Genomic DNA, 57,671 nt, shown 5'->3' with positions numbered 1-57,671 from the left:
GCTTGCGTTCCGAAACTATACCCTTGATAGTCGTTGTGAATAACGAAAGTATGAATGTGACAAGTGCTCTTAATGGTTTCAGTGTGCACATAGCCAATGTACGTGTCCTCTAACTTAATTAGAAACTGCTCCCCAACTGACTTTATGTTTTTCGTCTTCGTTGATTTTAACATTTCTTCAACGATATAGTGTGTATCTGCTACGACCGTTTCAAATGTAATCATGCTGTTAACTCTCCTCTTGTAGATATGTTTAGTTCCACAAACCTTTTTGATTAAAATACGATGTAATTTCTTGAAAAGACGCTACTTTCACGTGCGGAACGTTCTTTTTGTCCAACAAATCTTGGAGAGCAGATTTTGCAAACGTGATGTCTGCGTAAGCTGCTGGGTGTGAATCCGGTTCACTATCACCAGCAAAATAGACCTGCTCGTATCTTTTCTTGAAATCCTGAATAACTAACGATTTGTCAATTCCGTAACGATCAGAATAGCTCCAGTGCTTAGGATCAATTTGCAAATGAACATTTTTTTCCTGGAACACACCGGTGTTTGAAAGCACCTCGACATTCTCTACACCATGCTTTTTCAGAAGAGGTCGAATGTAGTAATCTGAACCTGCACTTAAAATATAAAAATCTCCGCCTCTTTTTTGCACTTCTCCAATAAAAGCAGGGACTCCAGGATCAATTTCAATTTCATCGATGTCTTGTAAAATAACGTCTTCGTTTTGGTTAATTGAGCTGAAGACAGTAGACAGAAAGTCAATGTCCTTCAGCTTACCCGCTTTCCATTCTGTATAGAGCTTTCTACCTTCAGGAAAATATTTTTCAATCACAATCCAATAAAAATCCTTTTGAGAAATGGTACCATCAAAATCCGATACAAAAGCAAAACGTTTCATTTTATCTTCCTTTCATATGAGCTACATCTCTAAAAGTTCTCGTAGTTCCTCTTCAGATAGACTTGTTAGCATCGTTTCACCTGGTTGAATGACCTGGCTAATCAATTCTCTTTTCTTTTGCTGCATCTCATAGATTTTTTCTTCAATTGTGCCTTGGGCAATTAAGCGAATCACTTGTACAACATTCTTTTGACCAAGACGATGAGCCCGTCCTGCAGCCTGTTCTTCAACAGCTGGATTCCACCACAAATCGTATAGAATGACGGTATCTGCTCCCGTTAAATTTAGCCCTGTCCCACCAGCTTTTAACGAGATTAGAAAAATATCGTGCTCGCCTTCATTAAAACGATTGGCCATTTCTACTCTCTCTTTCCCGTCTGTTTGACCATCCAAATAGAAAAAGGAAATGCTCTCTTCTACGAGCTTTTCTCTAATGATATGAAGCATGCTGGTAAACTGTGAAAAAATCAGCATCCTTTTCCCATTAGCTAATGCTTGATGCACGGTTTCTAGCAGCTGCTCGAGCTTGCTGGACTCCGCTTCGTAATTTTCAATAAAGAGCGCAGGATGACAGCAAATTTGACGTAAACGCGTTAATCCAGCTAAGATTTTCATGCGATTTCGCTGAAAATCCTCCGTTGTTAACGAGCTTTTCAACTGCTCTAAATAGCCAACGTACAGCTCTTTTTGCTCTTTTGACAACTCTGAGCGCTGCGTGGTTTCAATTTTATCGGGAAGTTCTTTTAGAACATCCTTCTTCACGCGTCGGAGAATAAACGGACGCACTAATTTACTAATACGCTCTGAAGACATCTTTTTAAAACCTTGCTGGCTTGGTAACAAGCCTGGTAATATCGTTTGAAAGATAGACCACAGTTCTTCAAGTGAGTTTTCAATAGGTGTACCGCTTAATGCAAAGCGCTTTGGAGCAGCTATTGTTCGTACCGCTGCAGCTGCTTTCGTAGCATAGTTTTTAATTGTTTGAGCTTCGTCTAAAATTAGAGCATGAAACTCTTTTTCTTTATATAAAGGCATATCTTGTCTAAGCGTTGGATAAGACGTAATAAAAATATCCGCGCTTTCTTGAAGCAAATCGCTTCTCTCTTTTGGAGTTCCAACAATCGTTTGCACCTTTAAAGAAGGCGCAAACTTCTCAAATTCATTCTTCCAATTGTAAACTAAGGAAGCGGGTACAACAATTAGCGATGGCTGTAATACATCGTTTTGTTCTTTTTCTGAAAGTAGATAAGCAATCGTTTGAAGCGTCTTTCCAAGTCCCATATCATCAGCAAGTATGCCTCCTAATGAATACGCGGATAGGGATTTAAACCATCGAAATCCTGTATACTGATAGTCTCGAAGCTCTGCATACAAACTAGAAGGTAGACGCCAATTACTTTCATCAGGTGCTCCAATACGTTTAACAAGCGTTTGAAAAGCTTCGCTTAATCGACCTTTAGCCTGCTGTGATTGACCAAGAATTTCTTCAACCTGCATTCCTTTATAAAGCGGGACGTGAAGGCGATTTTCTTCTAGCTCTTCTTTTTTTACATTTAGCTCTGTAAACAAGTCCCGAATTTGCTGAAATCCATCTTGCTCAAGCGAAAGAAATGCCCCGTTATTTAAGCGGTAATATTTTTTCTTTTCAAGTACAGATTTCAGGACTTCTTGTACCGTTTTATCATCAATTCCAGCTAAGTCAAAATTAATTTCTAATAGATTGCTTTGCTGTTCTAAATCAATACTTGTTACCAAGTTTGAAGCATCATAGAGCGTTTCTTGTTTTGCTTCTTCACTTATACGAATGTCTACAAGTCCTTCAAGTTGAGGAAGAATACGAAACAGGAATTCAAACATCGCTTCTTCATCTTGCTGAAGATAGAGCTGATTTTTATAAATATTAATGGGTGCGTGTTCAATAATATCCATAATAATTGCTTCTTTTTCCATGTCTCGTACCAGAATAAACCTTGGTTTTTCATCGGTATTCTGGAATGGGTTAATCGCAAAATCACCGTAATGATATTCAAGCGTTACAAGAATTTGTTTGCTTTCTTTCTCTACCCACAGTTTTGCCTGTAAAGGTGGAGACATAACTTGATTTTCTACCGCTTGTGAAATTTTCACTTCTCCTACTTTGCGTAAGCCAGGTACTACTTGTGACAAAAACGTTCCCATCTGTTCATCATCAACCGATAAAATTGGCTGAATAGGCATATTTTCCAGCAATCCTTCTACAAGCTTTCGCTGCTTCTTCGTGAGTTCGTAAAAATGACCACTCGCAAAAATCAAACGATAACGATTGAAAAAAGAAGCTTCGTCTAGCTCTCGAAAATTAATTTGAAACTCTTTGGCTTGGTTTTCATCAATAAAAAAAGAAAATGGAAGACCTTCTTTTTTCAATAATACATCTCTATATGTCTCATCTTCATGAACAAAAGTCCAATCTCTTCCTTTCAATGCGTGTAAAAGCGGCTTTGCTACAGACGTCGGGATAACAAGCTCTTTATTAGTAACCGTTCGTCTCGGAGAAGCGTAAGTTTGTTTATAAAAACGTTCGCTTTCAACAATTTGCTGTAAAAGATTAAGAACCATTTCATCTTCTCTCGTAAAATAATGTACGATTGGATCATATGAAAATCGCTTGGTAAACTCATGAGGTTCATCTTCGGCTACATCTTCTAAAAAAGATCGCAAATCTTTTACAACGTAGGTTCGATCAACTCCTACCTTCACCTCAATTGTTAAGTAAAGCTCCTCGTCTCGAGAAAAGCGTTCTGAATGAGACTTACAAATATATTCAACCGATAACTGTTCCTTCTCATCCTTGCTGTCATTCTCGATAACGGATTGATGAAAATCTGCGAAGGATTGAATAAAAGAATTGACGCGCTGGTGTTCATAGCTTTTCCGCCGAGATGTTGATGCAACGTCAGTCTTTGTTGCTTGCTGTTCACAAATGGCTAAAAGAACCGCTACCTCATGCTTACATTCACCAAATTCATGATAAGCTAGGCACTCACAAGAAGAAGCGTATCCTTGTTCTTTCATTTGAATCATAACCGTATATGATTCCGTTCCTTCAACAAATCCTATCCATGTTTTCGTTTGTTCATTGTATTCTAAGTCTGTAACTCGCTGTTGTTGATAATATGTATGACCTCTATAGTAGGTTCGACTTGAATACGCATCTTTTAAATACGCTTCATTTAACATTCGCATCTTTTAACTCTTCCTATCGCTAATTTTTTCCTCATAAAATAAATCATGCTCAAAAATACTTGAGCATGATTTATTTAATCTCTCCATTATACCATGTACATCCATTCGGTACTACCTAACCTATTTTTAAACATGATGCTCTACAGCATATAGAGCAGCTTGGGTACGATCTTGAACCTGAAGTTTTGATAGGATGTTTGAGACATGCGTTTTAACCGTCTTTTCTGTTATATGTAGAGCAGCTGCGATTTCTTTATTGCTTTTTCCTGAAGAAATTTCTTTTAATACTTCACGCTCTCGCTTGGTTAATAAATCTAACAACAAAGGCTCTTTTTTTACCGGTTGCGTTAATTTATTTAATAAGTGCGCTGTTATTTTGGGGCTTAGCTGATGTTGACCGTTTAGTACATTTCGAATTCCCACTATCAGCTCATCCGGGTCACTTTCTTTTAGCTGGTAACTTTCCGCCCCTGCTTCTAAAGCTGGTATGACGTGATCTTGATCTGAAAAGCTCGTTAGAATCATTACTTTCACGTTTGGCTGCTCTTGCTTAATTTGTTTAGTAGCCTGAATGCCATCAAGCCCCGGCATTGATAAATCCATCACCACAAGGTCAGGCTTTAGTTCTTTCACTTTTTGGACGGCTTCCTGCCCACTTGACGCTTCTCCTACAATTTCTATATCAGGCTGGGTCTGTAAAAATAACGCTAACCCTTTGCGAACGACATGATGGTCATCTGCAATTAAAATACGTATGTTCATCGTTCTCTCTCCTTAAAAAGGAACAGCAATTTGAATCGTTGTTCCTTCTCCTAGTTTACTAGTTACATGAAATGTACCAGATTGCTTCTCAACTCGCTGCTTCATTGCTTTTAAGCCAATTGTAGGAAGCATTGCTGATTCATACTCTTCGTAGCAAAAACCCATCCCTTTATCACTAACGGTCATAGTAACCTTTTCTTTTTGAATCGATAAAAGGAGTTTTACATCATGTACACCTGCATGCTTTCTGCAATTGTTCATGGCCTCTTGCCCAGCTCTAAAAAGCATTTCTTCCACGGAAGCTGGTAAAAAAGCCGTGCCTTCTCGAATTGCGTTTACGCTTAAACCAATCATTTCACCATAGCTTGTTAACGCACAAACAAGTCCTTGCTGCAACCCATCAGGACGAAGCTGTAAAATCAGCGCTTTCATCTCCGCTTGCGCTTGGCTAGCCGTTTGTTGAATTAGTTCAAACATGTCCCCCGATGCCCCGTGGCCAATTTTTGTTCCTGCTTTAGCAGTGAGCTGAATTGAGAATAAAAGCTGATTAACAGAATCATGAAGATCTTGTGCTAAGCGATTTCTTTCATCTCTAAGTCGCATCTCTTGTTCTTTCTTTATTAAGTCTAATCTTTTCAGAGCCGTCCCGATTTGAAGCGCGACAGCACCTAATATATCTAGCTCTTGTTGATTAAAATACTGTTTTCCCGGTGCCGCAACGTTCAATATGCCAAACTGTTCTTTCCCTGAATAAAGAGGAACGGTTGCATGATGAGTGATGTTATTCGTTTCGCCCCAATCGTGAACGGTAGCTTCATCCAGCCTTTTGCACTCCATTGTATTTGTTGCTTTTGTTAGTTTGCCGTTACAATAGCGGCTAACACACCAACAGCTGCCATTACGCATAGGTTCAATTTGATGATTCGTTAACCCATCAGGTAAATTATGAGCAGCCATGAGTTCATAATTTCCACACTCGTCAATTAAAAAAATCCACCCCGTATGCAGTTGAGTTGCTTTAAGCAGTTGGACCAGAGTACCTTGAAGCATTTTCTTTACGTCTGTACTTTCATTTAGAATTTCTGCAATGTCTTTTAATATTTTTAGTTCATTCAACTGTTCGTTTGTCATCTTCATCACCTAATTTAGATATATAGCTATTGTACCATATAGCAATGGTAGTTCATTCCAACTACCGCTTGATTTTTGAAAATATAAAAATAGTTTGTTAGATTCTTTAACAATTCCCTAGCGTTCGATTTTCATTCGAACTATACTACAATTAATACAAGAACTCGCAAAAAAATGTCAGAAATTGAGGATGAATTTCATAAAAAAATATTATTGAAAACGCTTCCAAAAATAGATTGTTAGTGCTAAAATGAATTTATTAAAAGGATAGGGATGTGACCGTCGTGAATAAATTGTTTTTAGAAGAATTAAAATACATTATCCAATGCGAAGTACCTCTGACACCATATCGCTTAACGCAATTAGAAGAAAAATTTTCAAAGCGATCAGAGCTTATTATTGAAATGTATCAACTACTCTTCGAAAAGCGTCATGTTCTTTTATTTATAGACAATCTGGAAGCGGCTGTATACGAATACCTTGTGAATCGTGAAATTTCTAATGCAAAAACACGTTACGGTGCAGTTTTATTTGTGGCAACTTTATTTGGTGAAACACCTACATATATAAAATGTAAGATTGCGAAATATCAGCAGTCCTCTATTTCGAATATGAGTGCGTAGTAATAGGTTGTTTGCGAAGAGAAATCCTTCAACCGAGGATTTCTTTTTGCTATTTAACATTTGTTCCTTTTTCCTCAGGCGGAAGATAAAAGGTTATGATTGAAAATCGTCTATCATGTAAAATCTTCAGCGTATGACTTACTGACTTATAATTTAAAGGAGGCTGATAAGATGAAGGTTATGTTTTTTGTAGATCGCTATTTCTTTCTCGAAAAGCAGGTTCACGAATACATGAAAGTACTAGTTGTCAAAACCCCTGAACAAGTGCTGCATTATTTTGAAAAACAATTAATGAGATATCAACGTCTATTATTACTTCAAAACCTTGACGCTTATCCCGACAGCGTTATTACCTCGATTCATTATCTGATTAAAGATTACTCTTCTGCTATTCACAAAGTCCAAACTTATTTAAGCTATCAAAAAGAGCTGCAATTATTAAATGATTAATCGTAGGAATGCTATATGAAAAAGCCCTCTAGCTCATTCATTTTATTTAGTAAATGAGCTAGAGGGCTTTTGTTTGTTTTAGATTTTCATAATTCCGCCTGTACTTGCTGATGTAACAAGTTTAGAGTAACGAGCAAGATATCCTTTTTTCACTTTTGGTTCAAAGCCTTTCCAATTAGCTTTACGAGCTTCCCATACTTCTGGTGCCACTTCTACATCCATGCGACGTTCTTCAATATCAATTACGATATGATCTCCATTTTCGACAAATGCAAGTGGTCCACCTTCAGCTGCTTCTGGTGAAGCATGGCCAATCGATAAGCCGCGTGATGCTCCAGAGAATCTTCCATCTGTTAGTAGAGCTACTTTCGCGCCTAATCCCATTCCCATAATTTGAGAAGTAGGAGCTAACATCTCAGGCATTCCTGGTCCTCCTTTAGGACCTTCATAACGAATGATAACTACGTCTCCAGCTTTCACTTTGCCGTTTGCAATGCCGTGAAGCGCTTCGTCTTGAGAATCAAATACTACAGCTGGTCCTTCGTGGCGTGTAATACCGTCTTGAACTCCACCAGTTTTAATGATCGCACCATCCGGAGCTAAGTTGCCGAATAATACAGCTAGTCCACCTTTTTCAGTAAATGGCTTATCGATTGGATGAATAACGTTGTAGTCTTGTACTTCACACCCCGCAATATTTTCACCTAGCGTTTTACCTGTAACTGTGATTGTATCTAAATGAAGTGCATCTGGCTTTTTTGAAAGCTCATTTAGTGCAGCAGATACACCGCCTGCTTCGTGCAAATCTTCAATAAAGACATCAGATGCTGGTGCAAGCTTAGATAAATGCGGTACGCGTGCTGCTACTTCGTTAATACGTTCAAGTGGATAGTCAATTTCTGCTTCATTCGCAAGCGCAAGCGTATGTAAAACAGTGTTTGTTGAACCGCCTAGAGCCATATCAAGCGCAAACGCATTGTCAATTGCTTTTTCTGTTACGATATCACGCGGTTTTAAATCAAGCTTAATTAGTTCCATTAACTGCTTTGCTGATTTTTTTACAAACTCTTTACGTTCAGGTGCAACAGCTAAGATTGTCCCATTTCCAGGTAGTGCTAAGCCTAAAGCTTCAGCTAAACAGTTCATTGAGTTAGCCGTGAACATCCCAGAACATGAACCACATGTCGGACAGCCAAACTGCTCTAGTTCTTGAAGTCCTTTACCATCAATTTTTCCTGCTTGGTAAGCACCTACGCCTTCGAATACTGAAGATAATGAGATGCGTCGACCGTCGCTTGTTTGTCCAGCTTTCATCGGTCCGCCGCTTACAAAAATAGATGGGATATTTAAGCGTAAGGAAGCCATTAACATTCCTGGCGTAATCTTATCACAGTTTGGAATACAAACCATTCCGTCAAACCAGTGTGCTGAAACAACTGTTTCTACTGAATCTGCGATAATTTCACGACTTGGAAGTGAGTAGCGCATACCAATATGTCCCATTGCAATTCCATCATCTACACCAATTGTGTTCATTTCAAACGGAACACCACCCGCTTCGCGGATAGCATCTTTTACAATTTTCCCGAACTCTTGTAAATGTACATGCCCAGGTACAATATCAATATATGAATTTACCACCGCAATAAACGGTTTGTCGAAATCTTCTTCTTTTACACCCGCAGCACGTAGTAAGCTTCTATGAGGTGCTCTATCAAAGCCTTTTTTGATCATGTTACTTCTTAATTCTGTCACAATAATTCCCTCCGTATTCGTAACGATCTAAAGAAATATAAATCTTTTAAATTGTTAAACAATTTTTAATATAGATACTAATTTAACAAATTAACATATGCTTTGTAAAGACTTATAACAAAATAAGCGATTTTTTATGTTGAAATAATAAAAAAAACCTCGAGGATCTCAAAGAACCTCGAGGTTTTTTTATAGATTATGCAAATACTGAAGTTAGAACTGGAACAACTTGTTTTTTACGTGATACAACGCCTTTTAATAGCGCCATATTGTTCACTAGCGGTACTCCATATGCTTGCTCTACTTTTGCAGCTTCTGATCCAAGTGCAATAGCAGTTGAATCGCTGTTTAGAATGTCCGTTACAACCAATAAGAATAAATCTAATTCTTTGGCTTGAATTGTCGCCGCAATTACTTCTTCAATTTCTGTTTTACGTTCAATAACGTCGTTAACATCCACTGCGTTTACTTGCGCAATTTCTACTTTGCTAGCGCCCATTGTGAATTCTTTTGCATCAAGTGAGATTAATTGAGCTGCTGTTTTGTCTCCAAGGTCTGCACCTGCTTTTAACATTGCTAACCCATATTCTGCTGGGTCTACACCAGCAATAGCTGCAAGCTCTTTTGCTGCTGCAACGTCTTGATCTGTACAAGTTGGTGATTTAAACAATAAAGAGTCAGAAATAATAGCTGATAGCATTAATCCAGCGATATTCGGCTCAATTTCAACACCATTTTCTTTGTACATTTTATTTAAAATTGTTGCTGTACAACCTACAGGCTCTGCACGGTAGTATAATGGATCTGCCGTTTCAAAGTTTGCAATACGGTGGTGATCAATTACTTCAAGCACGCGCACTTGGTCAATGTCAGTTGCACTTTGTTGACGCTCGTTGTGGTCAACTAGAATAACTTCATTCACTTCTTTTGATACTTCAGCTACAAAGCGTGGTACTTCTGCGTTGAACTTCTCTAAAGCAAACTGTGTTTCACCATTAATGTCCCCTAAACGTACAGGTTCTGCATTCACACCTAGCTTTGTCTTTAAATCTGCATAAGCAATTGCCGAGCAGATTGTATCTGTGTCTGGATTTTTATGTCCGAAAATAAATACTTTTTCCATAGAACTCTCTCTCCTTCTAACTATGTAAATAAAAGTCTTGTTCCTTTGACGCAAATTCTCCGCTTAAGGACGCAACATTGACATTTTAACACAAACTTTCCCGTTCGTTTTACTATTTATTGAAAAATTCTTTCGTTTAGCTAAAATAAATCCTTTTTATTCGGTATGAATGGATGGAATTATTTTATGTTAACGCTTTATTATTTAATTTCAATTTTAAATGAACTGTCTTGCCACCTTTGATAAAGATACAAAAGAATGGCCACAGCGGTCATAATTAAAAAGAGCTGGAATGCATTTATAGAGCGCATTTCATAAATCCCTAACCGTTGAAAAAATGGGCTCATTATATAAGCTTGAAATAAATCAAAGACAGCGTTTAAGATGAAAAAAGTCCAAAAACCGGGATAAGTAAAATAAAAAATAAGGATTGTACCCACAAAAAATACGCCGAATACAAATGGGGTCATATCTTCTAAGAAAAACAGTGTTTGTTTAACTTCCCACCAATCATAGCGTTTAGCCATTTCAAAGACAATCGTCAACATAACAATCCCAAAAAGCCCAGCGGGAACATAACGCTTTATGCGATTGCTATCAAAGAAAAAGAATAACAGCCATGGTCCAATAAACAATCCCCACATTACGATTTGTGCCACGCATATAGCCTCCTTTATTTACCGTTTACTGTTAATGTGCGTCAAAGAGAAAATTATATGAATAATCACCTCAAAAAAAGAAAGCTAGCTCTCATGCTAGCTTTCTTTTTGAGGATTAAATCACTTCTATTAAACGCTCTCTAGTGGTGCAGCTGTGATTCATACTGAATTCTCAGTTAGATTGTATTTACTTTACTTCTACACACCAGTTAAAGTGATCTTCAACCGTGCCACTTTGTATGCCTGTTAGCGTATCATACAATTTTTTTGTAACTTCGCCGGTTTTTCCACCATTAATGCTCATACCTTCATTTTCCCAGAATAATTCACCCACTGGAGAAATAACCGCTGCTGTTCCTGTTCCAAATGCTTCTTCTAGTTTACCAGCTGCATAAGCTTCCTTTATTTCAGCAATTGAAATTTTGCGTTCTGAAACAGGGATCCCCCAGTGCTTCAATAGCTCAATAACCGATTTGCGGGTAATACCTTCTAGAATACTTCCGTTAATAGACGGGGTAATTACTTCACCATCTACTTTAAAGAAGATATTCATGCTTCCCACTTCTTCAATATATTTGCGCTCTACGCCATCTAGCCAAAGTACTTGAGAGTAACCTTTTGTACCAGATAGTTGCTGTGCTTTTAGACTTGCCGCATAGTTTCCACCCGTTTTCGCACTACCTGTTCCTCCTGCTACAGATCGAACGAATTCATTTTCAACCGCAATTCGTACAGGTGCAATACCCTCTTTATAGTAAGAACCTACAGGCGATAAAATAATAATAAACTGATAACGATCAGATGGCGAAACGCCTAAATATGGTTCTGTTGAAATAATGAATGGACGAATATATAAAGACGTACCTTCAGCATTTGGAATCCAATCGCGATCTACTTGAATTAGTTTTTTTAGCGCTTCTAACGCTATTTCTTCATCCAAGTGAGGAATACATAGACGATCATTTGATTTGTTTAATCGTTTAAAGTTTTCGTCAGGTCTAAATAACAATACCTGCTCTTTTTTTGTTACGTATGCTTTTAAGCCTTCAAATACTGATTGGCCATAATGGAAAATCATCGATGCTGGATCTAACGTAAGAGGCTGATAAGGAATAATTCTCGGATCATGCCAACCTTGACCTTCTGTGTAGTCCATAATGAACATATGGTCCGTGAATACTTTACCAAATGCTAATTCATTTGCGTTTGGTTTTTCTTTTTTTGTTTGAGTTAATGTTACATCAATATTGTACTTTGTCATGGTTGCTTCTCCTTGCTTTCTTGAATTTAAGGGTTATTTACCTTTATATAAATTCCATTGTACATCTAGATGGAAGATTGTCACAATAGGTAAAGATGAAAAATTCTAAATTTTTTATAAAAAGATTTTTTAACACTTACATGCCGATTTTTACGCGTAGCTTATTGTCTTGAATGGAAAATTGCTTAATCGTTCCAATTGGAATGAGTTTCACTTTATCAATTTCGTTTAGGTCAATGTGGATTTGCCCATCTTTATAAGCTGTTACTGGAGGTTTATCAAATAGTTTCTTTTTAAGAAAATCGCGGTTTGTAGGTCTCATTTCATGAATTTGAAACGAAAGCACACGTCCGTTAGCTGAAGAAGGTTCCAGATTTATTTGAAAAGGAATTTTCAACAAATATTTGTGAACATTACCTTTTACTTCAATAATATTTTCTTGAAAAATTATACTTAGGTTCTTGATTTGATCTTGTTTCCTTAGCTGTCTTTGAAACAACCGCGTAAGCATAGGAGCTGAAATAGGTACCGTAATTCCCCCGTCCGCTAGTTTTTCTTTTGCCTTAAGCGTTCTCTCGTCATTTGCTACCTGTTGAAATTTTCGATGTATCCATTCTTTCATGATGCACCTCCATTGATTAATAAAGTCTTGTAATAGTGTATGAGTACAGAGCTTATTCATTTTCATAAAATTCTCATACTCTTTTCTTTGTAAAGAAACATATCATGGCCTTAAATTTATTTCTTTTTTTGGAAAAAGAGCAAAAAAAAACTTCTATTTTTTAGTTACATTCACTAATGACAGAATATTCGAAACGAATTAAGATAGTAACAACACTGATTAATGTTACATTTTATAACATTACATGTGATATAATGAAAGGAGATTTTGTATGAAAAAAACACAAAATCCATTAGCACTTACTTCATTGGGTCTGCAACATGTATTGGCGATGTATGCTGGAGCTATCCTTGTGCCGTTAACCGTGGGACGCGCTTTAAATTTAAGTACGCAGGAACTCGCCTATTTAGTAGCAATCGATTTACTAACATGCGGCATTGCTACCTTATTGCAAGCTTGGAACAATCGCTGGTTTGGAATCGGTTTACCAGTTGTACTTGGGAGCTCATTTGTTGCGGTTACACCAATGATAGCCATTGGTTCACAGTATGGAATCAGCGCAGTGTACGGCGCTATTATTGCCGCAGGGCTGTTTATCGTTTTATTTGCTAACTTCTTTGGAAAAATCGTTAAACTTTTTCCACCGGTTGTAACTGGGACAGTCGTGACAATGATTGGGCTGTCACTTGTGCCATCAGCCGTTCGAAATATGGGTGGCGGTGTTGGCAGTGAAGAATTTGGGTCTATAGAAAATTTAGCATTGGCTTTTGGAGTACTCGCTTTCATTTTATTTTTAAATCGTTTTTTTACAGGCTTTTTGCGAGCATTGTCCGTACTCCTTGGCATTGTAGCAGGAACAATTGTAGCAGCATGTATGGGTATGATTAATTTGTCAGGTGTAAAAGAAGCTTCCTGGTTACATATTCCTACTCCCTTTTATTTTGGTGTACCCACATTTGAGGTTGGCCCTATTCTAACTATGATACTGGTTGGGGTCGTAATTATAATTGAATCTACAGGGGTTTTTCTTGCACTAAGCAAAGTCTGTGAGCGAGATTTAAACGATCAAGATTTCGTTAAAGGTTATCGGGCTGAAGGATTAGCTATTATGCTAGGTGGTATTTTTAATGCTTTTCCTTACAATACATTTGCTCAAAATGTCGGGCTTGTTCAACTATCGAAAGTAAAGACTAAAAATGTCGTAGTAGTAGCAGGAATTATCTTAATTATGTTAGGTCTAGTTCCTAAAATTGCTGAATTAACAACGATCGTTCCTACTCCTGTACTGGGCGGTGCAATGATTGTATTGTTTGGAATGGTTATTTCATCAGGTATTAAAATGCTGAGCAACGTTGATTTTTCTAATCAAAATAATTTATTAATTATCGCCTGTTCATTATCACTTGGCTTAGGAGTTACGGTCGTACCTGATCTATTCGCTCAGCTCCCAGCTGCACTCAAAATTTTTGTAAGTGATGGTATTATTACAGGAAGCATCGCTGCTATTTTACTAAACTTAATCTTTCATTCTAGTGAAACCCAAAATAGACCTATCGTCACTTTCAAAAAAACTGATTATTCAGAATCTAAATAATGAGGTGCTAACATGATAAAGCGAACGATTCACGAGGTAAATAAATTACCTGAGCAAACGTTTATTGAATTGTTTCAAGATATCTACGAACACTCTTCTTGGATTGTAGAAAAAATTGTTCCGCTCCGGCCGTTTATTTCTCTTCAAGAATTTCACCACCGAACAATCAAAATTATTAATGAAGCTTCTGATCAAAGAAAATTAGACTTACTACAAGCGCATCCAAATCTAGGAGCCAAAATCGCTATGACTACTCACTCTATCAATGAGCAAAAAGGTGCTGGTTTAACCTCTCTTACAGCGAGAGAATATGAAGATTTCATACATGCAAACAAGGCCTATATGAATCGCTTTGGTTTTCCTTTTATCATTGCGGTAAGAGGAAAAACGAAAAGCACAATCTATCAAATCTTACTTGATCGTCTAAAGAACGATAAAAACACAGAGTTTACAACAGCGTTAGCTGAAGTATATAAAATTGCTTACTTTCGATTAACAGACAAAATAAAAACTGAGGAGCGTGTTACAATGACAAACCACTCAAACCGTCAAATGTATTATGGAAAAGGGGATGTATTTGCTTATCGTACGTATTTAAAACCGCTTAAAGGTGTGAAGGTCATTCCAGAGTCTGAATTTAGCGGACGAAACAACATCGTATTTGGTGTTAATGTAAAAGTTGCGATAGGAGGAAGTCAGTTTTTGTCTTCATTTACAGAAGGTGATAATAGCCTTGTCGTTGCAACAGATTCTATGAAAAACTTTATTCAGCGTCATTTAGGTAGCTATGAAGGTTCAACGATTGAAGGTTTCTTAAAGTATGTCGCTGAAGCGTTTTTGGATAAATACCCTCAGATGGAAACAGTTGAATTAATCGGAGACGAAGTCCCATTTGAAGCCACAAACGGTATGGTTGGCAATACGCTTACTGAAAGCAAGCTCGTTTATAAAAGATCTCGAAATGAGTATGCGCAAGCAGGTATCAAACTAGAACGAACAGCTCAAGGTCAACAAATTACCGAGCAATATAGCAAACTAAAAGATTTGCAGCTAATTAAAGTAGAAGGCAATTCATTTATTGGATTCGTTAGGGATGAATATACAACGTTACCTGAAGATTCTAATCGCCCTCTCTTTGTTTATTTAAACATTGGCTGGACATATACACAGTCAGAAGATGCAATAGGTGATGCGCCTCTTTCTTATGTAGCGGCGGAACAGGTAAGAGACATCGCGTGCTCCGTGTTTAACGAAACTGAAACACCGTCTATTCAAAACTTAATTTATCTAATTGGCATTCGCGTACTCGAACGATTTCCACAGCTAAAAGATATTACCTTCGAGTCACAAAACCACACATGGGATTCAGTCGTTGAAGACATCCCAAATTCTAACGGAAAAGTGTATACCGAGCCAAAGCCACCATTTGGTTTTCAAGTCTTTACGGTAACGCAGGAGGATGTCAAAATAGCGGTTACATCTGCACTCGAGGAGTCGAATTAACATGACGACGCTTTCGACTCATGTTTTAGATTTAACAAGCGGAAAACCAGCTAAGGGAATTGTTGTTTCACTCTACAGAATTCAAGGTAATACTGAACGTTTGTGGATCGGGGACACAATCACAAACGAAGATGGACGCATCGACCAACCTTTTTTCAGCAAGGAACCATTTACTTCAGGTGAGTATGAACTTTTATTCGATATTGAAACGTACTTTTCGATAAGCCAATCAGTGCAAACGAGCACCCCTGCTTTTTTAACAAAAGTAGCAGTTAGGATTGGGCTTTCAGAAACATTTGAACACTATCACGTCCCCCTTCTTGTTTCTCCATGGGGATATCAAATTTATCGAGGTAGTTAAAATAAAAAGGAGCAGCTTAAGCTGCTCCTTTTTATTTTGATCTATTCTAATAACTTACTCATGATATATTCATCGACATATTGTCCATTAATTCGCAGTGAATGCTTTTTTGTGCCTTCAATTTGAAAGCCGACTTTTTTATATAAATGGATTGCAATTACATTTTCAACTACAACTGTTAGCTCAAGGCGATGAATTTCCTGCTCTTTTGCCCATTCTTCAAGCTGTTGGAACAACTGCAAACCGATACCCATTCCTCGGTAGTCTTTTAAAATACCCATTGATACATACGCGACGTGGGCACTTCGATTCACCACTCCACCCACAGCCTGTAAGTAACCAATTAGTTCCCCCTCTACTTCTGCTACTAAAAGCGTAGAGTTTCGCTGTTGTTTCATCATTTCAATTTGCTTTTCCTGTTGCTCTGAACTTAACTTTCGTTCGTTTTCTTCAAAGAGCATATATTGACTTTCAGTTTCTACTTGCTTAATCATCTCAACAAATTGAGGCGCATCAGTCATCTCTATTTCACGTATCACAATAGACTCCCCTTTTTTCTCTTTCTATCTAGCATTTATTTTAAAGGAATATGAAAAGTAACGCTATAGTCTTGCTTCAAATGACTCATGTACTGAATATACAAAAAGACGCCCGATTGGGCGTCTTTGATGCGTTTTGAGGCGAGGACCGTATGACCACATTCATACGTTTAGCAAAAGCATATCCTTCGACTTACACAAATTAGCTCATCGCTTCTTTACTATAGCATGGCCGGAGTGAAACGGCAAGCTTTTTTTAGTTCTTTCGTCATTTTTCGTTCTAAATTTTAGATTTCTTCATATGTATGCTACAAAAAGGATAAGGACGTGATGATTATGCTCCTAGCCAATCCCCCTCGTTTTTCATGGTCACACGCTCGCCATAATCAGATGATAGAATGCCCAAGAAAATATGCTTATCAGTACTATTTTTCCCATGAAGGTTGGCTCTCTTCTTCTACTAAACTTGCAAAACAAGCCTATCGCTTAAAGAAAATGGTTACTTTGCCCCTCTTAGTGGGACAAGCAGTTAGGCAAGCTATTCAAAATTATTCTTTTAGGGAGAACACAGCATCACTTGAAGAGCAAAGGACTGCCATGCGTAATTTCGTTGATCACGAATTACGTCGTGTTTATTTGCAAACAAGAGACTACGGCGACGATTGGTATCATGAGCCGAATGTGTACACCATGATATTAGAATACTACCAAAAAGGATATTTAGCAGATTATGAAATTCAGCAAACCAAAACGTCCATCGAGAGGTGTGTCACCTCTTTTTTTCGAAGTAAAACATTTAGAGACCTTCAGTCAAGTGATTCAATTCAAATTCTTCCGCAAGAAGCGTTTCAATCAGTAGAACTTGACTCAGTTAAAGTATTTGTTTCATTAGACCTTCTCTACTATAAGCCAGATACAAACCAATACATCATCGTGAATTGGAAAACGGGAAAGCAGGCGCATGACCACCTGACACAGCTCGCTCTTTGCGCTCTTTATATACAAAGAACCTACAATGCTCCACTAAGTTCTATTCAGATTCGTAACGAATACCTTTATTCAGGAGGTAACCACACGTATTCTGTAACAGAAAAAGAAATAGATGCATTCCATCATACTCTTAAAGAGAGCCTGATAAACATGCATCTATATATCGAACACCCAGAGTACAATCAACCGAAGCCACTAAGTGCGTTTCCATTGAAACAAAGCACTCGCTGTAGACATTGTGTCTATCAAGAGCTTTGCAAAAAAAATGATTAAAATTATTCTTGATTTAAGAACTCATGCAACTCACTCAGTCTTTTAATTTCATGAAACGGTACAACTTTATCCGCTTTTTTATTGTCACGGTTCACCCAGACAGAGCGTATTCCAGCTCGAGAAGCGCCAAGAATGTCCGTCATTAAATTATCACCAACCATAATCACTTCATCTTTTGATAAGTTTAACAAAGATAACGCATGATCAAAAATTGACGGATCAGGCTTGCCTCTTCCAAATGCTCCAGAAATGACAATCTCATCAAAATACGGAGCAATTTCTGGCGTGATTTCTAGTTTTGTATTCTGAAGCTGAGGCGATCCGTTTGTTAATAGCAACAGCTTATAGTTTGCGCGTAGTTCATTTAATACCTCAAACGTATCTTCGTATACGAACGGATTACGACGACGTTCTTTAGGGAATCGTTCTGCAAGCTCTGCACCAAATGCTTCGTCATCAAGTCCAAGCGACTTTAATCCTTGTGTCCATGCATCTTTACGATAAGTTGGCACAATTTGTTTCATTTTTTGGAAGTTCTCATGTTCATCATGGAAATCTCCCCATAGCCCTTCAAACGGATTAATACCAATCATTTTTGTAAACTCGTACGTTTCATATGTAGCATACAGTGTAGAGGCCGCTTCGCGTACAGCTGCTTCCAACTCCGCAGGATCAACATCATACCTTTGAGCTGCGTACTCGCACGTTGCACGGAATGCTTCCGCGACGCTCTTTTTATCCCATAGTAACGTATCATCTAAGTCGAAAAAGATTGCTTTGATATTCATTTTATCAGTACTCATTCAGACACCTCTTTTATTTATTTAAAAAGTTGAACTATTCTAACACTAGATTACATTGTTCAATTAAAGAAGTCTAGCTAAATTCGGATTCTTCTAAAATGATAGCGTTATCATATTAAAAAACCTTATTTGGAATGTAACTGAAAGAGTAGAATGTGATATGATGAAAAGAATGAGGATGCACTTGGAGGTATACAAATGAAATCACTGGAAGAAATGTACGGCTTTACGACAGCAAAGGTTGGAAAGCGCTTGAGTAGGCTGGTAGCCAGTTTCTTACGCCCTTATGGCATAACGCCTGAACAATGGACGGTATTAAAGAAGGTATCGGAAGCTGATCGTATTACACAAAAGCAACTAGCTATAAAAGCGGATAAAGACCAAGCTACGCTTACAAAAATTTTAGATTTATTAGAAAAAAGCGGTCACTTACAGCGAATAAAAAACCCTGAAGATCGCCGCTCTTACTATATTCAGCAAACAGAAAAAGGAATGGCTTTGCAAGAGGAGATAACGGGCCCTATTGAAAACCTTTTTAACATGCTAACTGAGGAAATGAATGAAGCTGATTTAGCTGCTTATTTTAACGTACTTCAGCAATTGGAAAAAAGAGCGGAATCTCTACAAGAAGAGATTGGACATACGTAAAGCAGGCACTTCAACTAGAGGGCCTGCTTTAAATACACCTTGCCATTTTTAGCACATCTTCAATTTGTCTCAGCGTTTCCCTCGCTTCTTCATCCAGCGCCGTAAACTTAAACGCAATCGACTCAGCCTCTGGGTTAACGAAAGGTTCTTTGTTAGTGTCTTTTCGAAACGTTGTAATGTTTTCAAGTAAATATTTAAATGGTGATGTTAAGTTACTCCTTCGAAAACGTAAACTCACCGTTGAAGGCGTTCGCTTTTGCAACTCATTACTACCTTCATATTGAATGGCTCCTATGTATCGATCTCCCGCTTCTCTTGATTCTTTATTTCGATATAGCTGTACGGTCTGTGTAGTGCCGTGCCAATCAATGTACAGTCCTGCACTTTCACATAAATCATGAATATAATGAAATATTTCGGTCACTTCTCCGAAATGATGTTGAAGCGGATGCTTAACGCCCATTGCACTTCGCCTCCCTTTTTAGACCATTATATTTGATAAATGAAGGGTTTATTCGAAAAAGAAGAGAAATGGGAGAGTTTCATTCTTAAAGTTTACATAATATAGTTATAGAAATCTAGCGATAACCAGAATTTCGAAACGCATCGTAAACGGTGTCTTCTTGTAATTTTTCTAGGTATATATTAGTCGTTGCAATAGAGGCGTGTCCTACTACTTGTTTTACCACTGATAAGGGGACGTCATTTGCTAAGCTGTTCGTAATGAAGGTGTGACGAAACCAGTGTGGTGAAATAGATGAATTACCTTGAATTGCATAAACCGCTGTTTTGATGAGTCGATAAAGCGTTGTATACGATAATCTTTTTTTAACTCCCGTTTTGATAAACGGCTTAAGCTGAAAAAAAAGGGGCGTTTCATCTGAAGGATTCAGCATCATCGATTCTCCTAAACTCTCCCGGTAGTGAAACAGGGCGTTTTGAACGTCTTTAAACACTGGGATTGTTCGTTCTTTTTTTCCTTTTCCGAACACATCCACTAGTATATTGCCACGACGATCTTCACGGAAACTTCCCCAGTTTAAGCTTAATACTTCACTAGACCTCATTCCGCTTAAATATAAAAGCATACCCATCAGCCGATTTCGTGCTTGATATTCTTTCTGTAGCATTGAATGTTTTACAACATCTTCAAGCGTTTTTACAATGACTTCAGCTTCTCTTACACTTAACTCTCTGTATTCCGTTCGATTGACCTGTTTTTTTTCACTATAATGTCCCTTTGAAATCGTAGGCTTTTCAATCCAAGTTGTATACAACGAAGGATAAAACTGCGTTTCATGACCGAAGGTGAGCATCCTTCTAAAAAACTCTAACTTTCTTGCAGCGCTTCTTTTTGCATACGTTTGATTCACCCAATGATTAAATGCCTTCACTTCCATAAACCCAACTTCTTTTAAGGAAACATCTATCTCTTTAAAAAAAGTCAAAACTGTCTTTAAATCTTGATGGTACGCTCGAATGGTATGTGGAGACAGCTCAGGCTTTATCATTTTAATGTTCATAAAAAGCTCAACAAATGTTTCATTGTCTGTATGACTCAACGATAAATTTTGATTTTCATCTAACAGATTTCCCCACTGTTCTTTTAATTGCCGAAAAGACAGAGAAGATTGACTTTGCATTAATTTGTTTTCATTTTTCATTATTTCCACCTTCTTTTAATCACCATCTCTTAAAAGCTTCAAAATCCATTTTAAGAGGTTTTTTTAAAATTGAATGTATTGGTATTAAAGTTGTTTTAAAACGATATATAACCCTATTTAAAGAGGTCGTTTTTTTAAACACATCAATAATTATGTAAAAATATGTAATTTATTGGCGTTTTTTCTGCTTTTTCTTTACTTTATCATACTAACGCTTGATAAGGAAGAGTTATCTTGCGTTAGTATGATAAAGTATTTACCTCGAAAAAAACTCAGCTAGGTGCTGAGTTTTCAGTAAGATTCTAATTGAGTAATGACGAGCTTTTCATTTTCATGTACGATTGTGTATACTCGGTAATATTCTTTTTCTTCCGTATGTTCATTTATGGTAATGTTCATAACTTCTTTCGTTTTTACTTCGTAGCTATTTTCTTCCTTAGGCGTCCATTCTAAAATATCAACCGTTGCAAGATCTTCTCGTATTGTTCGATCATACAGTGTTTTAACGAGCTGCTGTTGTTCATTAAACAATGTGCTATCTTTTTCAAAATAATGTTGAATACGATCAAACTCATTAAGATTAATAGCTTCTGTTAAATCACGTAAATAGGTTTCTGTAAATGCACGAACAACCGAAGCATCTACTTCTGTAACTTTGTTCAAATCTACCTCAATATCTTCCACAGGCAAAATGACTGGCATATCTTCTTTAAGTTGGTTAATCCGCTCCGAGCTCTTTGCTAAAACACCAAATTCTCCAGAACCATCTTTAAAAAGTAAAACCTTCTCTTGATTACCATCTTTATCTTCAATGGCCGTTTCTTTATTAAACGACACTGTTTCGTTAGGCGTTATTATTTTTCGATATTCTATATACTCATCTGAAGAAATATCTAATGATTTTTGACGATACGTCATTTCGTCCCATTCATTTAACTTCCAACCATCTTTTCCATATTTCATATTTAAATAAATAGTTGTACCTCCGTTCCCTTTTTCATCCAGAGGTTGAATAGCTGAAATTGAAAATTGACCAGGGCGATTGTTAATTACTTTAAAACGCACCGTTGTTTTTAGATCTGGAATAGGCTGTTCATCACATTGACAGTAATAAGAAGTGGCGATTGTTTTTAGCTTTGTAGCAACTAATGAACTCGTAGCAAACTCTTTAAGCTTAGGACTTAGCAGTTGAAAATCTGCTGGTTTCTCCTCATTGTCCCATTCCTCTTCTTTCCCTAACACGTCAAAGGTTTGGACAACATTTGACAGTGAATCTGTAGCAAGCTGCTTAGCTTCTTCGTTTGTTACAACGGGAAGAGAAGAATTTTTCTTAGGCTCATTAGCTGACTCATCAACAGCTTCAGCTGGAACAGTAGCTTCTGATTTAGTTTCTTTGGGTGTCGGGGCTGGAGCAGACTTTGGCTCACTACATGCTGACAACAAAAGCCACAGGGAACAAATTATGGCCACTACACATAGATTTCGCATTTGAATCCCCCTTTTTTCTTTTATCTTGTTTAGCTTTCAAACGTAGACAGCTCAAATGCGCCTGCTGGAATGGTCCATTTAGACTCAGTAGCTTTTTCTAATTTATGAATAACAAAAAGAGAATTTGCTTTTAGTGTTAAGACAATGGTTCCTTTGTTTCCATTACTGTCCGCATCATAATGAATGACAGCCTGATTATGTTTAAACGTTACGTTTTTTGCTTCTACTGTAGCCACTTCTACTGAATTTGGCGGCTTATACGCATGAATCTTCACCGTAGCCTCTGAGTTAGAAGAGGCATAAAACTCTACGATAGGAGCGCCTTTTAAGTCTGAATTAGCAGTGGACCATTTACCGTTATACTCATTTAAGCTAGCTGCTCTTGTAATAGCAGGTGCATTTGAACTTGTGTCTTCCGCTTCATTCAATGCATAAGGCTCTACGCTTTTAATCCGCAATGTACCTTGATTGCTTATGAGCGTATACAATTGGTTGACGCTCTTTGTATAATCCTTTTTATTAGGCTGATGTATAATGATCTCTTCAAATGTTTGTAATTTTATTTGGTTTCTTTCAGCTTCATACCAATTCACAACTTGAATCGTCTTTAGTTCTTGATGAATTCCTTGCTTAGAAAAGTTATCAATTTTCATCACTTGCTGTTTATAAAACTCACTATCTTCTATTGTATAAGTTTGAATCGCCTTAGCCGATTTATTAAAAATTCCATCATGCAAAGCCTTGAAGTAGCTATTCATAAATTGTGAGATTGTTTTTTCATCTATTGCATCTGAAATATCATATTTGTACTGGTTTTCACCAATATCTTTCTTTTCTTCTTGATCATGACTTTCTATCTCTCCTGCAATCATCAAGTCTGTGTCGACCTCAGTTGCTTTTTGAGCTTTTTGCTGACACCCTGCTAGTAAAAGGGATGTTGCAATCGTCATATAAAGGAGATTACGTTTGTTCATTAAAATGATTCCTTCCTACAAAAAAATGGTATGTATATTCTTCCAACAAACAGACCTAGTATACCATTCTACAAAAAAACCCTCAACCCTTTCATAAAAAGAACAAAAACACTGAAAACATGTAGATTCGTTTGAAAAAGCAAAAAAACCTATAGGATGTTACTCCTATAGGTTCCATTCATTTCAGTTATGAAGCGCGGTTTAATACCACTCTTGCAGCAGACGGAATTAATACGGCTAAAATAATTAGACAAGCAATCATGGAGCCCACCATTGCCAATCCGTTCATTGTAAATGAATACCATAATGCCGATACTCCTTTTGGTGCATAAGAGCCCCAAAAGACAATTCCTGCAACAAAGTGCCAGAAATAACGAGCAACGCTTCCGATAATGATAGCTAAAATAATAAACATAAATGCTTTTGTTCGATTGTTAGCAGCTAAGTTCTGCTTGATAACACCTGACAATAGCCCTGCTAGGCCAATGAACGCAAATGCAATAAAATACTCAATAAAAGCTTGTAGAGGTGTTAACACATAAGCAGTGCCCGTGACAACTTGTAGTAATCCCCATAAAAATCCAGCTACAACACCGGATTTAAATCCCCATCGAAAGCAAATAATGAAGATTGGTACCATGGAAAAAGATATGGACACGGCGGGTGCAATTGTGATGGATGGCAATATATCAATAATCATTGCTAAAGCTGCAAAGATTGCCACTTCAATTTTCGCTTGTAAAGACATTCCTTTATTCATCGTCTTTTCACTCCTGTTGTAAAATCATTAGTATTCAACGACAAACACAGGAGACAGCACAAGCTGCACGATCCACACTCCCTACGCTAGCATTAACTAACAGGTTCAAAGGGTCAGAACAATTGGTTCACTCTCAGCCATTCAGGCTCCCCCTGTGGTACGTTGATATGTATTATTAGAACGCTTCCTATTATACCATATTTCTCACATAAGTAAGAAGCAAATTTTATTTAAAGAATAAGCTGATAAAACAGAACATCTTGCCATTGATCAAACTTCCAACCTACTTCTTTGAACTCTCCACAAAACGTAAATCCAAACTGTTCATGCATTTTAATGCTTTTATCGTTTCCTTTTGTAATACCGGAAATAACAACGTGATGATTTAACTCTTTTGCTTGTGCTAAAATAGCTTCCATTAGGCTTTTACCAATTCTATACCCCTGATGAGCTTCATCGACATATACAGAGAGCTCAACTGTTCGAATATATGCTTCTTTATCACGATAGGAAGACAAAGATGCGTATCCAGCTACTTCACTATTTCGTTCAGCAACAAGCAGAGGAAATAGTTGACTTTGGTCATGAGATTCAAACCAACTTTTACGCTGTTCAATCGTTACAGGCGTTAAGTCAAATGTTGCTGCGCTTTGGCGCACTGACTGATTATAAATATCTACCATTGAAGGTAAGTCTTCTGCTAAAGCTTTTCTAATTACTGTCATGATGTATCTTGCTCCTTTTTCAAAATGATGTTTCTATTGTACTTGTTTTTTTCAGAATAATCTACACAAAAAACCCTAATGCTGTTGCATCAGGGTTTATTTAATATATTGATAGGATTGCAGTACACGTAGCGCTTCAGACGTTGAAGTAACCGTCGCAAATTCATTATGAAGCGATGATAAGCTTAAGCGATGAACATCTTCTGCCGCAAAAGTTGTTTCCCCATCGTATGATAACAAGTTGAAACACGCAGTTGCATCGTGTATTACGTAGGTGCGATAACCTAAGTTTCCTGCCATACGTGCCGTTGTAGAGACGCAATGATTGGTTGTTAACCCCACTAGTATAAGCGTATCATATCCGTTTTCCTTTAGATAGTTATCTAGCTCTGTCCCTATAAAGCAGCTATTTTTATGTTTGCGAATTAAGTATTCATCACCAACAGGACCAAATCCTTCTTTGAAACGAAAGCCTTCCGTCCCTGGAAAAAGAGGAGATGTTTCGCTTTTTGAAGCATGCTGAACGTGAATAACTGGAAACTGCTGTCTCCTCCATGCTTGTAAAAGAGTGAGCATATTATCTTCTGCATGAACATTATTACGAGTTCCCCAAGCATCTTGTTCAAAACCTTTTTGTACATCTATGATGATTAAAACAGGGTTTGATTGAATCATTCCAGTCATCAACTTCTTTCATCAAAATTTTAAAATGGAGATTACATACGTACAACCATTTACATCAGCTTTTGAAGCATGCTGCGTCTGTTTTGGTAAATAAATGCGATCTCCCGCTTCGCACCGAGTTGTTTCTCCCTCAACTGTAAAGTAGATAGACCCTTCAATAATATGAAGAATCTCGTCGGTTGGGTGAGTATGACTTGGGTGTTCTTGCCCTGCAACATCATGCTGAACTTCTACATAACCGGTATGTTTTGGAAGTAGTTCATGTATAACTTCTTCAAGTCCACCGCCAATCCCTTTTTTAATAAAGGCTTTTTTTAGTTCCATCTCTTTCACTCCTTTTTAGTTTGAATGGACACTCTGTTGGAAATGAGTTGTTAACATCTCGTAAGAAATATTGCTTCCATTCATGATTTTCTTGATTCCCGTACCATCCTAGATGAGGATGCGCTTCAACTTTGTCGTATTCTTCAAGTCGATTTCGAACTGTTTTTTGAACTTGCTGACCAACTTTTGTATGAGGTGTCATTCCTTCAAACACCCATCTCGGCTGAAATGTAATCATAAGACTGCTGCTCTTCCGACTTTTTCGTAATTCATGTATAGGTGTATTACATACAACAAATATTGGCTCACCTTCAAAACAAAACTCCCATAGAGGATCATTAGGGTCTTTGGGGATATCTTCTGGCCAAGGCTTTCTGTCAATTTGATGTAAAAATGTGAGTGTATCCCAAAACATTGTTTCATACTGAGTCATCGTACGTTTTTTATGTTCAGGCTCAAAGAACACAACAAATGATGTATAACGACCTAATGTGCGAAAACATGAAATATATTCTTTAAGTGCTTCTGCACAGAGTTTAATATCTTTATAGTTGTATGGTGAAGAAACAAACGCAAAGCGCAGCAAATCTTTCTTTAATCCTTCTACTCCTAAAATGCATGGGAAAGGATTCTCTTCAGAAAGCATATCTTGACTAAAATTAGTAAAAACTTCTTTTCCCCATTCAGGCACAATCGACGAATCCATAATTTCCTTGCTGTTAAATAGCTTTTTATTTCTCATTAAAACCCTCCTTACAGGTTTCCACCATACATTTTTATTAAGAAGTAGTGTGCTTTATGTTTACTTCTTGTTATATTCTTCAACTTTACAAGTAACAAGAATAACCTATAAGCAAGCTGGCAGAAAGAAAGGCTTTTGTCCATAGGAAACAGCCTCTGACTAGCCTTTTTCATTTTTTTAGCTCCGTCATTCTCGTTTTTCAGCAGAATAAACAATATCTTTTAAGGTTTCAGTAAACTTTTTTTGTTCATCATAAAAAAGGCCGTGACCACTCTGTTCAAAAGGAATTAACGTTGAATCCTCAATTCCATTATGCATAGCTTCGGCTAAGGGGAATGGACAAACTTGATCTTTTTTTCCATGTAAAATATATGTTTTTACAAAAATTTGACTGAGGTCTTCACGTAGATCTTCATCACGCAGTGACTTTGCTGTTTTAATTGTTCCGTGACCCGAAGCTTCTAGACCCAACAATTGAAACCAATCTCTAAAAGAAGGGCTAAGTTTTGAATTGAAAAATTTTTGCCCAAAATCAGCAAGCATGGCCGGCCGGTCTTGGTACGTCGCTTGAATGATAGCATCTACTTCTTCTTTAGAAAACCCATAGGGAAAACCGCTTCTTTTAATAAAGCTAGGCGCGGCTGCACCAGCTAGGATAAGTTTGTTCACTCCGAACCCTAAATGTCTGCTTATATAACGTAAAGCAATTGCCCCTCCCATTGAAAAACCCACTAGCGTTACAGCTGGAAGTTGTAACGCATGAATAACTGCTCGAACGTCGTCGGCTAATGAGTTATATGTATAACCTTTAAACGGACGACTTGATTTCCCAAACCCACGTAAGTCTATTGCAATACAGCGAATCCCATATTTCGGAAGAACATTAAACTGATATTCATACATTTTATGATTAACTGGCCAACCGTGAAGAAACAATACAGGCATTCCACTTCCAATATCTTCAACATATATTTTTGTACCTTTTCGATCAACGGTAAGGTAATAGCCCATAAACGCACACTTCCTTTCATTATGCCTACTTTATTTTTATGTTGATTTTTTATATTCATGTTGATATTTTTTAGCTGCTTATTTCTTTTATGTTGTTTATTTAGAACATAGTTTATATAGAATTAAACTGCAATAAAAAGAACGCTACAAAATAGCGTTCTTTTTATTGCTTTATTTTAATTTTTTCTCAATCCATACATCAATAACGTCTCCAGATTCCGCTTGATCGATTGCAAACGAACCGTTGCTATAGCGGTCGCTTGGTCGCATTGACGCTGGATCAATGCGCTCTATTTGATTTTTCTCTGACTGTATCACAACCTCATCTTCCTTCGTGACAACCTTCACTTTTGTAATTTGATGAGGATTTGCTTTTAATTCACGAACCATTACTAATCCACGCTTCGCTCGAGACGACTGCTCAAATTCCGTCATTTTTGTTTTCTTAATAGCACCTCGGTGCGTTGTAATAAATAAATCAGTTTCCTTTACTTTTTCTTCGCTAAAAACAACGCCACTCACGACATAATCGTTTTCTTTTAAATTAATCCCTTTCACACCTGCAGCACGCGTTCCCACAACATTGACTTCTTCTTCAGCAAACCATAGGCCGTATCCTTGACGAGTGGCAATAAAGACCTGCTGTTTGCCATTTGTTACGTACACATCTACCACTTCGTCATTACCTTTAACATTCACAGCGACAAGAGCTTTAGAATAACGTTGCGCTTTATACTGCAGCAATTCAGATTTTTTAATCATGCCGTTTTTCGTAAAGAATAACAAATAGTGATCGTCTTTAAACTCTTTAATTGGAATTGCGTTCACAATATAATCGTCTTTATCAATTGGAACAATGTTCATGATATGCTGCCCCATATCTTTCCACCTGATATCAGGAAGTTCATGTACAGGCAAGTATAAATAGTTTCCTTTTCTTGTGAAAATTAAAAGTGTTTCAGTTGTGTTGATTTCCAGCTTTGAAAGGATGCGATCCGTGTCTTTCATACCGAAATCTTGTCCATTCGAAGCTGAATATGAACGTAAGCTTGTACGTTTAACATAACCATCTTTTGTTACTGTGACAATAACATCTTCTGAAGGTACCATCACTTCAAGATTAATTTTGATTTCTTCAATTTCTGCTTCAATCTTTGAACGACGCTCGTCGCCGTACTGCTTTTTCACGCGACGAAGCTCTTTTTTAATGACGCTAAAAAGCTTTTTCTCACTAGCTAAGATGGCTTCAAGCTCTGTAATTTTACCTTTAAGTTCTTCCGACTCTTGTTCTAGTGCGGTGATATCCGTGTTTGTTAAACGATAGAGCTGCAGGGAAACAATTGCTTCTGCCTGTTTTTCTGTAAACTCAAACTGCGTCATTAAGTTATCTTTTGCATTTCGCTTATCTTTTGACGCTCGGATTGTAGAAATTACTTCATCTAAAATAGACAGTGCTTTAATTAAGCCAGCTACAATATGTTCTCGCTCTTTTGCCTTTTGCAGCTCATATTTTGAGCGATTTGTAACCACTTCACGCTGATGATCAATATACGCATCTAAAATGCTTGGTAGGGTCATTAATGTTGGTCTTTTCTTTGAAATAGCTACCATATTAAAACTATAAGGAACTTGTAAATCCGTATTTTTATATAAATAGTTTAGTACACCTTGTGCATTAGCATCTTTCTTTAGTTCAATAACAATGCGTAGACCCGTGCGGTCAGTTTCATCACGAACTTCTGCAATACCTTCTACCTTGCGATCGATGCGCAACTCATCCATCTTTTTTACTAGATTTGCTTTATTTACCTCAAACGGAATTTCTGTAATGACAATTTGTTGCTTGCCTCCGCGCACATCCTCAATTTCGGCTTTTCCTCGAATGATGATTTTTCCTTTGCCTGTTTCATATGCTTTTTTGATTCCATCAACGCCCTGTATAATACCACCTGTTGGAAAATCAGGACCATGAATAACCGTCATTAGCTCCTCTACTGAGCTTGATGGATTATCAATTCGCATAATTGTTGCGTCAATGACTTCTTCGAGATGATGAGGTGGAATTTCAGTAGCATACCCAGCTGAAATTCCAGTTGAGCCATTTACAAGTAAACTCGGGAACATTGCTGGTAACACGGTTGGTTCTTCGCTAGTATCATCAAAGTTAGGAACAAACTCTACTGTTTGTTTGTCAATATCACGTAGCAGCTCAGAGGCCATTGCTGATAAACGCGCTTCCGTATAACGCATTGCTGCTGGTGGATCACCGTCAATACTACCGTTGTTCCCGTGCATTTCAACGAGTACGTTTCGTACTTTCCAGTCTTGACTCATACGCACCATCGCATCGTAAACTGAAGAATCTCCATGAGGGTGATAGTTACCAATTACGTTACCAACTGTCTTTGCTGATTTACGAAACCCTTTTTCAGCCGTATTTCCTTCCACATGCATTGCATACAAGATGCGGCGCTGTACCGGCTTTAATCCATCTCTTGCATCGGGTAGCGCACGCTCTTGAATAATATATTTACTATATCGTCCAAAGCGGTCGCCAATTACGTCCTCAAGAGGTAAATCTAAAAATCGTTCTGCTTGTGTCATTGTGCGTCCTCCTCTGCGACCGTTACTACATTTTCATTATCTAAAATATTTGGATCTTCTTCGAGTCCAAATGCAACGTTGCTTTCAATCCATTTCCTTCTCGGTTCTACTTTATCACCCATCAAGGTAGTAACGCGGCGGTCTGCTCGTGCTGCGTCATCGATACGCACTCGAATGAGCGTTCTTGTATCAGGATTCATGGTTGTTTCCCATAGCTGATCTGCGTTCATTTCTCCTAAACCTTTATAGCGCTGAATGATATAGCCTTTTCCTACTTTTTTTATTGCTCCTTGTAATTCTTCATCGCTCCAAGCATATTCTAGAACTTCTTTCTTCCCAGTTCCTTTGCTTACTTTATAAAGAGGTGGAAGAGCAATAAATACTTTCCCTGCTTCAACTAATGGTTTCATATAACGGTAGAAAAATGTTAAAAGTAATACTTGGATATGAGCACCATCCGTATCTGCATCAGTCATAATGACGATTTTGTCATAGTTGATATCATCCACTTCAAACTCAGCTCCAACACCTCCACCAATTGCATGAATGATTGTGCTAATTTCTTCATTCTTAAAGATATCTTGAAGTTTTGCTTTTTCCGTATTAATAACTTTCCCTCTCAAAGGCAATACGGCTTGGAAACGACGGTCACGTCCTTGTTTAGCAGAACCACCCGCTGAATCTCCCTCAACTAAATATAGCTCATTTTTTTGAGGATTGCGTGACTGTGCAGGTGTTAACTTGCCACTTAACACTGTTTCTTGACGCTTTCTTTTCTTTCCATTACGTGCGTCTTCTCTTGCTTTTCTCGCAGCTTCTCTTGCCTGAGCAGCTTTAATAGCTTTTTTTACAAGCAGCGAGCTGACGTCTGGGTTTTCCTCTAGAAAGTAGGCTAATTGTTCAGAGATCACGGCATCTACAGACGAACGCGCTTCACTTGTTCCAAGCTTCCCTTTTGTTTGACCTTCAAATTGAAGAAGTTCTTCAGGAATACGAACCGAAACAATGGCACCTAACCCTTCACGTATATCCGTTCCTTCAAGATTCTTATCTTTTTCTTTCAAAAGGTTTACTTTCCTTGCATATTCATTAAACGCACGTGTCATTGCCGTTTTTGCTCCCGATTCGTGCGTCCCACCATCTTTTGTACGAACGTTATTAACAAAGGATAAAATCGTCTCTGAGTAGCCATCATTAAATTGAAAAGCAAATTCGACTTCAATACTATTCTGAAAGCCTTCAAAAGAAACAACTGGATGCAGCGTGTCTTTTTCTTCATTTAAATATGTAACAAAAGCTTCAATTCCCGTTTCATAGTGAAACACTTCGTGCTGGTTATGTCTCTTATCAATTAGTTCAATTTTAAAACCTTTTAACAAGAACGCTGATTCACGTAAGCGTTCGCTTAACGTATCAAAGTTGTAAACAGTCGCTGAAAAAATTGATGGATCTGGCTTAAAGTGAATTGTCGTTCCTGTTTTTCTCGTTGTTCCTTTTTTTTCTAGCGTTGTAACAGGTTTCCCGCCGTTTTCAAAGCGCTGTTCATAAATAGTTCCTTCTCGGTAAATTGTAACCGTTAACCATTCAGATAACGCATTTACAACCGATGCACCTACACCATGTAAACCACCGCTTGTTTTATAGCCACCTTGTCCGAACTTACCTCCAGCATGAAGTACTGTTAAAATAACTTCCGGCGTAGGTTTTCCTAATTTATGCATACCCGTCGGCATTCCGCGCCCTTTGTCCTGCACTGAAATAGAGTTATCTTGATGAATGGTTACAATGATTTCTTCACCATACCCTGCTAATGCTTCATCAACGGAGTTATCAACAATTTCATAAACCAAGTGATGAAGCCCTCTTGTATCTGTGCTACCTATATACATTCCTGGTCGTTTACGAACAGCATCTAATCCCTCTAATACTTGAATCGCGTCTTCGTTATAATTAAATTTTTGCTTTTGAGCCATTCATACATACCCCTTCCATACAAACACACTTTCCTCATTATGTAGAAGGCAGCAGCGTGCTGCCTTTTATATGTTTATCTTTACTTGTTCGTGTTTTATCCGCTCAGTAAGAACATACGTTTCTATTTTAGCATACTTAAACGATTTTAGCACATATTTCCGCATTATAAAAGCTATATAGTCCTTATCCCTTGATTATAGATGACCTTGGAACCGTTGTCTAACAGTCATTTGATTGAAGATATGAAAAACCCATGCTTCCATTCATGCATGGGTTTTTCATATCCTATCAAGGGTTTATTTCGTTAGCGCATGTTCTACTTTAATACAACGATCCATGACAACCGTATAGCCTTTACTTGCTAGAAGCTCGTATGCTTCTTCATTTATTAATCCTAGCTGAGCCCAATAAACATCCGCATCAATTTCTAAGAACTCTTTTGCGACATCTAATAAATGCTCAGATCTTCTGAACACGTTTACAATATCAACATGTCCTTTAACGTCTTTTAATGATTTTACCGATTTTACGCCTAATACTTCATCGACTAATGGATTAACGGGGATAATTTCATATCCAGCTTTTTGCATAGCTTCTGAAACCATATAAGACGTTCGTTCTGGATTATCTGATAACCCTACTACCGCAATTCGTTTGCTGTTTTTTAGAATCTTTCCTAATTCTTCACGTGGTGGAATTTGAACTGTCACACTTTTCATCTCCTTTTATGCTTAAACGTTCGATGTATAAAATAATTTTTCCTGCATATGTTACCCGTTTTTTAGTGTTTTGTAAACATTTCCTTTAAACATATAGAAAAAAATACCCTACTTAAAAACTATGTATGGTGTTTTTGCTATCTCATGGTAAAATAGATACGATATATAGATAAAGGAGCTTTTGTCAAATGGATTATCTATTACCTATTCTGGCCTATATCATCGGCTCTATTCCCTTTGGACTAGTTGTTGGAAAATGGGGATACGGCATTGATATACGTGAACACGGGAGCGGAAACCTAGGAGGAACCAATACCTTTCGAACACTAGGAGTAAAAGCTGGTATCCTTGTAACGTTGGGAGACATTTTGAAAGGAACGTTTGCTGCTTCATTAGCTGTTTTATTTCATTCAGGGCTTCATCCTCTTTTAGTCGGTTTATTCGCTGTTATTGGACATACATATCCGCTATTTGCGAAGTTTAAAGGTGGCAAAGCCGTTGCCACATCCGCTGGTGTTTTATTATTTTATGAGCCTCTTTTATTTTTAACATTGCTTGCGTGCTTCTTCATTTGCTTATACATCACCAAGTATGTATCGCTATCCTCAATGATTGCAGGTATCATCGCATTTATTTATACACTATTTACAGGCGAACTAATTTTAATCATCATTGTTGGATTCTTGGCTTCTTTTGTTATCTATCGTCATCGCGCGAACCTTGGTCGAATTCGTCAAGGAACAGAACCAAAAGTTACGTTTTTCTCAAAAAAGAAGTGAAGGTTAAAAGCCTTCACTTCTTTTTTTTCAATAATGTAAGCGAATACATTTATGTTTTTTTAGCTATACTGACAGTAGGAGGTGATTGAGATGAAGCAAAGCCGCTGTCCAATGTGCAAACGTGAAAAAAAGATTCATAAACAAACGCAAAGCAGTCGTTACTGTATTCATTGTTGGGAAACAATTGAGAAACCCTATGAATTTAAATGAAGAAGGTAGTCAAAGTGGTTATTTAGAACAGTGTTTACTTTATAACTCCTTTGACTATCTTTTTTACGCTTCCACGTTCATCCAATTGTATTAATGGTAATTTTAGCTTTTTTCTACTATAATAAGAAAGGAACCCTAGTGATGGAAGGAGCAACACATAATGAAATTAAACGTAACAGAACAAGCTGCCCAATGGTACAAAGATGAAATGATGTTAGAAGGCAATGAACATTTACGCTTTTTCGTTCGCTACGGTGGTTGTAGTAATGTTCAAAAAGGATTTTCGCTTGGTATTAATAAAGACCAACCGTCCAATATCGGTGTAAAAACTGAAGTTAATGGTTTAACATTCTTTGTAGAAGAAGAAGATCTCTGGTATTTCGATGGTCATGACTTAAAAGTCATTTTTAATGAAGAGGCAAGTGAACCTGAATTTATTTACGAAGCATGATAAAAAAAGCATCGACTATACATCGATGCTTTTTTTACTCTTTACCTTTATTAGCTTTTTCGTAAGCTGCATGCCATTCAGGCAACTGCTTTCGAATGGAGATTGGCTTGAAGTTTTCTTTTTTTACACAAACATGCGAAGAAGTGCCAGTTAGAGCAATACTTCCATCCGGCGTTGTAATTTCATATCCATACACCACGCGCAAGCCATCATAATAATCAAGCCATGTTTGAATTTTAGCTGTTTCTCCATAATGAAGTGGCTTTTTATAGGAAACGTTAATGTCAATGACTGGTGATAAAATACCCTCTTGCTCCATCTCAGCATAATTAAAGCCTAAATCTCGAATAAACTGCGTACGCCCTAATTCCATCCATACTAAATAGTTTGCATGATACACTACGCCCATTTGATCGGTTTCACTATAACGCACATCAATTTCTTTTATTGAAATCATACTTTTCATTTCCTCCTACATTGCAATCATACCGGTATTATATTACCACAAATTGGTGTAGTTTCACTACTTATCGGCTCAGCATTCAATACGTTGTGAAGCTAAGCATCTTTTGAATGCGATAAAGTAATGTTTGGAAAATGGTCATTTTATTTTCGTATTTTTCATATGGAAGGGTATAAGTTGCATCTTCATTTCCCCATAAACGTGTAAAATACTGAGTCATTTCTTTCATAATAGCTTCATCAGAATCTGCGGTAATTTTAACATTGGTCTCTAAATTCAAGTCATCTAAATTACGTTTTGTAAAGTTGGCTGATCCTCCAATGATTGTACTCTCGCCCTTTCCACGAACAAATAGAGTTTTGGGATGATACTGCTCTTTGGCCGTGTTATACCATCTTACTTGTATTTTGTTGCTTGAATCATCTAACAACTCAGCAGCTACAGGGCGATTAGGCAGACCAATTTTTTCTTGTCCAAAAGCATTGACGTTTGGATCTAGAATAAGCCGAACTTTAGCACCTTTATTAGAAGCTTGTATTAACTTTTTGACAACTTGGCGATCCGCAAGATAAAACATCCCCACCCATACTTCATCGTCTGATTGTACGTGATCCAACGTGCTTATGATTTCTTTGTATATTTTCCCCTCTGTCAATAGCTGCACACCGATATCACCACTTGGAGCTTTTTCATAGCTGAGCTTCGGTACCTGCACATTACTCGAAAAATCGGCGACGGCTTTTTCTGTCTTAACCACATCATCAATGATATCTCCCTGCACCTCAAAAGCCATATTAGAATGATAACCACTGGCATCGTGAGGGTTAGCTGATGAAACAATAGCTGTTTTATCTGTAGCCACTACTTTCCGATGATTAGCTTTTACGTTAAACAGTTTCAAATAAGACCTTGCCGTAATCTTCGGTGCATTCTCACCAAATGGATTAGCAATCCAGCCTTCTCCAGATTGTCCAAACCACTGCAAAAAACTTCTCCAAACGCTTGAGTATAGAGGGTTGGAATCTCTAAGCTTTGTAACGTCCGTTTCCACAACCTTAATCCCCGCTTGTTTTAATGACTCTAGCCACTCTGATTGATGTGAACCATACGTTGTGTTTACTTCATCGGTAATAAAATAAATATCTACGTTGGGTTCCTTCTTTTTCTTTTCAATTAATTTTCCTGCTAGCGTATCGCTAATAGCTGGATAGGTTTCACCTTGATCATAATAGCCATTAAATAAGAACATATCCATAACGATAAAGTTTTCAGCATTATCAATTGCTTCAAAAATCCGCCGGAAAATTTGTTGCTCACTCTTACCTTCATCACCGCTTTGATATGTTAAGTCATATAACAGCGATACGTCCTGTACATAATGTACGTTCCCTTCATATGAAACGCCTTGAGGCAACGGCTTGTATGTATGATAGAATGCAACGATTGCTAGTAATAATATAAGTGCAAGCATGAGATATGTTGCTTTACTTGTTAATAGGCGCCCCACTGGTTTTCCTCCTCATGAATAGTATCAGCTGTTTATTCCCTTTCTTTGTTCATTAGAAACATAAAAGAAACATAAAGGCCAAAATTGGCCTTTATGTTTCTTAGTTAGTCGAATTAGGATATCCTTCTTCACGCGCTTTAGATTCGTCTTGAATTTCGTTGCGCATCGCTTCTATGCTTACTTCTCGATTATGATTTTTTTGCTCAATTTTTGCACGCTCTTCTCCAGTCGCATGCGCCATTGTAGCCTCAGCTTTTTCAATATTATCAATTGTATTTTGAACCATTGATTGCAAACGTTCTACGTTGTTGCTACGGTCATCTGGATTTGGTTTACTCCATGTCATAGTAAAAACCTCCTTTAAAATACTTTTTTCGTACACCTCTAGTATGCAGCGGTTTCCTCTTTGTATAAGTGGAAAATAACACCCTTTTAAAACAAAAAAAGCCGCTAAACAGCGGCTTTTTATTCTCCCTTTGTCTGAATAACCTGAGGGTGTTTTCCTGATTTATCTTGCATTTTCTTGCCATTGTTACCACCGGCTTCTCGCGGCTGAGTGCCAATGTGGTCAGGTACAAAGCGTTTGGCGAATTTCTTCGGATTTCCCATGTTAACCCCTCCTTGCTGTTACTGTAACCAGTTTCAAGAGGGACTATTCAGCCTTTTCAAGCATACGTTTTTCTAGACGCTCTTCGATGGCACGCTCAATTCTGTCAATTTCTTGTCGGTCTTCTAACAACTTAGTTTTATTCTCTTTTACTAACTCTTCAAACGTGCGTTTATTTACTCTTCTCATCTTTATCACCTATTCTTTTTAAATTTTGGAAAAGTCTGAAAAATAACCTTGCAATAAATTACTATTATTTTTGCCATAATCCTTTACATTAAACCTAAAAAATTCAAAACGCTCCAAATTTGATCATTTTTTGCTAAAACACGCAGCTTTTTCTAAAGTAAAGATCAATTTTCGACCATACTTTCTATACGAACATGCCTAATGAAAGGTTTCATTTTATTCGCAAAAAAAGCAGCTGTTATGAGCTGCTTTCAGACGCAAAGGCCTCCATTTGTTCTAGCGTCATTGGTCCATTAATACGCTTAACGATTTTACCTTTTTCATTAATAAAGTATGAAGTTGGAATGGTCATCACACGATATGATTTTGTAGCTACCTCATCTTTTTCATCTAGAAGCACTTGAAACGATAGTTTGTTTTCTTTTAAAAAGGTTGAAACACTTTGTTTACTACCTTCAGACGACGTTAAATTCACAGCTAGGATATGAACTTCTTTTCCTGATGTTTCATGAAACTGCTGCATAGCTGGCATTTCTTCTTTACAAGGAGGGCACCACGTAGCCCAAAAATTTAAAATAATTTTCTTCCCTTTAAAGTCTGATAACTGAACTGATTTACCTTCTGTATCCTTTAACGTAAAGGGCGGAGCTTGGTCTCCAGGCTCTAGGCCATAAGGCTCTCCATTTGTTACTTCAGCCTGTCCTTCTTTTATGTTTAAATCTGCATACGATGACAGCTTTTCTCCTTCATCATCTTTTGGTGCTAAAGCTTGCCACACAGCAAAACCAGCAAATCCCACCAACAAAAATGTTGCTATAACTTTTTTTAGCATTACGCTTACTCCCTTCAGCCAACTTCTATGAAATCAAAGACCCTTTTTATTTATATATGTACAAGAACATGCAAAATCATCCTAAAATGTGAATCTTTTATTATCATATCACACTTGAAAGCGTTTTATAAAAATGAAAAGAAAAACGCACCTTCAAAAGGTGCGTTTTTGCTATCTTATGCGTGCGTTTTTGATTGAAGCTTATCGCGTAATACCATCTGTAAAATACCGCCATGACGGTAGTAATCAATCTCTACTTCGCTATCAAAACGAACTAATACGTCAAACTCTTTTTTGTTTCCAGCTTCATCCGTTGCCGTAACTTTTACAAAGTCACGTGGTTTTACTGTTTCATCAATTTGAACAGCAATTGTTTCTGTTCCAGTTAAGCCTAATGTTTCAGCACTTTCGCCTTCTTTAAACTGAAGTGGAAGAACACCCATTAATACAAGGTTTGAACGGTGAATACGCTCAAAGCTTTCAGCAATAACTGTTTTAATACCAAGTAAGTTTGTTCCTTTAGCAGCCCAGTCACGAGAGCTTCCCATTCCGTAATCTTTACCTGCTAAAACAACAAGACCTGTGTTTTCTTCTTTGTATTTCATACAAGCATCATAAATGCTCATCACTTTATTTTCAGGCCAGTACGTTGTCCATCCACCTTCAGTGCCTGGCGCAATTTGGTTTTTAATACGGATATTTGCAAACGTACCGCGCATCATTACCTCATGGTTACCACGACGAGATCCGTATGAGTTAAAGTCTCTTGGCTCAACGCCTTTATCTTGTAGATACAGACCAGCTGGCGATGCTTTTGCAATTGAACCCGCTGGTGAAATATGGTCTGTCGTTACAGAATCCCCAAACTTCGCTACAACACGCAGGTCATTTAATGCTTCTACTTCACCTGGCTCTTCAGATAATCCTTCAAAGAATGGTGGGTTTTGAATATATGTTGAATCATTATCCCACGTGTAAAGAGCTTCTTCACTTGTTTCAATTTCATTCCAACGCTCGTTATCATCAAACACGCGATTGTACTCTTTACGGAACAATTCTGGCGTTACAGTTGCTTTTACTACTTCTTTAATCTCGTCTTGAGATGGCCAAATATCACTAAAGAATACTTCTTTACCATCTGATCCTACACCAATTGGGTCTTTTTGCAGATCAATATCAACTGTACCAGCAAGAGAATACGCTACAACAAGCGGTGGAGATGCTAGGTAATTTCCTTTTACAAGCTGATGAATACGACCTTCAAAGTTACGATTACCTGACAACACTGACGTAACTAATAAATCGTTATCTGCAATTGCTTGCTCGATTTCGTCCTCTAATGGACCAGAGTTTCCGATACATGTTGTACAGCCATACCCAACTACATTGTAACCAATCTTTTCAAGGTATGGAAGTAAGCCTGAGCTTTGTAAATAACCCGTTACAACTTTTGAACCTGGTGCTAATGATGTTTTTACGTAAGCCGGAACATCTAATCCTTTTTCAACTGCTTTTTTAGCTACTAAACCAGCTGCTACTAATACATATGGATTTGATGTATTTGTACAGCTTGTAATTGCAGCAATCGCAATTGCACCTGTTTTCATTGTTGTTTCTGTACCATCAGCAAGCTTGAAAGTTACTTCTTTTTCTACATCAGAAGTACTTAAGCCAAAGCTTTGGTTACTTACAGGAGCCGTTAGCGCTTTTTTAAATTCACTTTGCATATCTGAAAGCGGAATTAAATCTTGAGGGCGCTTTGGACCTGAAAGGTTTGCTTCAATTTCGGCTAAGTTAATTTCTACTACGTCTGTAAACGTTGGTTCTGCTGCATCTGGAGTGTAGAATAAACCGTTTTCTTTTGTATATTGTTCGACAACCTGAATATCAGCTTCATCACGACCTGTAAGACGCATATAGTCTAACGCTTCGCTATCAACTGGGAAGAATCCACAGGTTGCTCCGTACTCTGGTGCCATATTAGCAATTGTTGCACGATCTGCTAATGGAAGCTGGGCTACACCTGGTCCGAAGAACTCAACGAATTTTCCAACAACGCCCTTTTGACGAAGTACTTGTGTTACTTTTAAAGCAAGGTCTGTTGCTGTTGTACCATTTGGTAATTCACCAGTTAGTTTTACGCCAATAACTTCTGGTACTGGGAAGTATGAAGGTTGACCAAGCATTCCTGCTTCTGCTTCAATACCACCAACGCCCCAACCTAAAACGCCAATACCATTAATCATTGTTGTATGAGAGTCAGTTCCAACCAATGTATCTGGAAACGCTAAATATTCGCCATTTTCTTCTACTGCATGAACTACGTTTGCTAAATATTCTAAATTTACTTGGTGTACGATTCCTGTTGCAGGAGGTACAGCACGATAGTTATCAAATGATTTTTGAGCCCAGTTCAAGAATTTATAACGTTCTGTGTTACGTTGGAACTCAAGGTCCATGTTCACTCGTAAAGAATCTAATGTTCCAGCTTTGTCTACTTGTACCGAGTGGTCAACTACAAGGTCTACTGGAATTTCTGGATTGATTTTATCTGGGTCCCCACCTAAATCAGCCATTGCTTTACGTAAAGATGCTAAATCAACAACTGCTGGTACACCTGTGAAGTCTTGAAGAATAACTCGTGATGGCTTAAACGGCACATCTACTTCTTGAATTTCATCAGTTCCCCATTTTGCTAAATTTTCTACGTGCTCTTTTGTAATTACACGTCCGTCTACTTGACGAAGAACAGATTCTAATAATACTTTAATTGAATACGGTAATTTTGAAACCGCTCCTAAACCCGCTTCTTCTAATGCTTGTAAGCGGTAATAATTATATGTGCTACCGTTAACTGTGAATGACGAACGAGCGTTAAAAACGTCTTTTTTAGTCATTTCATTACCCCCTTAAATGCTATGTATAAAGGATTTTACTTACCCCATCCTCTATTCCCTTCACCATCTATCTTAATATAATGTTATACATAAGTAAATAAAAAGAATGTTATTAATTTACATAAGTTTTTCTTATAACATAATCATTAATCACAAACATTTTCTAATAATTCATATTTCATAGACTTTTGCGCATATTAAAAATGGAGGTGAAGTCAAATGGCTAATCATAAATCAAAGCATGTCATTCCTGGGGCAAACGCTGCTAGCGCTCAAGGAAAAGGAGCGGGTTTTAACGAAGAATTTTCAAATGAGCCGCTTACTGAACAACAAAAGCAAAATAATAAAAAACGTAAAAAAAATCAATAATCTCGTTTAACATGAGCTTTTATAGGTCATAATGATTATTAGTGTTAGATAAGCACATACCTTAAACCTCATGATTTCTAGCATAAAAAGCCATGTTTCCACATGGCTTTTTCGTTGTTTACTCATTTACTTCGTTCATAATCCCCTGCAAGTCCTGCTGAAACTGTGTAAGCTGCTGACGCTGTGTTTCAGTAGCTGTTTCCAGCGCATTATTAATTTGTTGATATGTTTCATTGATTTCTTCTTTAAGAAGTTTTAGTTCGTGTCCATACGCTGCATCGTGTTTTACAATATTTGATTGTGCATACGCGTCTAACGTTTGTTTATGACCTTGTTGAGCCGCTTGAAAAGCCTGCTGGCTATTTTTATGATATGGCATAATATCTCTCCTTTTTACATTGTTCTGTTGTATTGTTTCATATCCTTCTGTTATTCATACCCTTGTTTTACAGGTTAAAAATGCCGAGCATAAATGCTTCTATAATGAACGACATTAAAAGAGAAGCAACGAAAAGGAGGAGCTTTCATATGAACAAAAACGATAGTAAAGACATGCATAAAAACGCACCTAAAGGACATCAAACTGGGCAACCTGAACCACTTAGTGGATCTCATAAAGTAAAAAATCGTCAGCATACTCGTCAAAAGCATAATAGCGGTCACGATATGTAACAAAAAAAGAGCCGTTAGCGGCTCTTTTTTTCTTTATTGGCTTGCATCGCTTGAATTTCCTCTGGAAGCTCATTACCTTTTTCTGTTGAAAGAGATAATGGCATAACTCCTGATAAAATTTCTGTTGTAACTTCATCAGTTCTTCGTTTATCTCGAGTCATGGTACCTTTTCCTTTCTATACATCATTTCACACTCTTTGAAAGCTTGCATATGATGGTTATGGAAGAACGTGTATCTTAACGGAGGAAACAAGTATGAACAACAAACATTCTAAGAACGATTGCTCAAAAAGTTTTCGAGAACTGCTAGAGTTAATTTTGGAAAATCCTTTTATGAGCTATTTAGATTATGATTCTGTTCGCGCAGATTTATTCGAAACGGAAGATACTTATATTGTGGAAATAGAGCTTGCTGGTTATCACCCTCAACATATTCATGTATCAGTTGAATCACAATCACTTTTCCTTGTAGCGACGAAACAAGTGACCTATGAGGAATACGATGATAAACAGCATACGTCTCAAAAAGCTTCACGTGAAGAAAAGATTGAAAAAACCATTGATTTCCCATTTTTGTTGACCAATAAAAAGATTATTGGAACTCTTCAAAACTCCATACTAGAAATCACCATCTATAAAAACTCAAACGTTACTTCTCCTGCTTCTCATGTTCCTATCCAACCATTCTCCAATGAATAAGATTTACTCAAATCCTCTTTTATATTGTTTATTTAGAACATAGATTAATTAAGACTATTTATGTTTTAATAGTCTTAATTAATGATGTACATATCTTCTGTCCCTCGTTGCACACTATAGAAAAAACGAGGTGATTTTTTGCTTCATACAGCATGGAAAGGCCAGCTATCTTTTGGATTGATTGAATTTCCAATTAAGCTTCACGGAGCAGTTGAAGACAAAGATATCAAATTGCGAACGCTTCACTCAGTTTGTTACAAACCCATTCATCATGTAAAACGCTGTGAACATTGTGAACGTGATGTTCATTCAGATGAACTGATTAAGGGATATGAAACAAGCGAAGGTCACTTTGTGACGCTATCAGAACATGAGCTAGATAAGCTAAAAAAGCAATTTTCTCAAAGTAAAACTATCGATATTTTACATTTTGTCCAGCTAGAAGAAATTGACCCAATCTACTTTGATAAAAGTTATTATATTTCAGCCACTGAATTTGGTGGGCGCGAATATAGCGTACTATTGGAAGGTCTTGCACAAAGTGGAAAGGTTGGTATTGCAAAAGTCTTTTTATATTCTAAGCAACAGCTTGCAATCATCCGCTCTTATGAAGGCTGCCTTTTATTACAAACGCTACACTTTCATGAAGAGCTTCGGCATATACAAGACGTTCCTCATATTGATTCGTTACCATCTCTATCAACGAAAGATCGTGTAGCCGCTGTAGAGATTATTAATAAATTATCTGCTCCATTTGAACCAAAAGTGCATCATGATGACTATCGCGATATGCTACATGAGCTTATTCAAAACAAAGAAGCGATGGCTTCTTTTAACCAGCAGCAGTCTGAACAAGACGTTACCAAGCTGATGCAAATGTTAAAACTGAGTATTGATCAATCTAACTTAAAACCCAAAAAACCTCGTAAAAAGACGATTGAGAAAAAGGCATAAAAAAAGCGAACAGTTAATTGTTCGCTTTTTTTACTACAGATTCTTTAGGAATAATGGTGCCATAATCGACTGGAACCTTGATATACTGGGTAATCTGTTTGTTTTCTACAAATACAACGACATTTTCCTCACTATTTAACACGCTGTTTAATGTAGCATCCGACCATTTAAATCCAAGTTCTTTATTAACATCTTTTACTGACGCTTCTGGACCAAAGACATATACTTCATCCCAGTTAAAATCAAAGAGTTCATTAAAATCAATTACTGCGTAATCACTTTTCGTTTCTTCTTTTGTTTTATTTATTTCATCTACTAATTGAGACTCTAGCTGTGCCTGATTGCGTTCACTATAGGCACGGTCAATAAAAAATGTAGCTAATAATGCAGCTACTGTGAACAATAAAATCTTCTTCACAATCTGCTCCTCCTGTCAGATTCATCGTTGTCGTATATACATATGATGCGACTCTATCTTTTTACATTTTAGAAAATCCAACAAGAAATTACAACTAATATCTAAATTTGTCACAGAAATATTACATAAAATTTGATTTTGTATAAAAAATAATTCTTCGTCCATACTAAGAAGAAAAGGTAGGTTTATAAAACACATGAAGCACATTTCCATTATCGTCGTAAAATTCATTTCATGTATAATTGCATTCGCCATTGGACTAGACTTATTTTTCGATGCAACGTTTGTTGACATTTTATCGTTTAGCGCTTTTGTAACCGCTGCATCTTACATATTAGGTGATCGCATTATTCTTCCTGCTTTAGGTAATAAAGCAGCTACTGCTTTTGATTTCATCTTAACCTACATGAGCGTATGGGTGTTCGGGACAATTTTATTGAATAACTATATGCAAATAGCATGGGGAAGCATTTTATCAGCAACGATTATTACTGGTGTTGAAGTGCTTGTACACCGCTACTCACTAGCGCATTTCTTCCAAAATCGAACGCGTGCTGTAAAAAGAACAGAGTTTCGAAAAGGATTTGCATATAGTACCGAATTTGCAGAAGAACATGATTCAGATATTCATGATCCTCAAAAAAAATAACCGAAAAGCAGACGCTTTTCGGTTATTTTTTTATTTTGACTAGTGACCAATACTAATTATTACGTATAATAAAAGTAAAGGAAGGTGGTGATTACTTATGAAAAACCGCGACAAACAGCGAAAGAAAAAGCGAAAAATTCTACAGGATTATCTCAAAAATAAGCTGAAAAATTTAAATCCAAAACAATCTAAAGGTCCTATATCTAACTATAAAAATCGCTAAAACCTAAAAGGGTTAATGAATAATCTCTGTCTTTCCAATTTCCCACTCTAAGTCGAACAATAGCTGATCAACACCGATAATAATGGTATCTAACCCATTCCAAAATACAGAGGATAACATGCCCTTTTTCTTCATACCTAGTAAGAGTTCATTCATAAATGTATCAAGAGAAATAGCAATGACTCTGCAACCAGATGGTGCATGCTGTAAGCAGCACTGTGCATATTCTTTGCAAGGCCATACGGGTACTAACCGCTTGTTATCATCATTTCCAGTCATCTTTACCTGATTATGTTCATCAAGAACAATCCAAACTCGTTTGCATTTAATTACTTGCTCGATAAAATACGTGTAGCGATCATGAGCAGAAGCATTTACTAATTGCTGAAATATTGATTGTTCTACCATCATTGTTCCCCTCCATTTTCTATTTTTTAAAGGAGTTCAATTGAACTTATTTTCAGTATATAGATTGGTTGAGAAAACGGTGCAGCCTTACGTTTCTTTTAAAGCATATGCTAGTTAAATTTGGTCAAAAGACCTAAGATAAAGTCTTTTACTATGTTTTCATTGGTCGGTAAGAAAGGAAGCGCTCCTACCCCTACTTTTTCAACACTTTGAAGAAAGAGGTCTGCAGAAGATTTATCATTGCTCGGGAACAATACAATCGCCTTTTGAATAATACGCTCATTTTCACTATTTAAAATAGCATCGCGATATCGATGCATCGTATTTAGATCTTCTTCCTTAGGAATAAGTTTGTGATTTTTGCGCTGTACCCGATACTTGGCATCAAAAACATAGTTCTCGTATTTTCCATTGCTTTGTTCAAACGCCAATACTAAATCCGGCCTTTGAGTAGTGGTGTACTTTGATCTGAATTCTTTTTGATAAAAAAGATAAATACGCTTCCCGCTGTTTGAAACAAATGCATGGTGTGATGCTCCAGTATTCATAAACAGCCCATTTTCTATCATTTTTATGCTGTTATGTGTTATTAAGGTCGCATGCGTCTGAAGTAGATCACGTATTCGTAAATAAACCCAATATTCATATAACCACGCCGTATTTTTCAGAGATAGCGTATAAAATTCTCCATTCAATGTAATTCCTCGCATTAACATCATATAGTACTTACATACTTCTTTATAGACAGGAATTTGGCGAATACGACGATCTATTGAATAGACTGATTTAGTACTTATCTGTTTCCAAAAAAAGTTGGAGTGAACTGTTTTTACAGCTTGCTGCATGCGATTAATTTCTTCTATCATATTCCGTTTCACCATGGAACCATGATACTCTTCCTTTCGATTCATAACGTGTAAAAAAAGCTGTTCTAGCTTATTCTCAACAGTCATTAACATCCATTTCATCGTTTGATTTTCAAGCGTATCTACCGTGTCGCTTCTACTTGTGCCAATGGCTTTGTTCGGTATTACATATTTATTCCGTTTTAAACGGATACCTCTTTTAGCAGGTACGAAATAATTAGGGTGTTTACGCAAGTATCCTATTGATAAGCTATCTGGCTTTTTGAGCTGGTCTCCTCTCATAAACTCTTTCTCCTTTAAAATCGTGCGTGTTGGCTGCTTTTCTATTTGGTTAATATATTTCATAAAAGGTTGAAAGTGATGAGATAAAACATGATAAAATTCCAGCCAATTTCCTTCTTTAACTGTCAAATCCAAAGAACCTTCTAAATACGTATTGCCAATCAATTTGTAAGCCATCCCATACGTTGATTGATTAATGGATTTAACCATAGAAAGGTAATCACTTTTATAGTCCATTTTGATAGGGAATATTTCTAGCGTAAACGCTATAATTTTTTCTATCCCGCTCATAACGTGGAACGTTGTATAGCCAATTTCATTTTGCAGAAAAATTGTACTGAACAAAATTGACTGTCCCTCTCCATACACATTACGACTTTTTTGCTTAATACCTGTCATTTCATTTACTAAAAACAGCTCTTTTGTCCCCTTTAACACAACCATTACTTCATACTGTTCATTTTCAAAAAATAAAGGCTGAAGAGGTGAGCTTTGTACATGTTCTCCCTCCTCAGGATGATACACCTCCACCGTTTCAATATCTTGCCCTGTACAAGAAAAGAACATCGACTCGCTTGCGTCTTTATTAAGCGTTTCAACTTTTCCGCTAATAGTGATCGTACAGTCTTTCGTTGTAATTTTAACGAACGGTATTTGTCCAGAATGATGTATATCCGAATGCCTCATACCTTCTAATCATCTCCATTACTTTTTTCGCGCTGCGAGGGAAGCGCATTCGTTCTGCTTCAATAACAGCTGTTTCAATATCTTGATCAACAAACGTATTGGTACAGTAATAGTATAGTTCCTTTAACACTTCAAACGTGTATGCGTCACCTCCGCTAATGCGTGGAGCTATTTTTTGTAGCAGCTGAAAATCAAATGCCTGGTCAAACGTAAACACGCCACTTTTAATGGCATAAATCATATAAAAACAAATCTCGTCTCTCATCCGATAAGCAACTTGACAATCAATAGGCTTTAATAATTCATTTAAAGACATTAATTCATTTGTAACTTCATGGATCAACTCCGCATGCTCAACGTACGCATCTTTTAAATGAATATATATACTTTGAATCTGTGTTGTTTCAACTCCTGCCGTAACTATAGAATCCTGTGTAAGACTTTCAAAAGAATCAAGGTGAATTGTATTAAGCTCGACGGTATTAGTCCTATCTAACACTTTTTGACTGAATGAATGAGTCGTTTCATCCATATTAATCGTACCTACAATTAATAAATTAGGAGGTATATATACATCACGAAACATTCTGTGGCCTGGTAATAGCGGTGCTGTTTTAATTTTACGCTCTTGCCACTTTCGACTTTCTATTACGCTTAACACGTCGCTTAAATAATGTTCAACACGGGCTAGATTCATCTCGTCCAATATTGCCACGTATGTATAGCTGGGATGTTGAATGGCTTGTTGCACAATTCCTAAGAAGGCTCCTTTTCGAAAATCACCTCTAAGGTCAATGTAACCAAGCAAGTCTGAACCATCATGCCAGTCTGGTCTAACAGGAATTAGAGCTAACCTTCCGTTTTCAAACGTTGCGCCAAGGCTTTCTGCTAGTAGCTGCGCTAGTTTGGTTTTCCCTGTTCCGCTCATGCCTGACAAAATGATAAACGGCTTTGTTTTTAGTGACAAATAAATGTTTGTTAAATCCTCATCTTCATACGTAAAGCCTTGTGATTTGATATATTCTTTCATGTGAGTTATTACATCTTTGTCCGATAAAAGCTCTTTGCTCATTCCGTGTGCTTTTAAAAACTGACGGTGGATTTCAATAAATAATGTCAGATCTTCATAAAGCTGACGATCAGTTGCAAAGTCTTCGATGTGATAAGGCACGTATAACGCTACGTTATCTTCAAAATTCTTTGCATAACTACTTGTGCCAATCATCAATAAATGATCCTTCTTTATTCGTTCATGCTCAGGAGTATAAAAGCGAATGTCAGCAATAGTAGGTGCATCCTCTTCTTCCCTTTTTAAAACAAGGTATAGCCTCTGTCCATCTTCACTCAGCACATACGATATCGCAAGGCCTGTTACGCTCTTTTTATCTAATATGCTGATGTATGGAAAAGACGCAGTTTGCATCCCGGTTATTTTGAATTCTTCGCGGTTAATTTCAGAAAGCTTATAAAGCGAAAGTGGAATTCGTCTCGTTAGCATATTGTCGACTTCGTGAGAAAGCAAAGCATCGCTTTCCTTTGCAGAAAAATTTTCAGCAACGTATAGCAATCGTTCTCGTAAACTCATCGACTCATTCCTCCTTTTCTATACATAAAAGCATCGCCAAAAGACCATGCTTGTTTTCTCCAGTATTTTCTTATCCTTATTATATAGTATGCGCTTTAATTAGAGAAATGTTATGAACCCTTGTTTCCTTACAGCTCTGTAAGAAAACTGTAAGTTCGTGTAGTAGGGTGTGATTAGTACGTTCTTTTATAATGGAGATACAAAAATAGTCTTCTATCCAATGTGACTACATTCGCTACTTAGATTTCAAATAGAAAACAAAGAGTTAAAGGAGAGATTTAGATTGAAGTATTTTTTTCAAGCAGGTGCATGCGTCGTTTTACTACTAGGTGGTATTGTTATCTTTACTTATGCGGGCATTCAATTATTATATGGGAAAGTAAGACACTCAACAGCCAAAAATTATGAATAAAATCATACTATAACAAGGGCGGTGCCCCTAATGATTCATGAAAGAGTTCATTCTTATTCCTTGTGTCTCATCCATTTTTAAGAGGATTAATTGAACACTACTCAATATACATCATTTAGTATTTTCACCTCAAACAATTTATGCAAAAAACAGATAATAATCGCACTATTCCCGCTAACAACATGGTTTTGTAAACTAGATTTGATATAATAAAATACATACAACTTATTACTAGAGACTCTTGGAGGTTTTATGCTACAAAAGTTCGGTTATTCTCAATATGAAAGTCAGGTATATGAAGCGCTTGTATCGAGCGAAGAATCGTTGGACGCAACGGCTATTGTTCGTGCATCTCAAGTACCAAAAGCAAAGATTTATGAAGTATTAGATAAACTCGTTGAAAAAGGTGTCGTATTAAACACTCTTTCAGGTAAAAAAAAGTTTTATTCCGCTGTATCACTTGATGTCATTATTAAAAAATTAAGCTTAGAGTTTGAAGAAGATATTCGCGATTTGCAGTCTTATAAGATAAGAAAGGTTAGTCAAGATGATCACGTGTGGACACTAAAAGATGAAGCAACTATTATAGCCACGATTGATGAACTCATTCAAGATGCGTCGCATTCGATTTTACTATCGGCTTGGAATACAACGCTTGAGCACTACCGCCCCTTATTAGAAGAGAAAGAAAGAGAAGGAGTTTCGGTTGAAATCTTAACAATTGGAGACTTGCGAACGACCTTGGAAAATACGAGTACCCTTCATCCCATGGAACACCATGAAAAGCTAGAACCATCTCAGCTCGTTATCGTGGATGAACAGTCTTTGCTATTTGCAGGAATCGAAAACGAGACTTGGAAAGCTATTAAGACAAATTCTCAGCCACTTGTTAAAGTATTTACCGACTTTTTTTATCACGATGTCGCTCTTACCTATATCACAAAGAAATACCAAGAGCAGCTGCTGGAAGATGAAACGATTATGCGACTTCTTACTCGCCTTCGCTATTAGTAGTCACCCTAGCTCTCCGACGTTACTTGCTTACTCCATAATAAACGTAAAGTAAAAAAAGATTGCATAAAAGCAATCTTTTTTTATTTTACACTTGAAAGAAGATGAAATAAAAGTTACTATTACAGTTGTAACTTTTATTAAAAGGAGTTTTATTTATGAATCATAAAGTGTACATACTTGCGATTGCTTCCTTCGTTGTAGGAACTGTTGAGCTCATTTTAGGCGGCATTCTCGACCTCATCGCAAGTTCATTTCAAGTATCAATTGCAAAGGCTGGGTATCTAATCTCCATCTTCTCTCTTGTTTATGCGATTTCAGCACCAGTTTTGTTAAACATTACGGCAAAATTTGAACGTAAAAAAGTGTATCTATGGGCTTTATTTATCTTTTTACTTAGTAATATCGTGGCGCTAGCTAGTACGAGTTACTCCATGCTGATGGTTTCTCGCGTATTAGCTGCTATGAGCGGTTCGTTCATTATAGTATTATCTACTACAATGGCATCGCGCCTTGTGAAACCGGAATACCAAGGCAGAGCACTAGGAATTGTATTTATGGGTATTAGCGCTTCGTTAGTACTTGGAATTCCAATTGGCATTTTCATTGGAAACACGTTTGGGTGGCGTGAAGTCTTTATTTTAATTGCGCTGTTAACAGCGGTTATTATGGTTATTGTTGCAATTAGCATGGAGCGCTTAGAACCTGCTCCAGTAGTACCGATTAAGCAGCAGCTTAATGCACTTCGAAATACAAAAATGCTGTCCATTCATATCGCAACCTTTTTTGTATTAGCCGGGCACTTAACGCTATATGCTTACTTCACGCCATTTTTACAAGAAACATTTGGGTTATCAAGCGGAATGGTGACCCTTGTATACGGAATTTTCGGATTAGCAGCCGTAGCAGGTGGAGGTTTGGGTGGCGTTCTTTCAGATAAGCTTGGAGCACCTACTGCCGTCATTGGAATCATCGGTGCTTTTTTTCTAAGCATGGTCGCTCTTCCTTTTGCCGTTAAGCTTCCTTTTATTTTGTTCTTAATTGTAATGACGGTTTGGAGCGCTCTAAGCTGGGCTGTTTCACCTGCTCAGAACAATTTAATTATTCAAAGTGCAAAGGGCAACCCAGATGTTTTAATCAGTACAAATGTTGCTATTTCACATCTGGGAATTGCTGCAGGATCTTATGTGGGCGGAATAATTATTAACGGCTATTCCTCATTATTTAACGGTTGGGTCGGGTCCATTTTAGTTTTACTAGGTTTACTCGCAACCGTAATCGCTGTAACGCGCCCAAGTATTTCTACCAGCTCTATTCATAGTAAATAGAAAAACCCGCTGCTTGTAGCAGCGGGTTTTATCGTTGATAGCGATGACCGTTTATTAGCCCTCCAATTAATAAAATAGCAGCAGTTAAATAAAACCAAATCATTAAGATGATAATACTCCCCAATTGACCATATATTTCAGAATAGCTACCAAACTTCACGTAATACGAAAATCCAGTTGAAGCCACCTGCCAGCCTAAGGTTGCAAAGATAGCTCCTGGTAATACTTCTTTCCATGCAATTTTGGCACTCGGCACCATTTTATAGAAAAAGACAAAGAATAAAAGCAGAAAACTCGTACCAATTCCCCAACGAATAATGGTCCAACTTGTATACCAAAAATCTGGAATCTTAACTTTTGTTACGATAAAATGTCGCGAAATCTCCTCTATGATTGGGACAAAAAGCGATAATGATACAATAATCATAAAGCCAAGAGTCAAAATCAAGTCATTGATTAATGCATGAAGAAAAGTTTGCTTACGCTGAATTTGATGCGCATCATTTAAAGAACGTACAAGAGATTGAATTGCCATTGAAGCAAGCCAAAACGTAGCAATAAGACTAAAAGACAATAATTTCTTTCCGCTTTGGTTTAAAACAGACGTAACGGATCTTTCAATAATATCGTATGCACTTTCCGGCACAAAGGGCTGAATAAGCACCAATAAATTATTGGTGTCAATGGGAAAGAAGCTTAGCAATGAAAATAAAAAAATGATGAATGGGATAAAGGACAATAAAAAATAGTATGCTGTTTGGGCTGCTTGGTCAAAAAAACGCTCTGAAAAAAAGCGCTGCAAGACCGTTTTTGATGTTTGAACTACCATTTGTATACACCTTCTTTTTGTACATGCACTTTGCTTTAGTATAATAAATCAAAATATGTTTCATTACTTATTTCTTCGTAACATGTTTACCCGCTACGCTTAACTAAACGAATAAAGAAGCATATAAGATCATCCCAGACTTGAAAATGAGCTGAAATTCCTAAAATAAATGCCTAACTGGTCTGTCATTAGCCATAAAAAACATAAAATTATTTTCCCTTTTTTCATATGCTGTAAACATTTTAGGACTAGATGGTTCTTTTTTGAAGGCGCGTTTCCGTTAGCTGGCTGCCTTTAGTATTAGACTTTGTTACGATGGTAACTTTTATTAGTAGGCATAAAAAAAGCTCATGTAGACATGAGCTTTACCATAGCGGCTCTTCTTCATCACTTAACTCGTATGAAAAAGGCATCATCATAATTGAAACAACAAATCCGAGAACGGTAACCGTCATTACACTTTGTAGAGGGAAATTAAGTACGGATAAGATAAGCCAGAGAATCAGAGGTGTAAATAAGTAGATTGACAATCTTTTTTGAGATTTTGCGGACATATACTGCTCTTCTCCACAATGTGGACACTTCATTACGTTTCGAAGCGTTAATAATTTTTTAACAGACGTTTTCCAATTCCATTTATGGTCACAGTTCTTACAGGTGGCCACTCGCATCACACTCCTATAATCTAGAACAAAATTTACGTTCTTGTCTCTATTATACACTATTTTTTAATTCCCTCAAAGTTAGTCAAAAAAGAGAAAGGCTAGCCAGCCTTTCTCTTAGTTCTTTTAACCTATTGTTTTTAAACTTTTTTCACTTTCACTTTCATGATAATAAACGCAACAACTGCAATAATAGCAGCAACTAAAAAAGGTGCTTGAGGTGCTATTGCATGACCGATTACACCTGATAATAACGGGGCAAACGCAGCTCCTAACCAACGAAGGAAATTATATCCACCTGAAGTAATTCCTCTTTCATACGGTGATACTTCCATAACGTAGCTTGTAAATAGTGCATTGTTTAGTCCTGATACTAAGCCTGATAGCATAACAAGAACAATCCGCAGCGCCGTATTATCCGTTACAAATAGTAAAGCTAAGATAACAGCAAAGATAATCAAGCTAATATGGAGCACTTGTTTCGGCTGATATTTCGTTTCTAATTTGTGAGCTAAAATAGCAGATCCGTAAGCTAAGCATAACCCCCAACCAAAGAAGACAAACCCAATTTGCAAAGCGCTAATCGGCAAGATAAGAGGTGTATAAGCTAACACGGTAAAGAAGCCATAATAATAAAGCATTCCAGAAAGTGCACCTTGAGTAAACGGCTTACACTTATAGAGCTGAATAATATCTTTAAAGCCTGCTGCCTTTCTTGGCTTACTAGAAGCAGGTTGTTTAACGATTGTTAAAACAAGAATAAATGCAATAAAAATCAAAATACTAGTTCCAATAAACGGTAGTCTCCATGAAGAGCTACCAAGTACACCACCAACCAGTGGTCCACCAGCCATGCCTAATCCAATGGCTGCTTCGTACATTCCAACTGCTTGTTTCACTTCGCCTGATAGGGCTATTAACAGCGTCATAGCAGTTGCGAAGAAGAATGAATTACCTAATCCCCAACCGGCACGAAAAATTGATAGCTGTGGAATATTACTCGACAACCCACAGAGCGCAGCAAATATTGTTACAATAATAAGCCCTGTAACCATCAAGCGTTTATCTCCAAATCTGGAAGCTAAGATACCAGCTGGAATCATCATGATAGCCATCATTAATAAGTATGACGTAAATAGCATTTCAACTTGCCAGTGGGAAGCTCCTATTTGAGCCGCAATCTCCGGTAAAATTGGATCCACAACTCCTATTCCCATAAATGCTAAAAACGTAGCAAAAACCGTGATGATTTGACCAACACGGCTTTTAGAATACTGTTGTTCCACACGCGTCACTCCTCTTGTTCCTTTCGTTTTCGAATATCTCTAGCTCGTTTATGCATGGCATCTAATTCTTGTTTAAATGTCATCATCTTATCGACCTTATACATAATCATTTCTATTTGGGTATGGATCATATTTTCAATTTCCAATACATCTTGAGCTGAGACATTCTGATCTCTTTTTGCTTGTTCAATCGTTCTTTTTAACGACATAAATTCTTGAAGCTCTTGCAAGGAAAAGCCAAGTACTTCCTTCGCTTCAGCAACTTTTTTTAACTCATTTATTTCGTTTTCTGTGTAGAGTCGAACATTTCCCTTAGTACGTGAGGGTGGCAAAATTAACCCTATTTCTTCATAGTAGCGAATTGCTCGTTTTGTTAAACCTGTCATTTTTGTTACTTCATCAATTTTGTACATGTACAATAAACCTCCAGGAACATAACATTAACGTTAACGTTAACTTTACTTATATAAGAATACCTGACGTTAACGTTAATGTCAATATATTGATTTTACCTAATTATAATTTTAAGCATATTTTCATTCTTCACTTTAGATAACTTTTGCCCTCTTTTAAGAATTTTTTAATAATTCTTTTCACCTTTCTTTACGATTGCTCTTTAGACTAAGTGTATCAACTTAGAACAACTCGTCTACCAATTACATAAAAGGAGGATACTCAAATGAAAAAGGCGACTAGATTTCAAGATTATAGCGCAGAACGTTTGCAAAAAGATTTGATTGCTGGACTCGTGGTGGGTATTGTAGCAATCCCTTTAGCTATGGCATTTGCCATTGCTTCTGGCGTCCGACCTGAATATGGTATTTATACAACGATTATTGCTGGGATTTTGGTCTCCTTATTGGGGGGATCCCGGTTCCAAATTGCAGGTCCAACAGGTGCATTTGTTCCTATTTTGTTAGGAGTTGTCATGCAATATGGTTATGAGAATTTAATTATAGCTGGCTTTATGGCAGGAATTATCTTAGTTATTGTGGGCCTTCTTAAGCTTGGAAAGTTTATCAAATTCATTCCAAAGCCCGTGACAATTGGTTTCACTGCCGGTATTGCAATTATTATCTTCTCAGGACAAATTGCAAATTTTTTAGGGTTACACAATATAGAAAAACATGAGACTTTTCACCTTAGCATGTGGGAAATTATCACAAACCTATCTGCTATCAATATTTATAGCATACTAATAGCTATTATTTGTTTAGTAATTGTCCTTATTGCGCCCAAATTTATTCCAAAGGTTCCTGGTGCATTGTTAGGCATTCTGTTTTCCACCTTGATTGCCGTTCTTTTTTTTCAAGGCAAGGTTGCTACTATTGGATCAACCTATGGTCCAATTCCGAATGAGCTCCCTGCTTTTCAGTGGCCTGAATTAACAGTTGATACCATTGTTATGCTATTACCAGCAGCACTTGTAATCGCTATGCTTGGCGGAATTGAATCACTTCTATCAGCTATGGTAGCTGACAGTATGACAAAGACAAAACACAACAGCAACAAAGAGCTTGTAGGACAAGGAATTGCTAACATGGCCACGTCTTTGTTTGGAGGTATTCCCGCAACAGGAGCAATCGCTCGAACAGCAACTAATATTCGTAACGGAGGAACGTCACCTATTTCAGGAGTTGTACATGGCCTCGTTGTACTAATCGTTCTGTTGGTATTAGCACCATATGCCTCTCATATTCCACTAGCAAGTATGGCACCTGTATTAATGGTCGTTGCTTTTAATATGAGCGAACGAAAAGAATTTGCTCATATTTTCAAAACAAAAACTGCAGACTCTGCGGTTTTAGCAATCACGTTCTTGCTAACCGTATTCTTCGACTTAACAACAGGTGTTGGCGTAGGATTACTCTTTGCCATTATTATGTTTGTCAAGCGTATGAGTCAATCACTTCATGTTTCACAAACAAACAACGATGATGAAAAATCCCAGCTTCAAATGTACACGCTAGAAGGGTCGCTCTTTTTCGGCTCAGCTGAACGATTAGAAGAAGCAACTGATAGTATCATTCAATCGAATGCAGACGTTGTTATTTTAAAAATGGAGCAAGTTTCGTTTATTGACACCTCAGGCGAAGATTTACTTTCAAACGTTCATCAAAGGCTTGATGAAGATAACCGGGCGTTATTAATTACAGGACTAGATGCTCAGCCAAAAGAAATGTTTCTTAAAACAGGTCTTTATGACCGAATTGGTAAACAGCACTTTTTTTCTCAAGCAAGTAAAGCTCTTGATTACGCACAATCTTTCCTTCATACAAAGAGTAAGCCATATGCTAACAAATCAAAACAACCCGCATTTTCTTCTTAAACAAAAAACGAAAAATCCATATTCGTGGATTTTTCGTTTTTTTATTTATCGGTACTCCATTACCCAGTAACGTTCCTCTATCGGTCCTTCCTCAACCACTTGCGCCCACCCATTTTTCTTATAAAACAGTAGTGCTTTGTCATTTTTTGATACGCACTTCAAACGCAGTGGCGTATTCATGTTTTGAATGGATGCATCTAATAACGCTGTTCCAACACCTTTCCTTGAATAGTCGGGATGTACAAACAAGCAGTGAATAAAATTATCAGGAAGATACAAAGACACAAATCCTGCTATTTTATGATCAATCTCAGCAACTAATATATGTTCACCTGTTGTATCCCTATCAAAATCTTCAAGCTGAAGGACTTCAGGGTTCAACCAATGAAAGTGCCGACTGCGAGATTTTAAATAAATAAATCGCAGTTCTGGATAATCTAATGTGGTAGCTGTTCTCACTCGCAATTTCTTTCCCCCTTAAATATTAAACCGATATCCCGCTCCCCAAATTGTCTCTAAGTACTGAGGCTGAGCAGGATTTTGTTCAATTTTTTCACGCACTTTTCTTACGTGCACTGTAACCGTTGAAATATCTCCAGTCGAGTCAAATCCCCATAGATTTTCAAACAACTGTTCTTTGCTAAGTACTTGGTTTGGATGAGTAACAAGAAATAATAATAAATCAAACTCTTTTGTAGTAAATGTTACTTCCTGATTATAAACAAAGACGCGACGAGCTAGCTTATCTAATTCAATGTGATGAACTTTAATTCGTTTTTTTGTATGATTGCGCTCGCTCAAGCGCTCATAGCGAGATAAATGAGCCTTGACCCTCGCTACCAGCTCTCCAGGGCTAAACGGCTTTGTGATATAATCATCAGCACCCAACCCTAAACCCCTAATCTTATCAATTTCTTCTTTTTTAGCTGATACAAGTAAAATAGGTATATCTTTTACCGCCCGAACTCGTTTGCACACTTCAAACCCGTTTAGCTTTGGGAGCATAATATCTAAAATGATGAGGTCAAACTCTTCGTTTAAAGCTCTTTCTAACCCTTCTTCTCCGCTATGCTGAACATGGGCTTCAAACTGGTTAATTTCTAAATAATCACGCTGTAGCTCTGCAATACTTGGCTCATCCTCAATTAGTAATATACGCTTCACTCTTACTATCAC

At 37.2% G+C, this 57,671-nt stretch carries 61 protein-coding genes and 1 riboswitch (1 of these 62 only partly in view); of the genes, 17 read left to right on the top strand and 44 right to left on the bottom strand.

Annotated features, from left to right (window positions below):
* The 5 genes from NIZ91_10065 to NIZ91_10045 all read right to left on the bottom strand — a co-directional run.
* Positions 1-224, bottom strand: partial view of a GNAT family N-acetyltransferase gene (locus NIZ91_10065; GenBank protein USY56966.1) — the 5' portion only. 148 nt of this gene lie to the left of the window's left edge; the window shows 224 of its 372 coding nt (coding positions 1-224); the start codon lies at positions 222-224; the stop codon falls past the left edge of the window.
* A 28-nt stretch (positions 225-252) separates the two neighbouring features.
* Positions 253-903 carry an MtnX-like HAD-IB family phosphatase gene (locus NIZ91_10060; protein USY56965.1) on the bottom strand — a complete coding sequence of 217 codons (651 nt, stop codon included), beginning with the start codon at positions 901-903 and terminating at the stop codon, positions 253-255.
* Between the two features lie 21 nt (positions 904-924).
* Positions 925-4,125, bottom strand: coding sequence for a DEAD/DEAH box helicase (locus NIZ91_10055; GenBank protein USY56964.1), 3,201 nt, complete (start codon positions 4,123-4,125; stop codon positions 925-927).
* A 126-nt stretch (positions 4,126-4,251) separates the two neighbouring features.
* A complete protein-coding gene (locus NIZ91_10050; protein ID USY56963.1) occupies positions 4,252-4,887 on the bottom strand; it encodes a response regulator transcription factor in 636 nt (211 codons plus the stop codon).
* Positions 4,888-4,899: 12 nt separating this feature from the next.
* Complete coding sequence (locus NIZ91_10045) at positions 4,900-6,018, bottom strand: GAF domain-containing sensor histidine kinase (GenBank protein ID USY56962.1); 1,119 nt, start codon at positions 6,016-6,018, stop codon at positions 4,900-4,902.
* 284 nt (positions 6,019-6,302) lie between these two features.
* On the opposite strand from NIZ91_10045, the gene NIZ91_10040 reads away from it, so the two are divergent.
* Both NIZ91_10040 and NIZ91_10035 read left to right on the top strand, forming a co-directional pair.
* Complete coding sequence (locus tag NIZ91_10040) at positions 6,303-6,641, top strand: hypothetical protein (GenBank protein USY56961.1); 339 nt, start codon at positions 6,303-6,305, stop codon at positions 6,639-6,641.
* Between the two features lie 171 nt (positions 6,642-6,812).
* A complete protein-coding gene (locus NIZ91_10035) occupies positions 6,813-7,091 on the top strand; it encodes a hypothetical protein (protein ID USY56960.1) in 279 nt (92 codons plus the stop codon).
* A 78-nt stretch (positions 7,092-7,169) separates the two neighbouring features.
* Here the strand turns inward: NIZ91_10035 and ilvD are convergent, their stop codons facing one another.
* From ilvD to NIZ91_10010, 5 genes are all read right to left on the bottom strand, one after another.
* Positions 7,170-8,846 carry a dihydroxy-acid dehydratase gene (gene ilvD / locus NIZ91_10030; GenBank protein USY56959.1) on the bottom strand — a complete coding sequence of 559 codons (1,677 nt, stop codon included), beginning with the start codon at positions 8,844-8,846 and terminating at the stop codon, positions 7,170-7,172.
* Between the two features lie 196 nt (positions 8,847-9,042).
* Positions 9,043-9,969 carry a manganese-dependent inorganic pyrophosphatase gene (locus tag NIZ91_10025; protein USY56958.1) on the bottom strand — a complete coding sequence of 309 codons (927 nt, stop codon included), beginning with the start codon at positions 9,967-9,969 and terminating at the stop codon, positions 9,043-9,045.
* A gap of 200 nt (positions 9,970-10,169) precedes the next feature.
* Positions 10,170-10,628, bottom strand: a complete 459-nt coding sequence (locus tag NIZ91_10020; GenBank protein USY56957.1) for a hypothetical protein — start codon at positions 10,626-10,628, stop codon at positions 10,170-10,172.
* A 187-nt stretch (positions 10,629-10,815) separates the two neighbouring features.
* On the bottom strand, positions 10,816-11,889 hold the full coding sequence (locus NIZ91_10015) for a branched-chain amino acid aminotransferase (protein USY56956.1): 1,074 nt from the start codon (positions 11,887-11,889) through the stop codon (positions 10,816-10,818).
* A 136-nt stretch (positions 11,890-12,025) separates the two neighbouring features.
* Entirely contained in the window at positions 12,026-12,511 is a 486-nt protein-coding gene (locus NIZ91_10010) for a hypothetical protein (GenBank protein USY56955.1), read from the bottom strand.
* A 271-nt stretch (positions 12,512-12,782) separates the two neighbouring features.
* Between NIZ91_10010 and NIZ91_10005 the strand changes: the two genes are divergently transcribed.
* Genes NIZ91_10005 through uraH form a run of 3 tightly spaced genes read left to right on the top strand, consistent with a single transcriptional unit; the run spans position 12,783 to position 15,969 of the window.
* Entirely contained in the window at positions 12,783-14,105 is a 1,323-nt protein-coding gene (locus NIZ91_10005) for a purine permease (GenBank protein USY56954.1), read from the top strand.
* Between the two features lie 12 nt (positions 14,106-14,117).
* Positions 14,118-15,608 (top strand): urate oxidase, encoded by a 1,491-nt coding sequence (pucL, locus tag NIZ91_10000; GenBank protein USY56953.1) that lies wholly within the window; start codon positions 14,118-14,120, stop codon positions 15,606-15,608.
* 1 nt (position 15,609) lies between these two features.
* The gene (gene uraH / locus NIZ91_09995; GenBank protein ID USY56952.1) at positions 15,610-15,969 is read left to right on the top strand and encodes a hydroxyisourate hydrolase; all 360 of its coding nucleotides are present in this window, start codon (positions 15,610-15,612) and stop codon (positions 15,967-15,969) included.
* A 41-nt stretch (positions 15,970-16,010) separates the two neighbouring features.
* Here the strand turns inward: uraH and NIZ91_09990 are convergent, their stop codons facing one another.
* A complete protein-coding gene (locus NIZ91_09990) occupies positions 16,011-16,511 on the bottom strand; it encodes a GNAT family N-acetyltransferase (GenBank protein ID USY57142.1) in 501 nt (166 codons plus the stop codon).
* A gap of 327 nt (positions 16,512-16,838) precedes the next feature.
* On the opposite strand from NIZ91_09990, the gene NIZ91_09985 reads away from it, so the two are divergent.
* A complete protein-coding gene (locus NIZ91_09985; GenBank protein USY56951.1) occupies positions 16,839-17,771 on the top strand; it encodes a PD-(D/E)XK nuclease family protein in 933 nt (310 codons plus the stop codon).
* 2 nt (positions 17,772-17,773) lie between these two features.
* Here the strand turns inward: NIZ91_09985 and NIZ91_09980 are convergent, their stop codons facing one another.
* Positions 17,774-18,574, bottom strand: a complete 801-nt coding sequence (locus NIZ91_09980; protein ID USY56950.1) for an HAD family hydrolase — start codon at positions 18,572-18,574, stop codon at positions 17,774-17,776.
* A 198-nt stretch (positions 18,575-18,772) separates the two neighbouring features.
* On the opposite strand from NIZ91_09980, the gene NIZ91_09975 reads away from it, so the two are divergent.
* Complete coding sequence (locus tag NIZ91_09975) at positions 18,773-19,222, top strand: MarR family transcriptional regulator (protein ID USY56949.1); 450 nt, start codon at positions 18,773-18,775, stop codon at positions 19,220-19,222.
* A 28-nt stretch (positions 19,223-19,250) separates the two neighbouring features.
* On the opposite strand, the gene NIZ91_09970 is transcribed toward NIZ91_09975, so the two are convergent.
* From NIZ91_09970 to NIZ91_09910, 13 genes are all read right to left on the bottom strand, one after another.
* Entirely contained in the window at positions 19,251-19,685 is a 435-nt protein-coding gene (locus NIZ91_09970) for a hypothetical protein (GenBank protein USY56948.1), read from the bottom strand.
* Positions 19,686-19,800: 115 nt separating this feature from the next.
* The gene (locus tag NIZ91_09965) at positions 19,801-20,886 is read right to left on the bottom strand and encodes a tyrosine-type recombinase/integrase (protein USY56947.1); all 1,086 of its coding nucleotides are present in this window, start codon (positions 20,884-20,886) and stop codon (positions 19,801-19,803) included.
* A gap of 291 nt (positions 20,887-21,177) precedes the next feature.
* The gene (locus NIZ91_09960; GenBank protein USY56946.1) at positions 21,178-22,374 is read right to left on the bottom strand and encodes a hypothetical protein; all 1,197 of its coding nucleotides are present in this window, start codon (positions 22,372-22,374) and stop codon (positions 21,178-21,180) included.
* Positions 22,375-22,403: 29 nt separating this feature from the next.
* Entirely contained in the window at positions 22,404-23,348 is a 945-nt protein-coding gene (locus NIZ91_09955) for a hypothetical protein (GenBank protein ID USY56945.1), read from the bottom strand.
* 187 nt (positions 23,349-23,535) lie between these two features.
* Entirely contained in the window at positions 23,536-24,108 is a 573-nt protein-coding gene (thiT, locus tag NIZ91_09950) for an energy-coupled thiamine transporter ThiT (protein USY56944.1), read from the bottom strand.
* 60 nt (positions 24,109-24,168) lie between these two features.
* Positions 24,169-24,271, bottom strand: a riboswitch (TPP riboswitch).
* A gap of 67 nt (positions 24,272-24,338) precedes the next feature.
* Positions 24,339-24,833 (bottom strand): GNAT family N-acetyltransferase, encoded by a 495-nt coding sequence (locus NIZ91_09945; GenBank protein ID USY56943.1) that lies wholly within the window; start codon positions 24,831-24,833, stop codon positions 24,339-24,341.
* Positions 24,834-24,929: 96 nt separating this feature from the next.
* On the bottom strand, positions 24,930-25,508 hold the full coding sequence (locus NIZ91_09940) for a cysteine hydrolase (protein ID USY56942.1): 579 nt from the start codon (positions 25,506-25,508) through the stop codon (positions 24,930-24,932).
* Between the two features lie 21 nt (positions 25,509-25,529).
* Entirely contained in the window at positions 25,530-25,841 is a 312-nt protein-coding gene (locus tag NIZ91_09935) for a cupin domain-containing protein (GenBank protein USY56941.1), read from the bottom strand.
* Positions 25,816-26,583, bottom strand: coding sequence for a YqcI/YcgG family protein (locus tag NIZ91_09930; protein ID USY56940.1), 768 nt, complete (start codon positions 26,581-26,583; stop codon positions 25,816-25,818). The genes NIZ91_09935 and NIZ91_09930 overlap by 26 nt, the downstream gene beginning before the upstream one ends.
* Positions 26,584-26,769: 186 nt before the next feature.
* Positions 26,770-27,594: an alpha/beta hydrolase gene (locus NIZ91_09925; protein USY56939.1), complete on the bottom strand. Its 825-nt coding sequence runs from the start codon at positions 27,592-27,594 to the stop codon at positions 26,770-26,772.
* 171 nt (positions 27,595-27,765) lie between these two features.
* Positions 27,766-30,198, bottom strand: coding sequence for a DNA topoisomerase IV subunit A (parC, locus tag NIZ91_09920; GenBank protein USY56938.1), 2,433 nt, complete (start codon positions 30,196-30,198; stop codon positions 27,766-27,768).
* A complete protein-coding gene (gene parE / locus NIZ91_09915) occupies positions 30,195-32,171 on the bottom strand; it encodes a DNA topoisomerase IV subunit B (protein ID USY56937.1) in 1,977 nt (658 codons plus the stop codon). The genes parC and parE overlap by 4 nt, the downstream gene beginning before the upstream one ends.
* Before the next feature lie 297 nt (positions 32,172-32,468).
* Positions 32,469-32,882 carry a CoA-binding protein gene (locus NIZ91_09910; protein ID USY56936.1) on the bottom strand — a complete coding sequence of 138 codons (414 nt, stop codon included), beginning with the start codon at positions 32,880-32,882 and terminating at the stop codon, positions 32,469-32,471.
* Between the two features lie 197 nt (positions 32,883-33,079).
* On the opposite strand from NIZ91_09910, the gene plsY reads away from it, so the two are divergent.
* Together plsY and NIZ91_09900 are read left to right on the top strand one after the other, a co-directional pair.
* Complete coding sequence (plsY, locus tag NIZ91_09905) at positions 33,080-33,670, top strand: glycerol-3-phosphate 1-O-acyltransferase PlsY (protein USY56935.1); 591 nt, start codon at positions 33,080-33,082, stop codon at positions 33,668-33,670.
* Between the two features lie 370 nt (positions 33,671-34,040).
* Entirely contained in the window at positions 34,041-34,331 is a 291-nt protein-coding gene (locus NIZ91_09900; protein USY56934.1) for a HesB/YadR/YfhF family protein, read from the top strand.
* A gap of 34 nt (positions 34,332-34,365) precedes the next feature.
* Here the strand turns inward: NIZ91_09900 and NIZ91_09895 are convergent, their stop codons facing one another.
* The 7 genes from NIZ91_09895 to acnA all read right to left on the bottom strand — a co-directional run bounded on the left by NIZ91_09895 (position 34,366) and on the right by acnA (position 40,826).
* Positions 34,366-34,788, bottom strand: a complete 423-nt coding sequence (locus NIZ91_09895; protein ID USY56933.1) for an acyl-CoA thioesterase — start codon at positions 34,786-34,788, stop codon at positions 34,366-34,368.
* 85 nt (positions 34,789-34,873) lie between these two features.
* Positions 34,874-36,265: a phospholipase D family protein gene (locus NIZ91_09890; protein USY57141.1), complete on the bottom strand. Its 1,392-nt coding sequence runs from the start codon at positions 36,263-36,265 to the stop codon at positions 34,874-34,876.
* 136 nt (positions 36,266-36,401) lie between these two features.
* Positions 36,402-36,647 carry a small acid-soluble spore protein Tlp gene (gene tlp, locus NIZ91_09885; GenBank protein ID USY56932.1) on the bottom strand — a complete coding sequence of 82 codons (246 nt, stop codon included), beginning with the start codon at positions 36,645-36,647 and terminating at the stop codon, positions 36,402-36,404.
* A 119-nt stretch (positions 36,648-36,766) separates the two neighbouring features.
* Complete coding sequence (locus NIZ91_09880; protein ID USY56931.1) at positions 36,767-36,910, bottom strand: acid-soluble spore protein N; 144 nt, start codon at positions 36,908-36,910, stop codon at positions 36,767-36,769.
* 43 nt (positions 36,911-36,953) lie between these two features.
* On the bottom strand, positions 36,954-37,097 hold the full coding sequence (locus NIZ91_09875; protein USY56930.1) for an FbpB family small basic protein: 144 nt from the start codon (positions 37,095-37,097) through the stop codon (positions 36,954-36,956).
* A gap of 238 nt (positions 37,098-37,335) precedes the next feature.
* Positions 37,336-37,929 carry a redoxin domain-containing protein gene (locus NIZ91_09870; protein USY56929.1) on the bottom strand — a complete coding sequence of 198 codons (594 nt, stop codon included), beginning with the start codon at positions 37,927-37,929 and terminating at the stop codon, positions 37,336-37,338.
* Between the two features lie 176 nt (positions 37,930-38,105).
* Positions 38,106-40,826 (bottom strand): aconitate hydratase AcnA, encoded by a 2,721-nt coding sequence (gene acnA, locus NIZ91_09865; protein ID USY56928.1) that lies wholly within the window; start codon positions 40,824-40,826, stop codon positions 38,106-38,108.
* Between the two features lie 219 nt (positions 40,827-41,045).
* On the opposite strand from acnA, the gene sspO reads away from it, so the two are divergent.
* Positions 41,046-41,195: a small acid-soluble spore protein O gene (gene sspO / locus NIZ91_09860; protein USY56927.1), complete on the top strand. Its 150-nt coding sequence runs from the start codon at positions 41,046-41,048 to the stop codon at positions 41,193-41,195.
* Positions 41,196-41,313: 118 nt separating this feature from the next.
* Here the strand turns inward: sspO and NIZ91_09855 are convergent, their stop codons facing one another.
* On the bottom strand, positions 41,314-41,574 hold the full coding sequence (locus NIZ91_09855) for a hypothetical protein (GenBank protein USY56926.1): 261 nt from the start codon (positions 41,572-41,574) through the stop codon (positions 41,314-41,316).
* A 149-nt stretch (positions 41,575-41,723) separates the two neighbouring features.
* Between NIZ91_09855 and NIZ91_09850 the strand changes: the two genes are divergently transcribed.
* Complete coding sequence (locus tag NIZ91_09850) at positions 41,724-41,867, top strand: small acid-soluble spore protein P (GenBank protein ID USY56925.1); 144 nt, start codon at positions 41,724-41,726, stop codon at positions 41,865-41,867.
* Positions 41,868-41,881: 14 nt separating this feature from the next.
* On the opposite strand, the gene NIZ91_09845 is transcribed toward NIZ91_09850, so the two are convergent.
* Positions 41,882-42,028 (bottom strand): hypothetical protein, encoded by a 147-nt coding sequence (locus NIZ91_09845; protein ID USY56924.1) that lies wholly within the window; start codon positions 42,026-42,028, stop codon positions 41,882-41,884.
* A 94-nt stretch (positions 42,029-42,122) separates the two neighbouring features.
* Here NIZ91_09845 and NIZ91_09840 point away from each other — a divergent pair, with 94 nt between their 5' ends.
* Both NIZ91_09840 and NIZ91_09835 read left to right on the top strand, forming a co-directional pair.
* A complete protein-coding gene (locus tag NIZ91_09840; GenBank protein ID USY56923.1) occupies positions 42,123-42,566 on the top strand; it encodes an Hsp20/alpha crystallin family protein in 444 nt (147 codons plus the stop codon).
* Between the two features lie 138 nt (positions 42,567-42,704).
* On the top strand, positions 42,705-43,520 hold the full coding sequence (locus tag NIZ91_09835) for a Ku protein (protein USY56922.1): 816 nt from the start codon (positions 42,705-42,707) through the stop codon (positions 43,518-43,520).
* Positions 43,521-43,533: 13 nt separating this feature from the next.
* Here the strand turns inward: NIZ91_09835 and NIZ91_09830 are convergent, their stop codons facing one another.
* Positions 43,534-43,938 carry a hypothetical protein gene (locus NIZ91_09830; protein ID USY56921.1) on the bottom strand — a complete coding sequence of 135 codons (405 nt, stop codon included), beginning with the start codon at positions 43,936-43,938 and terminating at the stop codon, positions 43,534-43,536.
* A gap of 196 nt (positions 43,939-44,134) precedes the next feature.
* Here NIZ91_09830 and NIZ91_09825 point away from each other — a divergent pair, with 196 nt between their 5' ends.
* On the top strand, positions 44,135-44,587 hold the full coding sequence (locus tag NIZ91_09825; GenBank protein USY56920.1) for a YndM family protein: 453 nt from the start codon (positions 44,135-44,137) through the stop codon (positions 44,585-44,587).
* A 235-nt stretch (positions 44,588-44,822) separates the two neighbouring features.
* On the opposite strand, the gene NIZ91_09820 is transcribed toward NIZ91_09825, so the two are convergent.
* The 3 genes from NIZ91_09820 to NIZ91_09810 all read right to left on the bottom strand — a co-directional run bounded on the left by NIZ91_09820 (position 44,823) and on the right by NIZ91_09810 (position 48,638).
* Positions 44,823-45,221, bottom strand: a complete 399-nt coding sequence (locus NIZ91_09820) for a DUF2750 domain-containing protein (protein USY56919.1) — start codon at positions 45,219-45,221, stop codon at positions 44,823-44,825.
* 107 nt (positions 45,222-45,328) lie between these two features.
* Positions 45,329-47,053: a restriction endonuclease-like protein gene (locus tag NIZ91_09815; protein ID USY56918.1), complete on the bottom strand. Its 1,725-nt coding sequence runs from the start codon at positions 47,051-47,053 to the stop codon at positions 45,329-45,331.
* Positions 47,007-48,638: a DUF3578 domain-containing protein gene (locus NIZ91_09810; protein ID USY56917.1), complete on the bottom strand. Its 1,632-nt coding sequence runs from the start codon at positions 48,636-48,638 to the stop codon at positions 47,007-47,009. Before NIZ91_09810 ends, NIZ91_09815 begins: the two co-directional genes overlap by 47 nt.
* Positions 48,639-49,302: 664 nt before the next feature.
* Between NIZ91_09810 and NIZ91_09805 the strand changes: the two genes are divergently transcribed.
* Positions 49,303-50,061, top strand: a complete 759-nt coding sequence (locus NIZ91_09805) for a TrmB family transcriptional regulator (protein ID USY56916.1) — start codon at positions 49,303-49,305, stop codon at positions 50,059-50,061.
* Between the two features lie 158 nt (positions 50,062-50,219).
* Positions 50,220-51,389, top strand: coding sequence for an MFS transporter (locus NIZ91_09800; GenBank protein ID USY56915.1), 1,170 nt, complete (start codon positions 50,220-50,222; stop codon positions 51,387-51,389).
* 28 nt (positions 51,390-51,417) lie between these two features.
* On the opposite strand, the gene NIZ91_09795 is transcribed toward NIZ91_09800, so the two are convergent.
* The 4 genes from NIZ91_09795 to NIZ91_09780 form a co-directional block, all read right to left on the bottom strand.
* A complete protein-coding gene (locus NIZ91_09795; protein ID USY56914.1) occupies positions 51,418-52,218 on the bottom strand; it encodes a YihY/virulence factor BrkB family protein in 801 nt (266 codons plus the stop codon).
* A 365-nt stretch (positions 52,219-52,583) separates the two neighbouring features.
* Entirely contained in the window at positions 52,584-52,889 is a 306-nt protein-coding gene (locus tag NIZ91_09790) for a hypothetical protein (GenBank protein ID USY56913.1), read from the bottom strand.
* Between the two features lie 131 nt (positions 52,890-53,020).
* Complete coding sequence (locus NIZ91_09785; GenBank protein USY57140.1) at positions 53,021-54,097, bottom strand: MFS transporter; 1,077 nt, start codon at positions 54,095-54,097, stop codon at positions 53,021-53,023.
* Between the two features lie 74 nt (positions 54,098-54,171).
* Entirely contained in the window at positions 54,172-54,579 is a 408-nt protein-coding gene (locus NIZ91_09780) for a MerR family transcriptional regulator (protein USY56912.1), read from the bottom strand.
* Between the two features lie 266 nt (positions 54,580-54,845).
* Here NIZ91_09780 and NIZ91_09775 point away from each other — a divergent pair, with 266 nt between their 5' ends.
* Positions 54,846-56,495: a SulP family inorganic anion transporter gene (locus tag NIZ91_09775; protein USY56911.1), complete on the top strand. Its 1,650-nt coding sequence runs from the start codon at positions 54,846-54,848 to the stop codon at positions 56,493-56,495.
* Positions 56,496-56,540: 45 nt separating this feature from the next.
* On the opposite strand, the gene NIZ91_09770 is transcribed toward NIZ91_09775, so the two are convergent.
* Positions 56,541-56,960, bottom strand: a complete 420-nt coding sequence (locus NIZ91_09770) for a GNAT family N-acetyltransferase (protein ID USY56910.1) — start codon at positions 56,958-56,960, stop codon at positions 56,541-56,543.
* Positions 56,961-56,972: 12 nt separating this feature from the next.
* Positions 56,973-57,659 (bottom strand): response regulator transcription factor, encoded by a 687-nt coding sequence (locus tag NIZ91_09765; protein ID USY56909.1) that lies wholly within the window; start codon positions 57,657-57,659, stop codon positions 56,973-56,975.
* Positions 57,660-57,671: the final 12 nt, after the last annotated feature.

Source organism: Bacillus sp. 1780r2a1 (assembly GCA_024134725.1).
Taxonomy (GTDB): Bacteria; Bacillota; Bacilli; order Bacillales; family Bacillaceae_H; genus Priestia; species Priestia aryabhattai_A.
Note: the sequence above shows the minus strand (reverse complement) of the source record. Positions and strands in the feature narration are given on the sequence as shown.

What these genes read in the sequence shown, in the direction of transcription:
- NIZ91_09975 (USY56949.1), top strand. Translation starts at nt 18,773, where the DNA reads ATGAAATCACTGGAAGAAATGTACGGCTTTACGACAGCAAAGGTTGGA.
- acnA (USY56928.1), bottom strand. Translation starts at nt 40,826, where the DNA reads ATGACTAAAAAAGACGTTTTTAACGCTCGTTCGTCATTCACAGTTAAC.
- NIZ91_10010 (USY56955.1), bottom strand. Translation starts at nt 12,511, where the DNA reads ATGAAAGAATGGATACATCGAAAATTTCAACAGGTAGCAAATGACGAG.
- NIZ91_09775 (USY56911.1), top strand. Translation starts at nt 54,846, where the DNA reads ATGAAAAAGGCGACTAGATTTCAAGATTATAGCGCAGAACGTTTGCAA.
- NIZ91_10005 (USY56954.1), top strand. Translation starts at nt 12,783, where the DNA reads ATGAAAAAAACACAAAATCCATTAGCACTTACTTCATTGGGTCTGCAA.
- NIZ91_09980 (USY56950.1), bottom strand. Translation starts at nt 18,574, where the DNA reads ATGAGTACTGATAAAATGAATATCAAAGCAATCTTTTTCGACTTAGAT.
- NIZ91_09965 (USY56947.1), bottom strand. Translation starts at nt 20,886, where the DNA reads ATGAAAAATGAAAACAAATTAATGCAAAGTCAATCTTCTCTGTCTTTT.
- NIZ91_09940 (USY56942.1), bottom strand. Translation starts at nt 25,508, where the DNA reads ATGATTCAATCAAACCCTGTTTTAATCATCATAGATGTACAAAAAGGT.
- NIZ91_09810 (USY56917.1), bottom strand. Translation starts at nt 48,638, where the DNA reads ATGAGTTTACGAGAACGATTGCTATACGTTGCTGAAAATTTTTCTGCA.
- NIZ91_09800 (USY56915.1), top strand. Translation starts at nt 50,220, where the DNA reads ATGAATCATAAAGTGTACATACTTGCGATTGCTTCCTTCGTTGTAGGA.
- NIZ91_09870 (USY56929.1), bottom strand. Translation starts at nt 37,929, where the DNA reads ATGCTAAAAAAAGTTATAGCAACATTTTTGTTGGTGGGATTTGCTGGT.
- NIZ91_09945 (USY56943.1), bottom strand. Translation starts at nt 24,833, where the DNA reads ATGACAGTAATTAGAAAAGCTTTAGCAGAAGACTTACCTTCAATGGTA.
- NIZ91_10050 (USY56963.1), bottom strand. Translation starts at nt 4,887, where the DNA reads ATGAACATACGTATTTTAATTGCAGATGACCATCATGTCGTTCGCAAA.
- NIZ91_10060 (USY56965.1), bottom strand. Translation starts at nt 903, where the DNA reads ATGAAACGTTTTGCTTTTGTATCGGATTTTGATGGTACCATTTCTCAA.
- NIZ91_09805 (USY56916.1), top strand. Translation starts at nt 49,303, where the DNA reads ATGCTACAAAAGTTCGGTTATTCTCAATATGAAAGTCAGGTATATGAA.
- NIZ91_09955 (USY56945.1), bottom strand. Translation starts at nt 23,348, where the DNA reads ATGAACAAACGTAATCTCCTTTATATGACGATTGCAACATCCCTTTTA.
- NIZ91_09875 (USY56930.1), bottom strand. Translation starts at nt 37,097, where the DNA reads ATGAGAAGAGTAAATAAACGCACGTTTGAAGAGTTAGTAAAAGAGAAT.
- NIZ91_10015 (USY56956.1), bottom strand. Translation starts at nt 11,889, where the DNA reads ATGACAAAGTACAATATTGATGTAACATTAACTCAAACAAAAAAAGAA.
- NIZ91_09900 (USY56934.1), top strand. Translation starts at nt 34,041, where the DNA reads ATGAAATTAAACGTAACAGAACAAGCTGCCCAATGGTACAAAGATGAA.
- uraH (USY56952.1), top strand. Translation starts at nt 15,610, where the DNA reads ATGACGACGCTTTCGACTCATGTTTTAGATTTAACAAGCGGAAAACCA.
- NIZ91_09840 (USY56923.1), top strand. Translation starts at nt 42,123, where the DNA reads ATGAACAACAAACATTCTAAGAACGATTGCTCAAAAAGTTTTCGAGAA.
- NIZ91_09970 (USY56948.1), bottom strand. Translation starts at nt 19,685, where the DNA reads ATGGGCGTTAAGCATCCGCTTCAACATCATTTCGGAGAAGTGACCGAA.
- NIZ91_10055 (USY56964.1), bottom strand. Translation starts at nt 4,125, where the DNA reads ATGCGAATGTTAAATGAAGCGTATTTAAAAGATGCGTATTCAAGTCGA.
- NIZ91_10025 (USY56958.1), bottom strand. Translation starts at nt 9,969, where the DNA reads ATGGAAAAAGTATTTATTTTCGGACATAAAAATCCAGACACAGATACA.
- NIZ91_10045 (USY56962.1), bottom strand. Translation starts at nt 6,018, where the DNA reads ATGACAAACGAACAGTTGAATGAACTAAAAATATTAAAAGACATTGCA.
- NIZ91_09880 (USY56931.1), bottom strand. Translation starts at nt 36,910, where the DNA reads ATGGGAAATCCGAAGAAATTCGCCAAACGCTTTGTACCTGACCACATT.
- NIZ91_09890 (USY57141.1), bottom strand. Translation starts at nt 36,265, where the DNA reads ATGCTTGCACTTATATTATTACTAGCAATCGTTGCATTCTATCATACA.
- NIZ91_09855 (USY56926.1), bottom strand. Translation starts at nt 41,574, where the DNA reads ATGCCATATCATAAAAATAGCCAGCAGGCTTTTCAAGCGGCTCAACAA.
- thiT (USY56944.1), bottom strand. Translation starts at nt 24,108, where the DNA reads ATGAATAAAGGAATGTCTTTACAAGCGAAAATTGAAGTGGCAATCTTT.
- NIZ91_09815 (USY56918.1), bottom strand. Translation starts at nt 47,053, where the DNA reads ATGAGGCATTCGGATATACATCATTCTGGACAAATACCGTTCGTTAAA.
- NIZ91_09795 (USY56914.1), bottom strand. Translation starts at nt 52,218, where the DNA reads ATGGTAGTTCAAACATCAAAAACGGTCTTGCAGCGCTTTTTTTCAGAG.
- NIZ91_09935 (USY56941.1), bottom strand. Translation starts at nt 25,841, where the DNA reads ATGGAACTAAAAAAAGCCTTTATTAAAAAAGGGATTGGCGGTGGACTT.
- NIZ91_09925 (USY56939.1), bottom strand. Translation starts at nt 27,594, where the DNA reads ATGGGCTATTACCTTACCGTTGATCGAAAAGGTACAAAAATATATGTT.
- NIZ91_09850 (USY56925.1), top strand. Translation starts at nt 41,724, where the DNA reads ATGAACAAAAACGATAGTAAAGACATGCATAAAAACGCACCTAAAGGA.
- tlp (USY56932.1), bottom strand. Translation starts at nt 36,647, where the DNA reads ATGACATGGAGTAAACCAAATCCAGATGACCGTAGCAACAACGTAGAA.
- NIZ91_09895 (USY56933.1), bottom strand. Translation starts at nt 34,788, where the DNA reads ATGATTTCAATAAAAGAAATTGATGTGCGTTATAGTGAAACCGATCAA.
- NIZ91_10035 (USY56960.1), top strand. Translation starts at nt 6,813, where the DNA reads ATGAAGGTTATGTTTTTTGTAGATCGCTATTTCTTTCTCGAAAAGCAG.
- NIZ91_09825 (USY56920.1), top strand. Translation starts at nt 44,135, where the DNA reads ATGAAGCACATTTCCATTATCGTCGTAAAATTCATTTCATGTATAATT.
- plsY (USY56935.1), top strand. Translation starts at nt 33,080, where the DNA reads ATGGATTATCTATTACCTATTCTGGCCTATATCATCGGCTCTATTCCC.
- NIZ91_09845 (USY56924.1), bottom strand. Translation starts at nt 42,028, where the DNA reads ATGACTCGAGATAAACGAAGAACTGATGAAGTTACAACAGAAATTTTA.
- NIZ91_09960 (USY56946.1), bottom strand. Translation starts at nt 22,374, where the DNA reads ATGCGAAATCTATGTGTAGTGGCCATAATTTGTTCCCTGTGGCTTTTG.
- NIZ91_09985 (USY56951.1), top strand. Translation starts at nt 16,839, where the DNA reads ATGATTATGCTCCTAGCCAATCCCCCTCGTTTTTCATGGTCACACGCT.
- NIZ91_09790 (USY56913.1), bottom strand. Translation starts at nt 52,889, where the DNA reads ATGCGAGTGGCCACCTGTAAGAACTGTGACCATAAATGGAATTGGAAA.
- NIZ91_09785 (USY57140.1), bottom strand. Translation starts at nt 54,097, where the DNA reads ATGGGAATAGGAGTTGTGGATCCAATTTTACCGGAGATTGCGGCTCAA.
- NIZ91_09820 (USY56919.1), bottom strand. Translation starts at nt 45,221, where the DNA reads ATGATGGTAGAACAATCAATATTTCAGCAATTAGTAAATGCTTCTGCT.
- NIZ91_09930 (USY56940.1), bottom strand. Translation starts at nt 26,583, where the DNA reads ATGAGAAATAAAAAGCTATTTAACAGCAAGGAAATTATGGATTCGTCG.
- NIZ91_09780 (USY56912.1), bottom strand. Translation starts at nt 54,579, where the DNA reads ATGTACAAAATTGATGAAGTAACAAAAATGACAGGTTTAACAAAACGA.
- parE (USY56937.1), bottom strand. Translation starts at nt 32,171, where the DNA reads ATGGCTCAAAAGCAAAAATTTAATTATAACGAAGACGCGATTCAAGTA.
- parC (USY56938.1), bottom strand. Translation starts at nt 30,198, where the DNA reads ATGACACAAGCAGAACGATTTTTAGATTTACCTCTTGAGGACGTAATT.
- pucL (USY56953.1), top strand. Translation starts at nt 14,118, where the DNA reads ATGATAAAGCGAACGATTCACGAGGTAAATAAATTACCTGAGCAAACG.
- sspO (USY56927.1), top strand. Translation starts at nt 41,046, where the DNA reads ATGGCTAATCATAAATCAAAGCATGTCATTCCTGGGGCAAACGCTGCT.